The following is a 57193-nucleotide window of genomic DNA, read 5'->3' as shown; positions in this document are numbered from 1 at the left end:
GACCGCGGCTTCTCGCCGAACGAAGTCGAAGCCGTACTGGCCCAGAACCCCGACCGCGTCGACGACGTCGTGCAGCGTCTGGAAGCCGTGCAGGCGTTTGCTGCGCTGCCCGAAGCCGCCTCGCTCGCCGCCGCCAACAAGCGCATCACCAACATCCTCAAGAAGAACGAGGAAGCACTGGCGCAAGCCGGCGCGGTCGATCCGGCCCTGCTGCAGGACCAGGCCGAGAAAGACCTGGCCGCTGCCGTCACGCGGGTGCAGCCAGCCGTCGATGCGGCGTTTGCCGCAGGCGACTTTGCCGGCACGCTCAAGACGCTGGCAGAGCTGCGCGAGCCGGTCGACGCGTTCTTCAACGACGTGATGGTCATGGCCGACGACATTGCGCTGCGCAACAACCGCCTGGCGTTGCTGGCGTCGTTGCACGGCATGATGAACCGCGTGGCCGACATCTCGAAGCTGGCGACGTAAGCACCGCATGCAGGCACCCCCGATGAAACTCATCATTCTCGACCGGGACGGCGTGATCAACCACGACTCGCCCGACTTCATCAAGTCGCCGGCCGAGTGGATCCCGATCCCCGGCTCGCTCGAGGCCATCGCCCGCCTGAACCAGGCGGGCTATCGGGTGGTGCTGGCGACGAACCAGTCGGGCATCGCGCGCGGCCTGTTTGACATCGCCACGCTCAATGCCATCCACGCCAAGATGCATGCAGCGGCGCAGCTGGTAGGCGCCGACATCGACGCCATCTTCTTTTGCCCGCACGCGGCGCTCGATGCCTGCGACTGCCGCAAGCCCAAGTCGGGCATGTTCGAAGAAATCGGCAAGCGCTTCAAGATCAACCTGAAAGGCGTACCCACGGTGGGCGACTCGCTGCGCGACCTGCAGGCGGGCTTCAACCGCGGCTGCACGCCCTATCTGGTCCTTACCGGCAAGGGTGAGCGCACGCAGATGACGGGCGGCCTGCCGCCCGGCACGAAGGTCTACCCGGACCTGGCCGCGATGGTCAGCGCCCTGCTCAAGCCCGCCGGCGCCACTGGTGCTGGCGCTGCCCAGGCGTCATAATCAATACAACACCACGATAAGAATAACCAGATCGTTTTGTCCGGAGCCCCTTTGCGTAATTTCAGTCTGTTTCTGCGTTCCCTGCTGTTCACGGTCGTCATGATGGTGGCGACCATCATCTGGGCTTCACTGTGCTTCCTGGCAGCCCCCCTGCCCTACAATCAGCGCTTCTGGTTCACCTCGCGCTGGAACGTCTTCATCATCTGGTGCGCGCGCGTCATCTGCGGCATCCGCTACGAATTCAAGGGCTACGACAACCTGCCCGACGCACCGGCCATCGTGCTCTCGAAGCACCAGTCGGCGTGGGAGACGATCTTTCTGCTGCCGAACCTGACCCGTCCCCTGGTCTACGTCTTCAAGAAGGAAATCCTGTACATCCCGTTCTTCGGCTGGGCCATGGGTTTGCTGCGCATGATCCCGATCGACCGCAAGCAGGGCAAGAACGCGTTCTCGCACGTGGTGCGCCACGGTAAACGCCGCCTGCTAGACGGCCAGTGGATTATCATGTTCCCCGAAGGTACCCGCATCCCGGTGGGCCGCAAGGGCAAGTACAAGAGCGGCGGCGCGCGCCTGGCGGTCGAGACCCAGGCAGTGGTGGTGCCGATCGCGCATAATTCGGGCGAGTGCTGGCCCAAGAATTCGTTCATCAAACGGCCCGGAACGATCACGGTATCGGTCGGCAAACCGATATCGCCGCAAGGCCATACCCCTGACAGCCTGATGCAAGAGGTAGAAAATTGGATAGAATCGGAAATGCGCGTCATTTCGCCCCACGCCTACAAAGGTGGTTGAGCGACGTTAGCACCCAGATCAGGAATTCGCGTCCGCAGCAAACGGCGGCGTCGTCGAAGATCGACGGCGACCAGCTCGAGCTGTTTGCACAAGAATTCTTTGCGGCGCTCAAGCCTTCCGACAGGCCGGCGCCGCCGTCCCAGCCATTGTTCAAGGCGCCGCCGGCGCCGCCCCGCACCAGGCTTCCTTCGCCGCCCGTCGGCCCGCAAGACCCTCCCCTCAAACGCATCGCGCTCGGCCAGCACTACGTCGACTACGCGCTGCGCCGTTCGTCGCGCCGCTCGATCGGCTTCATGATCGACGACGACGGCCTGCGCGTGACCGCGCCGCGCCGCGTGACGCAGGACGACATCGAGAATGCGCTGCGCGCCAAAAGCCGCTGGATCATCACCAAGCTGCTCGAACGGGGCGAGCGGCGCGAACTGCGCCAGCAACGCGCGCCGGTCGTGTGGGTCGATGGCGCCCTGCTGCCGTTCATGGGCGGCGAAATCACACTGCGCCTTGAGCCGGCCACGCGCAGCCATTGCCGGTTTGATGAAGCCACGCGCGAACTGGCAATCGGCGTGGTGCCAGGGCTGGCCGAATGGCAGCTCAAGGAACGGGTCAAGCTGTGGTTCCAGGCAGAGGCCAAGCGGGTGTTCACCGAGCGCCTGGACCACTACGCGCCGCGCCTGAACGTGCGCTACAAAACCTGCACGCTGTCGTCGGCCGGCTCACGCTGGGGTTCGTGCACGGTGGGCGGGAGCATTCGCCTGAACTGGCGCCTGATCCACTATCCGCTGGCGCTGATCGATTACGTGGTCGCGCACGAACTGGCGCACCTGCGCGAGATGAACCACAGCCCGGCGTTCTGGGCGACGGTGGCCGAGGTGTATCCGGATTACGATGGTGCGCGCCTGGCGCTGCGCAAGCAGTCGCACCAGATGCCGGTATTGTTTGACGAGTAGACAGACCGCTGGCCTGCCTGGTTCACGCCGGTCAGCGCCGGCGCAGTATCGTGATCAGTGCAGACTCAATGCATGGCGCGCGGCCGCCAGATCGCGCATGGTGGCAGTCTGTTGCTGCGACAGGCAACGAAACGGGATCGGCAACGTGCCCCGCTTGAGCACCATCATGAAGCCGCGCGAGTAGGTACGCACGGCGGCCACGTCGGCCCATTCGATCAGCGTGACGCCACCACTGGTGCGCACGATGCCGTGCGCGTCGATGGTGAATTCATAGGTGCGGCGCCCGCGCCCGAGCAGCACGAAGTTCAGCCCCGCGCTCAGCGTGCTGCGCAGGCGCAGCAGAAAGCTGGCAGGCCAGCGCACGCGCCGGCGACGGATCAGGAAGCCCCCGTGCTGCCACATGAAGCTGACGTATTCGCTCAGCGAATAGCGGACGAAAAAATGCAATGCATCGAGCGGCAGCACGCTTGCCGTTTGCTGCTTTGCCGGCGCGTGGTCGGCCGGGCCTGAGCCCAGGATCGTTCCCAGCGTGTCGACTACCCCTTCCTGGACCCGAAGAGACACTGGCTCTCCATCACTGCCCGGTGTCGCGCGATTCAATGACAACATGGCGCATCCCCTTTAGTTTTGTAGCGTGCAGATGGGAATGGTAACAAAACCTACCCAATAAGCCGTTGCACGAGTTCAACAGTGCGCAGGGTTGCCCCGCGGTGGCGACCGGCAAACGCCAGCGCCCTGGCGCCCATCGCCCCGCGCGCCGCATCGTCGTGCAGCAGCCGCGCGGCTTCCCTGACGAGCGCGTCGGCGTCGGGCACGCGCAAGGCAGCGCCGCCATCGACCGCATCGATCGTCGCGTCCAGAAAGTTGAACGTGTGTTCGCCCACCAGCACCGGCTTGCCCAGTGCGCAGGCTTCGATCAGGTTCTGGCCGCCCAGCGGCAGCAGGCTGCCGCCGATATAGGCGCAGTCGCAGGCGGCGTAATAGGCGAACATCTCGCCCATTGAGTCACCCAACAGCACGTCGGCGTCGATGCCGGCGGTGTTGTCAGCATCGAGCTGCGAGCGGCGCGCAAGCGTCAAACCGCCTGCCTCGACCAGCTTCGCCACGTCATCAAAGCGCTGCGGATGGCGCGGCACCAGCAGCAGCAGTGCGTTCTGCGGCTTGTCGCGGTTCTGCCGCCACGCTTCCAGGATCAGCGCTTCTTCGCCTTCGCGCGTGCTCGCGCACAAAAACACCGGGCGGCGCCCCGCGCCATCGATGCGCGTGCGCAGCCAGGCGCCCTTCTCCAGCGCGCTCGGCGGCGGCACGATGTCGAACTTGACGCTGCCGGTGACGACGACGTTTGGCGCGCCCAGCGACACAATGCGCGCCGCATCGGCGTCGGTCTGCGCCGCCACCATCGTGAACGAGCGCGCGGCCTCGAGCATCACGGCGCCGGCCTTGCGGCCCCGCTTGAGCGAGCGTTCGGACAGGCGCGCATTGGCCAGCACGATTGGCACGTTTTGCCGCGTGCAGGCGTGGATCAGGTTGGGCCAGACCTCGGTCTCCATCAGGATGCAAGCGCGCGGGCGATAACGGCGCAGGAAGCGGGTCGTCATCCATCCCGTGTCGTATGGCAGGTAGGCCTGCACGACGCGCTCGCCGTGGCGCGCAAACAGGTCGCGCCCAGTGGCGCGGCCGGTCGGCGTCATGTGGGTCAGCAGGATGCGGCACTCGGGATACGCCAGCAGCAGCGCATCGACCAGCGGCTCGCTGGCGCGCGTCTCGCCCACCGACACCGCATGCACCATGATCGTGGGCCGCTCGCCGGCAGTGGGGCCGCCAAGGGACAGGCGCTCGTCCCAGTGCGCGCGATAGCCCGGCTCCTTGCGCCCGCGCCACCATAGCCGGCCCAGCACCGCCGGCATGGCCAGCCACCAGAGGCTTGAGTACAGCGTGCGGTTCATGTCATGCCGGCGCCAGCAGGCGCCGTGCTGCTGCGATGACGTCGGCGCTTGACGGCGGCGCGCCCAGGTCGCCCAGGTTGACGATGCAATCGGACCAGTTGCCCTCGGTCTTCCACTTCGGCGAATCGCAGTAGATTTCGATCGTCGGCCGCACGAAGGCGGCGGCGATATGGGTCAGGCCCGTGTCGACGCCCACTGCAAGGCGCGCATGCTGCGCCAGCAGAACAGCATCCATCATCGACAGTTTTGGCAGCACGCGGGCATTGGGAATCGCTGCCGCCAGCGCCTGGGCATCCTCGTGTTCGGCCTGCGAGCCCCATGGCAGCAGCACCGGCATCGGTGCGAGCGCCGCGCCCAGTGCGATCCAGTTGGCATCCGCCCACTTCTTGGCCGCGCGCGCCGTGCCATGGAAAAAGACCGCGTAGTCGTCGTGCGGCAAAAACGCCGGCCGCGTGGCTGGCGTTGGCGCCGGCAACCCAAACTCGGGGGCCGAGTCGACGCTGTAGTCGAGCGCAGCGCCCGCGACCATGCGCCCGCGTGCCACGGCATGGGTGCGCGGATTCAACGGGATGCTGTCGGTATGGAAGATGCGCGAGATGCCTTCATAGCCCGAGCCTTCACTGCCGTTGGCCAGGCCGACTTTTTTACCACCCTTGCGCACGCGCGCCGCGCCCATGATGATGCCGGTCTTGAGCAGACCCTGGGTGTCGAACACGTAGTCGTATTCGTCTTCGCGCAGCGTGCGGAAGAACGCGCGGATTTCAGCCCGCGTTTCTTGCTTGCCCAGGCTCTTGCGCCAGCGGCGCAGCGACCACGGGATGATCTTGCGCACATGGGGATTCAGGCGCACGAGGCTCACGTAACCCTCTTCGACCACCCAGTCGATCGTGGCGCCCGGATGCTCACGCAGCAGGTCGGCCACCATCGGCAGGTTATGCAGCACGTCGCCCAGCGACGACACGCGCACGAGCAGGATCTTCAAGCGCGTATCCTCAGAACGGCAGGTCGGCATCTGGCTTGGCGGCCAGGATCACGGTCTTGAACTCGGCCTGGATGCGCGCCAGTGCTTCCGGCGATTCGCCTTCGAAGCGCAGCACGACGACCGGCGTCGTGTTCGACGAACGGGCCAAGCCGAAGCCATCGGCGTACTCGACGCGCAGGCCGTCGATGTCGTTGATTTTTTCGGACGTCGGGAACGTGGCGTTGGCGCGCAGGTGGTCGATCAGCGTGAAGTTCTCGCCCTCTTGCAGCTGCAGGTGCAGTTCCGGGGTGCTACTGGCCATTGGCAGGCTGTTGAGCAGCGCCGACGGATCCTGCTGCTTCGTCAGGATCTCGAGCATGCGCGCGCCGGCATACATGCCGTCGTCGAAGCCGTACCAGCGCTCCTTGAAGAAGATATGGCCGCTCATCTCGCCGCCCAGCGGCGCGCCGGTTTCCTTCAGCTTGGCCTTGACCAGCGAGTGGCCCGTTTTCCACATCAGAGGCTTGCCGCCATGCTGCTCGATGTACGGCGCCAGGTGGCGCGTGCACTTGACGTCATACAGGATCTCGCCACCAGGCACGCGCGACAGCACGTCGGCCGCGAACAGCATCATCTGGCGGTCCGGGAAGATGATCTGGCCATCCTTGGTGACGATGCCGAGGCGGTCGCCGTCGCCGTCGAAGGCCAGGCCGATTTCGGCGTCGGTTTCTTGCAGCGCGCGGATCAGGTCTTGCAGGTTTTCCGGGTGCGCCGGGTCAGGATGGTGGTTCGGGAACGTGCCGTCGACCTCGCAGAACAGCTCGACCACTTCGGCGCCCATGCCGCGATACAGGTCGCCCGCGAACGCACCGGCCACGCCGTTGCCGCAGTCGACCGCGATCTTGATCGGGCGCGCCAGCTTGACGTCGCCGATGATGCGCTCGAGGTAGGCAGCGCGGATGTCGTGCGTGCTGTAGCCGCCGCGCTGCGCTGCGATCGCGCCGTCATACGCGGCGATGCTGTCGTGCAGACCGGTGATGGCGTCGCCGTAAATGGCTTCGCCGGCCAGGACCATCTTGAAGCCGTTGTAGTCAGGCGGGTTGTGGCTGCCGGTGACCATGATGCCCGAGCGGGTGTCGAGCACGTTGGTGCCGAAATAGACCATTGGCGTGGCGACCATGCCCAGGTCGATCACGTCGACGCCAGCGTCACGCAAGCCTTCGCTCAAGGCGCCGGCCAGTTCAGGGCCGGACAGGCGGCCATCGCGGCCGATTACGACACGGCTCTCTCCCTTGGTCAGCGCGGCGGCGCCGAAGGCACGACCGATATGACGCGCGATGCCGGCGTCCAGGGTCTTGTCGATGATGCCGCGAATATCGTAGGCCTTGAAAATCGTTTTGGAGAGAGCGACCATGTTGTTTCCTGGAATATTGGAGGATTGATAAGTAACCACTATTGTAACGGCAAGCGTGGCGGACGGGGGAATGGCGCACGTGCGCAAGCCTGGCCGTAAGCCGCACGAAAAAATAGGGGAATAATAGGGTGAATAACACGGGGAATATCGGGAAATCACCGGGGCCGCGGATGGGCGCCGGAGTCGATGGCAGCAGGCCATCGGCGCCGGCGCTGGAGAAGCGCGCGGCGCATGCTCCGCGTGGCGGAGCACCAAGACTGCTTAGACGCGCAGGTCGTCGATCAACTTGCCGCCGTCAACCCATTCCTTGACCCACTTTGGTTGACGGCCACGGCCGGTCCACTGCTGGTTGCCATCCTGCGGGTGACGGTAACGCACGGCGACGGTCGCGCCTTTCGAACCGCGGCCGGTGGTGGCCATCAGTTCTTTCAGCGGCATGCCGACGCTTTGCGCGATTGCCAGGATTTGTTCGCGTGCTTTCTGCACTTCCTGGGTTTCACGCGTTTTCATTTCCTGCTTGATTTGTTCTTGCAGGTTGCGCAAATCGCCTACCGACATATTCGACAGATCCATCATCGTTCCTCGTTCGTTAAAAAATTGAATGCAGATTCAGCAATTGCTGACGATCGGTGAATACTCACCAAATGTCGCAATATACTACAACAATAATATTCGGTCAGTCTTTCTTGCTTAAAAAAAGCCAGCGTGGCGACTTGAATCGAACGATACGCCCGTACAACCAGAGGTAACTGATTATGAACAACAGACAGAACACCATCAATGCGCCCGTGCTTTCCCAGAACACCGTCGCCGGTATCACAGCCAGCAATGAAATCAGCCATAAATAAGGCGAGGTGCGGGCATTGCGTTTCATCAGTGCGCGGGCCTCGCGCGGCCCCACGGTCCATTGCACGATGCGCCGAAAAATCAAACTGTGCAAGTGAATACCGTCGGGCAGTGTTGGTGATTTGCCGCGCACAAACATGCGGCGGTATGCAGAGAATATGGTTTCAAACGCAGGGTAAATCAGCAATAGCGCCGCATACCAGGTAGAGACAGCCGGATTGCGCATCACCAGCAGCAGCGCCAGCTCGCCCAGCAGGAAGCCAAGGAAATACGCGCCCCCATCGCCCAGGAAAATCAGGCCGACCGGATAATTCCAGATCAGGAAGCCCGCCGTGGCCCCGGCGATGATCAAAGCCGCCACCAGCACGAACATATCCCCCACCTGCAAGGCGACGTACGACAGTGACAGCAGCATGAAAATGCTGATCACGCCCGCCAGGCCATTGAAACCGTCGATGATATTGATGGCATTGGCCACGCCAGCCACGGCAACCATCGTCAATGGCAGCACGATCCAGATGGATTCGAGTGGCACCACCATCCAGGGCAAGTCGAGGCGGCCAATACGCGCATCGAGCAGCCAATACCCAAAGCCTGCCGCAAGCATCGTCAGGAACAGGCGCCGGCTCGGCGAAACCTTTCCCGTATAGTCTTCGGCAATACCGCCGGCCAGGGCAATCGTGGCGCAGGCAATCAGGGTTGCCAGCCAGGCCGCCATTTGCGGCTGGCGCAAGATGGATAAACCGGACGCCACCACCACCGCCAGAAAGATGGGAATACCGCCGATGCGCGCAACCGCATGCGTATGATTTTTCTGTACGCCGGTAAAATCACCATCGAGTCCCAGGCCATGTTTTCGCGCGGTCTTGATGACCAGCAGCGTGAGCAATGCGCAGGAAAGGAAACTGACAAAAAACGAGAACATTATTGTTTTCTTTCGGAGCGATTCTTGTGCAGCGCTCCGCGAAGGAAGCGAATTGGCGCAGCCACGATACGCTATTCATCAATGGAAAGCCGGCCTCATTGTACCGGACTGGACGTGGATGCCGGCGCGCGTATTTATGTTTTCACCCGCTTGCGCGGCGACGCAAAAAACTTCCCTGACGCGTAAAATCATTTAGTATCCGCCAGAGCATCATATGCTCCATTTTTCATAACGCCAGGCAGCAGGACGGCAATGTTCTGCCAGAACAAGAATATGACCACTTACGCCATTGGCGACCTCCAGGGCTGCGCACATGAAGCGCAGCTGCTGCTTGACCGCATCGCCCTCGTCGCGGGCGACGACGCGCGCATCCTGTTCGTGGGTGACCTCATCAACCGCGGCCCCGAATCGCTGATGGCGCTGCGGCGCATGAAAGCACTCAACGAATCGAGCGGCGGGCGCGTCGATGCCCTGCTCGGCAACCACGACCTGCACCTGATCGCAGTGGCCGGCGGCGCCCAGCGCCTGAGCCGCTCCGACACCCTCGACGAAATCCTGGCCGCCCCCGACCGCGATGAACTCATCGCCTGGCTGCGCGCGCGGCCGCTGGCGATGTTCGTCGACAATCACTTGCTGGTGCACGCCGGCGTGGCCCCGCAATGGGATGCCGCGCAGACGATGGCGCTGGCCGGTGAAGTCGAACGCATGCTGCAGGGCGACGGCTGGCTCGACTTTTTGAGCCAGATGTACGGCAACCAGCCCGAACGCTGGGACGACAATCTGACGGGCATCGAGCGCCTGCGCTGCATCGTCAATGCTCTCACGCGCATGCGCCTGTGCGCGCCAGACGGCGCGATGGATTTCAAGCACAAGGAATCCGACACCGGCCCGGTCGGCAGCGACCTGCTGCCATGGTTCGACCTGCCGGCGCGCCGCACGCAGGACGTGACGGTGGTGTTCGGCCACTGGTCCGCGCTAGGCGTGGTGCAGCGACCCAACCTGGTCGGGCTGGACAGCGGCTGCGTCTGGGGCGGCAAGCTAACGGCCGTGTGCCTGGATGACCGCACGCTGCTGCAGGTGGATTGTCCCGAATACCGCGAGCACGGCGGCAAGCAGCGCTGAATCAGCGTGGGACTGCGGTGGCTACTGCGTTCGCCACCGCCTCCTGCGATGCCTGCGCCAGTTCACGCCGGTGCGCACCAAGGCTTTCCAGGGGCGCCAGACAGGTCAGGCGCGCCGTGACGGGCGGTCCCTGCAAAATCCGGAACAGGCTGTCGACAAAGGTCGTCTCGCCGATGTACTCGATGGACGGATGGTGCGCGCCGTCGGCGCCGACATAGGCCAGCGCATACGGCTGCACCGGCACGCCAGCGTCGACCGCCGCCTCGAACAGGTTGGCGTGAAACGGCAGCACCTGGCCTTGCAGGCCGGTCGTCCCTTCCGGGAACAGCGCGACGCGCTCCCCCTTCTGCAGCACATCCACCAGTCCCTTGAACACGTGGCGCAACTCGCGCCGGTTGCCGCGCGCGATGAACACGGTGCCGGCACCGGCGGCCAGACGCCCCATCACGGGCCATTCGCGAATCTCGGCCTTGGCCACGAACCGGCACGGGCTCAACGCATTGATGACGAAGATGTCGAGCCACGACACGTGGTTGGCCACCACCAGCGCGTGCGCGAGCGCGGGCACGCCCAGCGCCGGCGCGACCTGCACGCGGCACAGGCGCAGCAGGCGCGCGGACCAGCCACGCGTCAGGCGCGCGCGCTGGCTGGGCGAGGCAAAGGGAAACACCAGCGCGCACGTCGCCAGTCCTTCGCACAGATGGACGGTAACGCGCGCGAGGCGCCAGGCAAGCCGGATATTCAATGTGGTGGGCGCCGTGAAGGCGCGCGCTCCAGGCGAAGCGCGCACCGTGGTGGAATCAACGCTGGTAGGCCACGCGGCCGCGCACGACCGTCGCGCGCACCTGCCCAGCCAGCTCGTAGCCGAGGAATGGCGTGTGCTTGCCCTGGCTGGCCAGCGCCTTGCCGTCGACCAGCCAGCGCGCAGCTGGATCGAACAGCACGACATCGGCCGCGGCGCCCACACCCAGCGTGCCAGCCGGCAGGCCGGCAATGCGCGCCGCCTCGCAGGTGACCTTGCCAAGTGCCAGCGCCAGCGCGCCCTGTGCATCCTGCGCGCCGTGCGGCTGGTCCTGCGCCCACTTGAGCGTGAGCGCCAGCAGCAGCTCCAGGCCCGTGGCGCCGGGCGAGGCTTCGCCGAATGGCAGCAGCTTTTCGTCGTCGTCCACTGGCGTGTGGTCGGAGCAGATCGCATCGACCGTGCCATCGACGAGCGCGGCGCGGATCGCGTCGCGGTCGCGCTGCGAGCGCAGCGGCGGCGTGAGGCGCGCGTTGGAATCGAAGAAGCCAATATCGGCGTCCGTCAGGTGCAGATGGTGTACGCCCACGTCGACCGTCAGGTTCAGGCCTTCTTTCTTTGCAGCGCGAATCAGGTCCAGGCCTGCAGCGGACGAAATCCGGCACAGGTGCACGCGCGCGCCCGTGGAGCGCATCAGCTCGAAGATCGTGTGCAGCGCGATGGTCTCGGACATCACGGGCACGCCGGACAGGCCGAGGCGCGAGGCCAGCGGACCGGCATGGGCCACGCCGCCACGGCCGATGTGCGCGTCCTGCGGGCGCAGCCAGACGGTGTAGTCGAAGGTCTTGGCGTACTGCATCGCGCGCAGCAGCACGTTGGTGTCGAGGATGGGTTCCTCGGCCTGCGCAAAGCCGATGCAGCCGGCTTCGGTCAGTTCGGCCATCTCGGTCAGCGCCTGCCCTTTCAGGCCCACGGTCAGTGCGCCCAGCGGGTGCACATTGGCCTGGTCGACGATGCGCGCGCGGTGCTTGAGCATTTCGACCAGACCCGGTTCGTCGAGCACCGGGTCGGTGTCGGGCGGGCAGACCAGCGTGGTCACGCCGCCCTGCATCGCCGCCTGCAGCTCGGATTCGAGCGTGGCCTTGTATTCGTAGCCCGGCTCGCGCAGGCGCGCCGACAGGTCGACCAGGCCCGGGGCGACCACGAGGCCGCTCGCATCGATGCTCTGGTCAGCCGTGAAGCCTTGGGGGGCGACGCCAAGCGCCGCGATCTTGCCGTCGACGATGAACAGGTCTTGCACGGCGTCGACGCCGTTCGCCGGGTCGATCACGCGCCCGTTCTTGATATGGAGTTTCATGCGTGGGTTCCTGCCAAAATGCTCATCACTGCCATGCGTACCGCGATCCCGAACGTCACCTGCGGCAGGATCACCGCCTGGCTGCCATCGGCCACCGCCGAGTCGATCTCGACACCGCGGTTCATCGGCCCCGGGTGCATCACGATTGCATCGGGTTTGGCCAGCGCCAGGCGCTCGGGCGTCAGGCCGTAGCTCTTGAAGTACTCTTGCGCCGACGGCAGCAGCGCGCCGCTCATGCGCTCGTTCTGCAGGCGCAGCATGATGATCACGTCGACGTCCTTCAGCCCCTCATTGATGTTGGTGAAGGTGCGCACGCCCATCTGATCCAGGCCGCCCGGCAGCAGCGTGTGCGGGCCGATGGCGCGCACTTCGGGCACGCCCAGCGTGGTCAGCGCATGGATGTCCGAACGGGCCACGCGGCTGTGCAGGATGTCGCCGACGATCGCCACGCGCAGGTTCGTGAAGTCTTTCTTGTAGTGCCGGATCGTGTACATGTCGAGCAGGCCCTGGGTCGGGTGCGCGTGGCGCCCGTCGCCGGCATTGACGACGTGGACATCCGAACGGGTCCGGTTCAAGTGCTGCGCAATCATGTACGGCGCGCCCGACTGCGCGTGGCGCACCACGAACATGTCGGCGTGCATCGCGGCCAGGTTGTCGATCGTGTCGAGCAGCGACTCGCCCTTGGTGGTCGACGAGGCCTGGATGTTCAGGTTGATGACGTCGGCCGACAGGCGCTTGGACGCGATCTCGAACGTGGTGCGAGTGCGCGTCGAATTTTCGAAGAACAGGTTGAACACGCTCTTGCCGCGCATGAGCGGGACCTTCTTGACTTCGCGGTCGGAGATCCCCACGAAGCTCGATGCGGTGTCGAGGATGTGGTCGATGTGCGACTTCTTGAGGCCCTCGATGGTGAGCAGGTGCTGCAGCTCGCCGTTTTTGTTCAGTTGCGGATTATTGTGCAGGATCGGCATTGTCTTGTTCGATGGTAAGCGAAAGTTGGCCTGTCTCATCGCGCTGCAGGCACAGCGACTCGTTGGCGTCGAGCACGGTGTGGGCACCGACGAAATCGGCGGCCACCGGCAGCTCGCGCCCGCCCCGGTCGGCCAGTGCGGCCAGGCGGATGCAGGCCGGACGGCCGTAGTCGAACAGCACGTTGATCGCCGCGCGCGTGGTGCGGCCGGTCTGCAGCACGTCGTCGACCAGCACCACGGTGGCGCCGTCGACCGCGAAGCGGATGTGGGTTGGTTTCACGTCCGGGTGCAGGCCCTTGCGCGCATAGTCGTCGCGGTAGAACGAGACGTCGATGGAGCCGAGACGGTGCGTCAGGTCGAGGTCGCGCGCAAGGCGCTCGGCCAGCCAGGCGCCGCCCGAATGGATGCCGACGATGGCCGGTTCGGCGACGCCGTCCAGGCCTGCGCGGACCTGGGCCAGCAGCTCGCGGTAGAGCGCTTCGGCATCGAATGCGTGTTTGTTGGTGGGCATAGGGTTAGCGTGATGCGTCAAAATACTGTTGCAAAATAATGGCGGCCGCCTTGTCGTCGATGACGTCGCCGCGCTTTGAAGCGATCACGGCCGACGAATAACGTTCATCGACCAGTTCGACGGGCAGGTTGAAGCGGCCATGCAGCTGGTTGGCAAAGCGGCGGCTGCGCAAGGTCATGTCGTGCTCGGCGCCATCGGGATGGCGCGGCTCGCCCACGATCAGGCGCGCCGGCTGCCATTGGGCGATCAGCTCGCCAATGATCTGGAAGCGGGTGGCGTTGTCGATCGCACTGACGACTTTCAAAGGCTGGGCCTGCCCGGTCAGGGTGTTGCCCATGGCAATGCCGATCCGCTTGATGCCGAAGTCGAAGCCCAGAACGATATCAACCATGCACACGTTTCTTGTATGGGAGCGCCTTACGCATGGCCGGCTTCGGTGGCGAGCATCAGGGGATCGATACCCAGCAGCTTGATGGCAGCGTGGTAGCGCTCTTCGATCGGCAGGTCGAACAGCACGCGCGCGTCGGCGCCCACCGTCAGCCAGCCATTGCGCGAAATTTCTTCTTCGAGCTGGCCCGGGCTCCAGCCGGCATAGCCGATGGAGACGAGCATGCGCGCCGGGCCACCGCCGTTGGCGACGGCCTCGAGCACGTCGATCGAGGTGGTAAACGAGACGTCGTCAGTGACGGTCAGCGACGACGAATAGCGCCCACCCGGCGAATGCAGCACGAAGCCGCGGTCGTCCTGCACGGGGCCGCCAAACATGATCGGCTCGTCGACGACGGTGGCGCGCAAACCTTCGGCCAGCTTGAGGTCGACACGGTCGAACAGGGTTTCCATCGTCATGTCGGTCGGCTTGTTGATGACCACGCCGAGCACGCCCTTGTCGTTGTGCTCGCAGACATAGACGACGGTGCCACCGAAGACGGGATCCTGGATCGACGGCATGGCGATCAGGAAGTGGTTTGCCAGGTTCAGACCGGATGCTGCAGGGCCCGCCATGGTGGGGGAGCCATCCTGCTCACGGGGCATGCCCGGCATGGGAAGAGTTTGGCCAAATTTGGTTTTTTTCATACGATTGCTCTCAAAAGGCGCACTCTCGCGTTGTTACTTCTGTTGAACGGCTGCCAAGTATCTGCAGAACAACCTTACGCTTTTCGACAGTTTACACCCATTTGCCCCTGAGGCCATTGGAAGCATTCCTCGGGCGCCACACGTTTCGATGATGGGCAGTAAAATCTGGATCCGCCTTGACCTCGCACACGATGATGAATTTAAGCAAGTCTTTAGTCTGGTTTCGCCGTGATCTGCGCGCGTTCGACCACGCCCCCCTGCACCACGCCCTGCGTTCGTCGCAGCAGGTGTATTGCGTGTTCGTGTACGACACCGACATCCTCGATGAGTTGCCAAAGGATGACCGGCGTCTGCGTTTCATCCATGCCAGCCTGGCCCAGCTCGACACCGAACTGCGTCGCCTTGGAGGCTACCTGATCGTGCGCCACGGCAGCGCGCGCGATGAAGTCGTTGCTTTAGCGGAAGAACTCGGGATCGATGCCGTGCATGCCGGCACCGACCATGAACCGTCGGCCATTGCCCGCGATCTCGCCGTGGCCGAACAACTGGCCAAGCGCAACTGCGCCTTCCATACCTACAAGGACCAGGTCATCTTCGAGAAACAGGAAGTGCTCACGCTCGCCGGTGGCGTGTTCTCCGTGTTTACGCCGTACAAGAATGCCTGGCTCAAGCGCCTGGCGGCCCATCCCGAGACGCTGGCCACCTACCCGGTCGATGCCCATGCGGATGCGTTCGCGCCGCCCACTGGTGCGCCGGCCGCCCTGCCGGCCCTGGAAGACATCGGCTTCACGTCGGGCGAGCCGCCACTGCCTGCCGGGATGGATGGGGCCGAGGCGATGTTCGAGGCGTTTGTGACCGAGATGGCCGACTATGGCCGTGCGCGCGACTTCCCGGCCGAAGAAGGCACGTCACGGCTGTCGGCCCACCTGCGCTTTGGCACCACGTCCATCCGCCATCTGGTGCGCAGCGCGCGCGACATGGTGCAGTCGGGCACCGGCGGGACCGGTGCGTCCGTGTGGCTGTCGGAACTGATCTGGCGCGACTTCTACGCGATGGTGCTGTCGCAGAACCCGCACGTGGTCGAACGTTCGTTCAAGCCGGCGTTCGACGCAGTCGAGTGGGAAACCGGGGCCGAAGCCGACGCACTGTTCGCGGCCTGGTGCGAGGGCCGCACCGGGTATCCGCTGGTCGATGCGGCGATGCTGCAGCTGAACCAGACGGGCTTCATGCACAACCGGCTGCGGATGGTCACGGCGAGCTTTTTGACCAAGGATCTGGGGATCGACTGGCGCCGCGGCGAGCGCTATTTCGCGCGCCAGCTCAATGACTACGAGCTGGCCTCGAACAACGGCGGCTGGCAGTGGGCGGCGTCGACCGGGTGCGATGCGCAGCCGTGGTTCCGGATCTTCAATCCGGTCACGCAATCGACGCGCTTTGACGCACGCGGGGAGTTCATCCGGCGCTACCTGCCGCAACTGGCAAAGCTCGACGGCAAGCAGATTCACGCGCCGTGGCTGGTGAAGCCGGATGTGCTGGCAGAGCGCGGGGTGGTGCTGGGACGGGATTATCCGGCGCCGGTCGTGGAGCACGACGCGGCGCGACAGCGCACGCTGGAGCGCTTTGCGGTGGTGAAGAAAGTGGTGGCGAAGGCAGAGGACGAGAAGGACGACGCGAACGACGACTGAACGCCGTCGCTACGGCGTTACGCTGCCTCGCGCCCCAGCAAGCCCTCGATCGCCGCCAGCAGCACCGTCTCCTGGTACGGCTTGCCGAAGTAGGCATTCACGCCCAGCCCGAGCGCCACGTTGCGGTGCTTGTCGGCCGTGCGCGACGTGATCATGATGATCGGGATCGCCTTCGTTGCCTCGTTGCCCCGCACATTGCGGGTCAGGTCGAAGCCGTCCATGCGCGGCATCTCGATATCGACCAGCATCAGGTCCGGCGCCCCCTGCCCGATCAGTTCGAGCGCCTCGATACCGTCCTTGGCCAGCACCACGCGATAGCCTTCGCGTTCGAGCAGGCGCTGCGTCACGCGCCGCACCGTCAGCGAATCGTCGACCACCATTACGGTGGGGCGCCGTACCTGGGCCGCGATGGCCTGCTTCACGCGCGCCTCACCCTGTGGTTGCTGCGCCAGTGCCAGCGGATCGAGGATCAGGACGATCTCGCCCGAACCCAGCACCGTGGCGCCGTCGATGCCCGGCATGCGCGCCAGCTGGCGGCCGATGTTCTTGACCACCACCTCGCGGTTGCCCAGCACTTCGTCGACACGCAGCGCGATGCGGCGGCTGCCGCCATTCAAGACCAGCACGGGCGTCGAACGGTGCGTCGTGATGCGCTCGTCGTCATCCATGCCCAGCAAATCAGGCAAGCCATACAGCGCCAGTTCGTGGCCGGCCAGGTGGATAGTGCCGGCGTCGATCGCGGCGGCCAGATCGGCCTCGCGTACCTGCTGCACCGCCTCGACCAGCGTCGACGGCACCGCATGGGTGCGGCCACCGGCCACCACCAGCACGACCTGCGCCACGGCCAGCGTCAGCGGCAGCGTGATGGTAAAGCGCGCGCCCTGCCCCGCCTCGGACGCCACCGCGACGCGTCCGCCCAGCGCCTGCGCTTCGGAGCGCACCACATCCATACCGACGCCACGCCCGGCCAGTTCGGTCAGCGTGTCCGCCGTCGAAAAGCCCGGCGCGAAAATCAGGTCGGTTACTTGCTCGTCCGGCGCCTCGTCGCCTTCGGCAATCAGGCCGCCGGCCAGCGCCTTGGCGCGGATGCGTTCGAGGTCCAGCCCCGCACCGTCGTCGCTGAAGTTAATTAAGACTTCGTTGCCGTGCTGGCTGACCTGCACCAGCAGCTCGCCCGTTTCGGCCTTGCCGGCGCTTTGACGCGCCGCGCGCGGCTCGATGCCGTGCACGATCGCGTTGCGCAGCAGGTGTTCAAACGGCGCGGCCATCTGTTCCAGCACGCCGCGGTCGATTTCGACGGCGCCGCCCCGGATGTCCAGGTTGACGCGCTTGTCGGTCTCTTTCGCGGTCTGGCGCGCGACGCGGAACAGGCGCTCGGACAGGCTGGCAAACGGCACCATCCGCACCCGCATCAGGTCGCGCTGCAGGTCGCGCGTCATGCGCGCCTGGGCCGACAGTTCTTCGTTGGCCGAATCGACCGTGCGCGCCAGGCTTTCCTGGAACGAGGCGACGTCGTCGACGCTTTCGGCCAACATGCGCGTGAGCTCCTGCAGGCGCGTGAAGCGGTCGAATTCAAGTGGATCGAATTCGCGCTCGCCGGCAATCGACAGGCGCGAGGCGATCTGCGACTCGGCCTGCATCTCGATCTCGCGCAACTGGCGCCGCAGGCGGCCCACGTTGTCCGAGAAGTCGCCAAGCGACGATTTGAGCACGCCGATCTGGTTTTCGAGGCGCGAGCGCGTGATCGACACTTCGCCCGCCTGGTTCACGACGCGGTCGAGGATGTCGGCGCGCACGCGCACCAGCGGTGCGCGGGCCGGCTCGGCCGGCGCGGCCGCGGGGGCATCCACTGAGGCTGGCTCCGAGGCACCGCCAGCCGGCTGCTGCAAGCCCTCGAACAGCAGCATCGCGCTGTCGTAGTTGGCCAGCAGCTCGTCGAACGCGGTCGGCGGCAGCGTCGAGGTGCCGGCATGGACCATGTTCTCGATCTGCGTTTCCAGTTCGTGCGCGTGCTGACCCAGGCGCATCGCGCCGGCCATGCGCGCGCTGCCCTTGACCGTGTGCAGGTCGCGCTGCATGCGCTGCGCGACGCCGGCGTTGGACGGCTCCTGCTGCCACTGGCGCAGATCGTGCCCGATGCGTGGCAGCAGGTCGGTCGCTTCTTCGAGAAAGACCGGCAGCAGGTCGGCGTCGATCTCGTCGACATACCCGCTGGCGCCAACCAGCTCGGGCTCGTGCAGGTCGTCGAGCGCCAGTTCGGGTTCCGGTGCAGGTTCTGGTTCTGGTTCTGGTTCTGGTTCTGGTTCGGCTTCAGGTTCCGGCACCGGTTCTGACGCAGCCTCGGCCAGCACCGCTTCATCGGGCGTCACCGCAACAAAGCCGGCCGCCCCTGGCTGCGGGGCGGCCTGTTCCAGCGCTGGCGCTGCGAACGGGTCGTCACCGAATGCGCTGAAGATGTCGTCGATATCGTCCGAGGCTGCTGCAGGCGCGGCCTCGCGAGGTGCAGGCGCCGGCGCCGTGAATGGCGGCGGCTCGGCCAGCAACTGCTTGTAGGCGTCGGCAAACAGCGTATCGAGACGGCTGGCCAGCGCCGGTTCGAGCTTGTCGAACGGCGATGTGCCCAGGCGCGCGCGCAGGGTGGCCAGCTGTTCGATCAGGTCCGGCTGTGCCGGCGCCAGTTCGCCCAGCGTGAACACGTGCAGCATCGCGCGCATGCGCGCCAGCGTCGTGTCGAACAGGTCCAGCCCGTCCTCGTCGAGGGGTGCGCCCGGCACGGTGAGCTTCTCGAGCGTTCTTTCCAGCGCATGCGCCAGTTCGCACAGGTCGGTGTAGCCGACCGTGGCCGAGGTGCCGGCCAGCGTATGCGCGGCCGTGATCGCATCGGCGGATGCACGCTGCGCCGGGTCCTGGCGCAGCGCGGCGAACGCGTCTTCCAGCGTGGCGCACAGTGATTCGGTTTCGAGCAGGTAGACGTCGTGCAGCGCCTGGCCGATGGTCAGGTCACCCACGCGCCGCACACCATCCTCGCCCGGCGGCGTGATCTGCACGTCGAGTACCGGGATATCGTCAAACTGCGCGTCCAGCTGCACATCAAACTGCTCGTCGAGCTGCACATCCAGCTGGGCATCGGCCGGCGGCTCGAACGCGCCGCCCTCCTGCACCCGCGCCGCTGCCTCGATCAGCGCCGCGCCATCGCGCTGTGGCGCCTGGCCGGCGGCCAGTTCGGCCACCCAGGCATCCAGTTCGGCATAGGCGTGCGCCAGCAGCGCCAGCAGGTCGGCGGTGGCCGCGCGGCCGTCGGCCAGCCAGATGTTCATGACCCGCTCGATGCTGGCCGCGGTCGCGCCAAAGGCTTCCAGGCCCACCATGCGGCTGCTGCCCTTGAGCGTGTGGAAGGCACGGCGCAGGCCCGTCAGCGTTTGCTGGTTGCCCGGCTCGTCGGCCGCGCGCGGCAGCGTCTCGACCACGACGCCGAGCACTTCCTGCGCTTCGGCGATGAAGATCCCGAGCAGTTCGGCATCGACATCGTCCTGTGCGTCGGCTGCGGCGACAGGCGCCACCGGCGTCTCGACGGCGGCGGCGGCATCGGTGAACTCGAACGGCAGTTCGCGCAGCAGCTGTTTCTCAGTGTCGAACGTGAAGCGACCGCGCGCCAGCGCGCTGTCCTGTGCCAGCAGGTCGGCAAAGAACCCCAGGGCGCCGATGTTCTGCGCAATATTGTGCAGCGACGCGTGCTGCGCAGTGACATCGCTGGCGCTGTCGGCCAGCGTGCGTACTGCGTCCTCGACGTGGCGCACCGTCAGCACGGCCTGCTCCTGGTCGAGGATGGCAAACGCGCCCTGCAAGCCATGCAGCACCGGCCCGGCCTGTTCCAGAACCTGGCGTTTGGACGGGTCGTCGTAATAATCGTCGAGCAGTTTTTCGATCTGGCGCAGACCGGCCTTGACCTCGCCCGCCAGCACGGCCACGGTCTGGCCCTGCTGGATCTGGCGCGCCAGTTCGCCCTGCCACTGCGGCGCATCGGGCGGGGTTTCGCCGGCGGCCAGCGCCAGCAGGCGCGCGCCGACGGCTTCGGCGTTCTGCGAAAAATCGTCGGGCAACTGACGCAGCTGGTCCAGGCTGTTCTCGACGAACAGCATGGCCGCCGCCATCTCCAGCCCGAACTGGTCATCGCGCCCCGACTGCACCGAGTCGCCCGCCGCGCGGCCCAGCTCACGCAGCAGTTGCGCGAGCGCCGGCGCGCCCAGCTTGTCGCTGGCGCCGGCCAGGCGCGCCAGCGCGTCGTTGAAATCGTTCTCGATGGCGGCGTCGGGCTTGCCGTCGCCGGCGATCAGGTCCCAGTCCGACTTGGTGCGGGCCAGCGCTTCGCGTGCATCCTTCAGCGCCTGCGGATCGAGTTTTCCGTAGCGCCGTTCGGCGTAGTCGTGCGGCACCGCGCCGTCCAGGTCCAGGGCCTGGCGCAGCGCGCCTGCCTCAGGGCCCGGCGCGCAGGCGGCGGCCACGAAGAACAGCGCATCGCGCAGCATCGTCTCGGGCGAATCCTGCTGGCCCTTGGCCAGGCGCCGCAACTGCAGGTTGATCTGGCCAAAGAGCTGTTTGACATACAGGTCGGTGGCGATCTGGCCGTCGGCCACCACGGTGGCAAACGCATGCAGCGCCTGCCAGAACAGGCGCGCGCGTGCGATTTCCTGCGCGCCGGCGATCGGCGCGATCGCCGCGGCCATGTCGTGCGCCTGCGCGCGGCGCGCGTCGTCGTCGTCGGCCTTGAGGTACGGCAGCAGGGCTTTTTCGAAGTGCGCGCGGCAGGCCGCGATGTCGACCTCGCCCACTGCAGTGCCAGTGGCCGGCAGCTCGGGCAGCACCGACAGATCGAGGGGCAACAGGTCGGCCGGATGGACCTTGGTGTCACCCTGGCGTTCGACCATGTCGCGGTAATACGGGAACAGGCGCGCCGGCTGTTGCGGGGCGCCGCCCAGGAGTTCGTCGAGGTATTCGCCCAGCGCCCCGAAGGCGTCCAGCACCACCTGCACGCTCTCGGCGTTGCAGGCCAACTGGCCGTCCTTGAAACGATCGAGCACCGCTTCGGCGGCGGCGGTGAACACGCCAACGCCTTCGACATCGACCATCTGCAAGGCGCCGTGCGCCTGGTGCAGGTGCGATTTCGCATGCAGCAGCAGCGTTGGCTGCGCCTCGGGCGAGCGGCCCGCGGCGTCGCGCAGGGACGTCGCGGCGCGCGTGAGGGCATCGCGGATTTCGCCAATGACCCAGGACAGCGGGCCGGTATCAAAACTGCTGGAGCGGTTCAAGGTGGTCATCGCCCGGTCAGGATACCACGCGGAAGCGGGACACCGAATCCTTCAATTCCTGCGCCAGCGTGGCCAGTTCCTGAATGGACAGCGCGGTCTGGCGGGTACCCTGGCGGGTCTGTTCGGTCACGGCGAGGATCTGCTGCATCTTGTCGGCCACGCCGGTGGCCTTGGTGGCCTGGCGTTCGGTGGCGGTCGACATGTCGCCGATCAGGTCACCGAGGCGGTTCGAGACGCGCGAAATGTCCGACAGCGCAGCGCCGGCGGCGTCCGACAGGCGCGCCCCCTCGACCACACCCTGCGTCGATTTTTCCATTGCCGCCACCGCGTCGTGGGTGTCGGTCTGAATAGTGCGCACCAGCGCGCCGATCTGCTTGGCCGCGTCGCCCGAGCGTTCGGCCAGGCGCTGCACCTCTTCAGCCACCACCGAGAAGCCGCGCCCTGCTTCGCCGGCCGATGCGGCCTGGATCGCGGCGTTCAGCGCCAGCACGTTGGTCTGCTCGGTAATGTCCGAAATCAGCTCGGTGATCTCGCCGATCTCCTGCGACGATTCGCCCAGGCGCTTGATGCGCTTGGAGGTTTCCTGGATCTGCTCGCGGATCTCCTGCATGCCCTCGATGGCATTTTGCACCGCGGTCGAGCCCTGCGCCGCCGCCGCCACCGACTGGCGCGCCACGTCGGCCGATTCGAGGGCCGAGCGCGACACGTCGGTAATCAGGCCAGCCAGGCGCAGCGTCGTCGTCGACGCATCCTGAATCTCGCGCGATTGCTGTTCGGCCGCGCCCAGCAGCTCGGTCGAGACGTCCTGCGCACCGTTCGATGCGCGCGCCACCTGCTCCGCCGTGCGGATGACCCGCACGACCAGCTCGCGCAGTTCTTCAACCGTGTAGTTGACCGAGTCGGCAATCGCACCCGTGATGTCTTCCGACACCGTCGCCTGCACCGTCAAGTCGCCGTCGGCGACGTCCTGCAGTTCGTTCATCAGGCGCAAAATGGCGGCCTGGTTCTGTTCATTGGTGGCCTTGGCTTCTTCTTCCTTGGTCTGCGCCAGGTGGCGCATCGCTTCGGCTTCCTGGCGGCGTCCTTCGGCGCCGGCGGCGCGTTCACGCGATTCCTGCAGCATGGCGCGGGTGGTGCCCAGGGTGGCCAGCAGCGTGAACACGCCGGCGCCGATGGCCAGCCAGAACCACGGGCTGATCTCGGCCTGGTCACGCTGGTAATCCATGTGCAGCTTGGCGAGCATCACGCGCAGCGGTTCGCTGTCTCGCGAAATCAGGCGCTCGGCGGCGCGGGCGCCGGCGTAGCTGGTCAGGTTGCCGATCAGCGGCGTGACGGTCTTGACGTATTCGCGCAGGCTGTCGCGGGTGCGCGACAGGCGCACGCGCATTTCGAGGTCCGTCAGCGGCGCCAGGCCATAACGGCCGCCACCCTCGAGCAGGCCGTCGACGAGCGTCTCGAGCGTGGCGATGTCGCCCAGGATGTAGGTCACCGCGTTCTGGGTCGAACCCGGCGTGTTGAAGGTCTGTGCGCCGGCCGTCAGGCGCTGGGTCACCGACAGCAGGCTCAATGCCGCCACCTGGCGCCGCGCGTCAGTAGACTCGTCGCGCTGCAGGCGTTCGGCAATGGCGATCAGTTCGGGGCCCACTTCTTCGTACTGGGCCAGACTCCCGCCGAAGGCGATCAGGTTGCGCCGGTTGCCGAGAATGTTGGCAGCGGCCTTGGACGAGCGGTTCCACAGCACGATGGCTTTTTGCAGGTCGTCGGCGCGGGGACCGCTGGCGGCGGGAATGCGGCCGGTCGGCGACTGGCCGCCACGCGCCAGCAGATCGAGTTCGCGACCCAGCTCGGTGCGGCTCTCTTCCAGCTGGAGGAACGCTTGCGCATCGCCGCGCAGCGCGATCGGCGCCGCCTTGGCGAAACGCTGCGAGTGCATCACGGCGTCACCGGCCACCTGGCTCTGCCCCGCCAGGCGGGCGTCGCTGGCAGCGTTCTGCCACATGGCCAGCACGGTCAGCACCGCGCCGGCGGCAACGGCCCCCAGCAACAGGCGCAGGCGATTCGGCTGGAAGCTGCCCCCCATGAGCGTGGTGCGCATGTCGCCCGCGCCTTCGGCAACGGCGTCGTCGCGGCCACGAAAGCCGCCCAGGCGGCGCGCCGCTGCGGCGGCCGAACCACTGGCAACCGCGTCAGGCGCCGCAGCGTCGGCGACGGGGACCGGCGTGACCGGCCGCACTGCGTCATCGGCTGCGCCACCCCTGGCGAAGACATTCATGGTCAATTTCGAGGCGAATCCCATTCCGGCTCCCTGTGCTGCAATTAGTGTGTTCGGTTAGCGTGCAATGTGCAGGAAGCGCTCTTCGCGCACCAGCGCCGCCAGCGACAGCGGCATCCATGTGTTGCCATCGGCATCGCGCAGGGCGTCGCCGTCGCGCGTCATCGTCCCGGCATGGCGCAAGCCATACACCGCGGACGCGAGCAGCGCGCAATTCAAGCCCAGGGCTGGCGCGAACACCAGCAAGCGCGGGGTGCTGCCAGGGACCGCCGCTGCGGCCACGTGCCCGTCATCGAGATAGCGCGCCAGGTCGATCACGCCCAGCAGGCTGCCGCGCACATTGGCCAGCCCCAGGTACCACGGGCGGGTCAGCGGCACGGGCGTGACCGGCACGGGCGCGACGATCTCGCCCACTTCGGCCAGGTCGACCAGGTAGCGCGCGCCGCCGATGGCCAGGCCAAGCTGGGCCACGCTGGCGCCGGCACCGTTCTTGGCCGCCTGCATCCGTTCGAGCAGCTGTTCCTGGTACAGGCGCAGGCGGGTGCGCCGCGCCGCGGGATCGCGGCGGCCTGCACGTTCGTCCGCGCCGCCGGTGGTCATGCCTTCACGCCGCCGGCTGCGTCACCCGGCACGGCCAGCGCCGCAATGGCCGCCAGCAGGCGCGCCGGATCGACCGGCTTGACCAGGTATTCCTTGGCACCCTGGCGCATGCCCCAGATCCGGTCGGTTTCCTGGTCCTTGCTGCTGCAGATGATGATCGGCAGCGCCGCCAGTTCGGGGTCGCGCGAAATGGCGCGCGTCACCTGGAAGCCGTTGGTGCCGGGCATGACCACGTCCATCAGGATCAGTTGCGGGCGCTCGGCGCGAATGCGCTCGATCGCTTCATCGCCACTGACGGCGGTGCATACGGTAAAGCCGTTCTTGACCAGGATGTCGGTCAGGTACAGTCGTTCGGTCGGCGAATCGTCGACGATGAGAATCTTTTGAATGGCCACGCAGGGCTCCAGCGTTGGTTGAATCGTCAGCCTGCCGCCGGCGCATGCTCGCGCACGGCCGCCAGCAGGCTGTCTTTGGTAAAGGGTTTGGTCAGGTAGGCGCTGGCACCAACCATCGCGCCGCGCGCGCGGTCGAACAGGCCGTCCTTCGACGAGAGCATCAGCACCGGGGTCGCGTGAAAACGCACGCTCTTCTTGATCAGCGCGCAGGTCTGGTAGCCATCGAGGCGCGGCATCAGGATGTCGCAAAACACGAGCGCAGGATGGTGGTCGTTGATCTTGGCGAGCGCGTCGAAGCCATCGTCGGCCAGCACCACGTGGTAGCCCGCCTGGGTCAGGAAGATCTCTGCTGACCGGCGGATCGTGCTGCTGTCATCGATCACCATGATGGTCAGGCTTGATGATTGCGGCGATGTCGTCATGGTCGTTTCACTTCGGCTTGAAGTGCCACGATAGCATAACGAATCTTTCTTGTGCGCAAAGTGTTGCAGGGAGTCAACTACACGTTTGCGATGGCATCAGGGGCTTATCAGGATGCCATGCAAGCACAACAACAGGTGTTATATCGCTGTCATTTCAAAGTCGTCCTTGCGTGCGCCGCACTCGGGACAGGTCCAGTTCATCGGTACGTCGGCCCAACGGGTGCCCGGCGCGATGCCGTCCTCCGGTGCGCCGGCAGCTTCATCGTAGACCCAACCGCAGATCAGGCACATCCAGGTCAGGAACGGGGCGGTGGATTCAGTACTCACGGTGTTGATCCTTGTATCTAGTAAAATGTGGAATCAGAATCCGGCATCTTAATCTACCCGTCGTGCAAAACCAACCGTTACCCCTCATCCTGAGTTTTGGCGTCTGCGATCCCGTCGGCGCGCTGGGCGTGCAATCGGACGTCGCCGCCTTTGCCGCCCTCGGGTGCCACGGGCTGTCGGCCATTGCGGGTCTGCTGGTGTCCGACAGCGCCCGCGTCGAGCACATGTATGAACTCGACAGCGACTGGATGGCCGAACAGGCGCGCGCGCTGCTCGAAGACATGCCGATCGCCGCCTTCAAGGTTGGCGCCGTGGGCACTGCGATGCACCTGGCCGCCATTGCCGAGATCGTGTCCGACTACCCGGACGCCCCGCTGATCCTCGATCCGTTCCTGTCGGCCCTGCCCGACGCCGGCATGGGCGACGAAGAAATGCTGATGGCACTGCGTTCCATTCTGGCGCCGCAAGCCACGGCCCTGATCCTGTCGCAGGCCGAACTGGGCCGGATGGCCGAGCTGTGGCGCGACGGCGGCGACGCCGATCCCGGCAATCTCGACGAAGACGTGGCCGAACTGACCTCGTCCGGCCTGCAGTACGTGCTCGTCACCGGCACGCGCGACACGGCCGGCGCCTGCTCGAACCGCCTGTTCGACACCAGCGGCGAAGTTGCGCGGGTCGACTGGCAGCACCTGCCCGGCCCGTTCCTGGGCGCCGGCAACACGTATTCGGCCGCGTTCACCGCCCTCATGGCGCGCGGCATGGATGCGCCGACCGCGCTGGCCGTGGCGCAGGAATACACCACCGGCGCGCTCGAGAACGCACAACGCTTCGGGATGGGCAAATTCATTCCCGCCAAATTCTTCCGTCCCTGAGTTTCAAGCGCGCTGCGCGGGACGGTCTTTCCTCTTCTTGAAACGTCAACATGACCACTGAACAAGCCACCTCGCGTAACGACACCCTGTTTGCCCGTGCCCAACTGACCACGCCCGGCGGCGTCAATTCGCCGGTGCGCGCCTTCCGCTCGGTCGGCGGCACCCCGCGCTTCATCACGCGCGCCCTCGGCCCGCACTTCTGGGACGCCGACGGCAAGCGCTACATCGACTACATCGGCTCGTGGGGCCCGGCCATCCTTGGCCACGCCCGCCCTGAAGTGGTATCGGCCGTCCAGGCCGCCGCCGCCAACGGCCTGTCGTTCGGCGCGCCGACCGAAGGCGAAATCGAGATCGCCGAAGAAATCTGCCGCCTGCTGCCATCGATCGAGCAGGTGCGCCTGGTCTCGTCCGGCACCGAAGCGACGATGAGCGCGCTGCGCCTGGCGCGCGGCGCCACCGGCCGCGACAAGATCGTCAAGTTCGAGGGCTGCTACCACGGCCACGCCGATTCGCTGCTGGTGAAAGCCGGCAGCGGCCTGCTCACTTTCGGCAATCCGACCTCGGCCGGCGTGCCGGAAGACTTCGTCAAGCACACGCTCGTGCTTGACTACAACGACGTGGCGCAACTGGAAGACGCGTTCGCGACGATGGGCGACGAAATCGCCTGCGTGATCGTCGAGCCCGTCGCCGGCAACATGAACCTGATCCGCGCCACGCCTGCATTCCTGCAGAGCATGCGCGACTTGTGCACGAAGCACGGCGCCGTGCTGATCTTCGACGAAGTGATGTGCGGCTTCCGCGTCGGCCTGCAGGGCGCGCAGGGCATGTACGGCATCCAGCCCGACCTGACAGCACTGGGCAAGGTCATCGGCGGCGGCATGCCGGTGGCGGCCTTTGGCGGGCGCGCCGAGCTGATGCAGAAGATGGCGCCGATCGGCCCGGTGTACCAGGCCGGCACGCTGTCGGGCAATCCAGTGGCGGTGGCGGCGGGCATGACGACGCTCAAGCTGATCCAGGAAGCCGGGTTCTATGAGCGCCTGAGCGCCACGGCGAACCGCCTGGTGGCCGGCTTGACCGACGCCGCGCGCGAAGCGGGCATCGACTTCTGCGGCGACGCCGTGGGCGGCATGTTCGGCATGTACTTCTCGAAGGAAATCCCGGGCAGCTACAGCGAAATGATGGCCGGCGACAAGGAGCGCTTCAACCGCTTCTTCCACGGCATGCTGGACGAAGGCGTGTACTTTGCCCCGGCGATGTTCGAGGCAGGCTTCGTGTCGATCCAGCACGACGACGCGGCGATCGATGAGACCATCGAAGCGGCGCGGCGCGTGTTCAAGCGGATCGGGTGATTATCAAACAAGTTCTTGTGAAATCATGAACGTTATTCCGGCATGTATTCCGGGCACGCCTGCCGCTAGCAGGTCTCGCCCGGCATGCTCTTTCCTGTTTTGAGGTCGAGCCCCACGAAGCATGTGTACGGGGCAGACTTTATCTCGTGGTCGTAGGCACATGTGACATCGCCACGCTGTCTGATACGCACGCCGGTTGACGCGCCACAGGCCTGCTTCTGGTTGGCGCCGAGCGAATCGAACAGTTCTTTTGCCAGTGACCCTTCGATCATCAGCGAAAGCTTCTGACTGCCTGCCCTGGGCGGCTCCTTTTCGCTGAGACTGCCCGAATACATCAAGTAGCTGGTCTTCGTGCTGGCATAGTCGCCGTCCCATTGCCTGGGCGTTTCGGCGTATGAAGGTGGAAGCATCAGTATCGACAAGAAAAGCATCACAGGACGTTTCATGGCTGCGCCTTCACTTGAATTCGACATGAAAATGGTTGTCATGGCCGCGAAGCGCCAGGACACCAGGGATGCTTATTTCAGCCAGCCACGCCTTCTGAAATACCACAGCGGTGCCACGCCGCAGCCAATCATCAACGCAATGGCGAACGGATAACCGAAGCGCCATTGCAGCTCGGGCAGCACGGCGAAGTTCATGCCGTAGACGCTGGCGATGAGGGTCGGTGGCAGGAACGCGACCGAGGCCACCGAGAAGATCTTGATGATCTTGTTCTGGTTGATGTTGATGAAGCCGACCGTGGCGTCCATCAGGAAGTTCACCTTGTCGAACAGGAACGAGGTGTGGCCGTCGAGCGACTCGATGTCGCGCAGGATCTGGCGCGCTTCCTCGAACTGGTCCGAGTTCAGCAGGCGCCCGCGCATCAGGAAGCTGACTGCGCGGCGCGTGTCCATCATGTTGCGGCGGATGCGGCCGTTCAAGTCTTCCTCGTGTGCGATCGCGTTCAGTGCCGCGGCCGCATCCTGGTCGGTAAATTCTTTCTGCAGCACGCGGGTCGAGACCTCTTCGAGGCTTTCGTAGATGCCCTCGAGCGAGTCGGCCGAATACTCGGCGTCGGTCGCGTACAGGTCGAGCAGCACGTCCATATAGTCTTCGATCGAGCCGGGCCGCGAACGGGCGCGCATGCGCACCAGGCGGAACACCGGCAAGTCGTCGTTGTGCACCGAGAACAGGATCTTGCCCGACAAGATGAACGCGACCGTGATCACGCGCGACGGGCCGTCTTCTTCTTCGAGCAGGAAGTCGGTGCGCAGGTGCAGGTCGCCATTTTCGGCTTCGTAATAACGCGCCGACGCTTCGATATCCTGGACTTCGTCTTCGCCCGGCAGGATCACGTTGTACTTGGCCTTGACCCAGACGCGCTCTTCCTCGCTCGGGTCGGTCAGGTCGACCCAGACCGGCGCCACGCTCTCGAGTTCCTCGCGGGATTCGATCGTGACCTGGTTCAGGCGGCCGTTCTGTAGGACGAATACATTGATCATGCGCTGGGTCTCGCTATTCTTGGCCGGTCGACAAAAGTAGCGCAAGTGTAACCGTTTGCCCGCCGCGGAGCCAACTCCAGCGCCATAAACGCGTGTTTATGGCCGCTCATCCGCACGTGGCACGTCGGCCGACGGGATCCGGCGCTGGATCGTGCTGGTGCGGCGCTCCAGGTAGCGGGTCGAGCGGTTCTTGTCGTAGAAGCGCGGATTAGGCAGCATCACGGCCAGGCGCGCGGCCTGCGCCGTGCTCAGCTTGGCGGCAGACGTCTTGAAGTAGTAGCGCGCCGCCGCTTCGGCGCCGAACACGCCACGGCCGAACTCGGCCACATTCAGGTAGATTTCCAGGATGCGCTGCTTGCTCATCACGGCTTCGAGCATGAACGCGATGATCGTTTCCTGGCCCTTGCGCAGATAGCTGCGCGAGCCGGACAGGAACAGGTTCTTGGCCAGTTGCTGCGTGATGGTCGAGCCGCCGCCCACCAGCTTGCCCCGGCGCTCGTTGCGCTCGTAGGTGCGCTCGATGGCTTTCAGGTCCACCCCGTAGTGCTCGTTGAAATTGGCGTCTTCGGACGCCACCACCGCACGTTTCAGATTGTATGAAATCCGCTCGTACGGCACCCACTCGTGCTTGAGCGTCGCGTTGGGATTCGTTTCGCGCAGTACCGACAATTGTGCGCGCATGAAGCTGGTGGAGCCGGGATCGACCTGCGAATACCAGCACACCATCAGGAAGAAATACAGCTGGACCAGCAGCACGAGCAGCAGCGGCCCCAGAAAAATCCACTTGATCCAGCGCCGCTTGGCTGGCGATTTCGCTGAACCTTTCGATGATCCCTTCGCTGGTGCCTTCGCTGTTCCCTTGCTATGCGATGTAGCCACGGGTTACCCCTGTTATTGTGATTGACGCATCGATGCCAGCACGTGCGCCGTGCCCGGCCGCTTGCCCCGCCACAGCGCGAACGCTTCGGCGGCCTGCTCCACCAGCATGCCCAGGCCGTCGCGCACGGTGGCGCCATGACCCGCAGCAAAGTCCATGAACACGGTAGGCTTGTTTCCGTACATCATATCCAACGCGAGCGTGTCCGGACCGAATACCGTCGCCGGCACCGGCGGCACGGCAGCGTCCAGGCTGGCCGACGTCGCATTGATGATCACGTCGAACGGCCCATCGACATCGGCGAAGCCGCTGACCGCCAAGCGCGCCGCATGGTCGGCAAATTCGGCCACCAGCGCCTCGGCGGTGGCCAGCGTGCGGTTGGCAATGACGATCTGGCGCGGACCGGCATCGAGCAACGGCAGCAGCGCGCCGCGCGCGGCGCCACCGGCGCCCAGCAGCAGCACGCGTTTGCCGTCCAGCGACACACCCGCATTGCGCACGATGTCGGCCACCAGGCCCACGCCGTCGGTGTTGTCGCCGACGATCTCGCCGCCATCGAACACCAGCGTATTGACGGCGCCGGCCGCCTGCGCGCGCGGGGTCAGCCGCGTGGCCAGGCGCGCTGCTTCGAGCTTGAATGGCACGGTGACGTTGGCGCCCTTGTAGCCTTCGCCGATCAGGCGCGCCACCGTCGCGGCAAAGCCATCGACGGGCGCCAGGCATTGTTCATACTGGAGATCCTCGCCCAGCTCTGCGGCATATTGCGCGTGGATCCGGGGTGACTTGCTGTGGGCAATCGGATTGCCGATAACGCAGTAACGGTCGGTCATGGCGAGGCATTCCCCAGGGTTGCGCGCAGACTGTCTTCGCGGGTGAACTGGAAGCGCGTAAACACTTCCCACAAATCGTCCTTGCCCTTGGTGCGCATATTGGCCGGGAACGCGCCGTACGGCGCCGAGCGGCGCACGATGTCGAGCGCCGCCTTGTCGAGCGCAGGATTGCCCGAGCTGCGCTCGACCTTCGGGCCGCCATCCTTCAGGTACAACGTGCCGTCCTGGTAGACGGGGATGTACACCACCAGCTCGCCATACAGCTTCTTGCCGGCCTGCTGCGGGAAGTTCAGCGTGCCGACTTCCTCGATCCGCTTCTGCATCGCCTTGTAGTACAGCGCGTACCCGGCCTCGCGCGTGCTCGGCGTGATCTTCGTGCGTTTCGGGCGGCGGTTTTCTTCTTCGATGCGCTCGAAGATTTCAGCGGCGCTGCGCGAAATGGCGCGCGACGTGTCGAGGTTGTCTTCGCCCGTGCGCGACGGGTCCGGCTTTTCCCGTTCGGTCACTGGCGGCGCAGTAAAGCTCGACGTGCGGGCGCGCGTGACGACGTCCTGCTGGATCTGTTCGAGCGCGGCGATGCGCCGCTGCAGCGCCTTGATGCTGTCGCCATCCTCGACCTTGCGCAGGTCGGGCAGCGGCGACTTGGCGCGGCCCGCTTCGGCCGTGCCGCCGCCGTCCAGGTTCGCTTGGGCCAGTGCATCGGCTTTGGCCGGCGCGCGGTCGTGCTTGGCGTTGACCAGAATGACTTCGAGCCCCGGGTCGGCCGGGGTCTGGCGAAATGTTTCAGGCGCAGCAAAGCGCACCGCCAGCAGCGCCGCGTGGGCTGCCACCGATACGGCCAGGGCAATGATCAGGGGACGGTTGTGTAGGAGAGACTTCACGCGCTGCGGGTGAGAATTGAATCGGAGAATTGATTCATTCTAACCTGAGGCGAACCCATAGGGGGAGGTGGAATTGGCGTGCGGGATAACGTGGTGCGTTCAACAATATCAGCCAGAGGGTTGAATAGCCTTGCCAATCCTTCAATGTCCGCTTGATCTCAGGCACCTACGCCCCCTGACTCGTGACAAGCCTACAGCGTCATACAGGGTAAATAATCGTCGGTCTTATCCAACTCACAACGGAGAGCCACATGGCGAACGATGCATGGTCACGGCAAGTGGCATTGTTTTCGACAGTCCATACGGGGCGGAACGCATTGCCCATCAATGGAACCATTCAAACCATGAAAGCCATCCTCAGTACCTTGAAATACCTTCTCATCGCAATTGGTTCGACCCTGTCGGTTGCGGTACTTGTCTGGCTGGCGATCTTCCTCTTCGCTCAGACTATCAGCATTGACAAGGCGTTCGCGCTGATCTTCTACCCGTCCATCGTTGCGGGTGTCATTGCGCCGTTGGCGTGGTGGCTACGAGGGCGCAAGCTGGAAGCCTGAGCAGCGGGCGATCTGCAACATCCCGCACTCAGCCTCCTTGCCAACGGCCCCAAAGCCTGCGGCTTCAGATGCCGTCCATGCCTTCGGCATCTTTCGCCAAATCCATTATGGTGCCGAGGTACTGGACGGCGTCGCTGATGACGCTGGCTCCGTCACGTCAGCCGTTTCCACCATGGCAACCGCGCCTTCCGCTTCCACCGCTTCGGCCGCTGCTGCTTCGCCGGTGTCGGCTTCCGTGTCCTCTTCATCGGCGATAGCCGCATCCGGCGCGGCGCTTGCCACTTCCAGCAAACGCGCTTCAAGATTCAGTTCGATCTCGTCCCAGCGGACGATGTCGAGCTTGACCTGCGCGCCGCGCGCCACCTGCGACATGCCTGGCAGGCGCACCACCAGCGGCACGTCGGTCAGGCGCACGAGTTCGTCCTTGAGCACGACGGCGTCGACCATCTTGACGCCCTCCTGCCCCAGCCAGCGCAGGCACCAGTAGCGTTCCATATTCTGCTGGAACTCGTTGTAGGCCGCGTACGCCGCGTCGAAGCTCGACACGATCGAGAACAGCGTCGCATCGCGGTGCTTGAATGGCGCGACGAGCGGCGCGGTGACGCCGTTTTCGGCCGCTGCGATGATCTGCCACTGGTTGACCAGGTCGGTATAGCGGCGCAGTGGTGACGTGCTCCATGCGTACTGGTCCACGCCCAGGCCCTGGTGCGGCGCGGCGTGCGTGACCATGCGCACCTGCATCTTGGCGGCCCAGCCGCCAGCGCCCGGCCCCTGCGAGCGGTAGATGCCCGGTACGCCCGAGTCGTGCAGCAGCTTGCCCCAGGTGCTGTTGGCAAAGATCATCAGCTCGGCAACGATCTTGTCGAGCGGCGCGCCGCGCTTGCGGCGCACGATCGAGACCACGTCGTCCTCGACGTAGAAATTGAAGTCCATGCGGTTGGCTTGCTCGGGCTTGAGGCCAAAAGCTTCGCGCTTTGCCATGCGGCCGGCTTCCAGCTGCAAGGCCCACTGCCACAACTGGCCCAGCTCTTCCTTGTGCGGATACTCGCCCTCGCCGCTAGCCAGCGTTTCTTCATTGACCAGGTCATCCAGATCGTTGTGGCGCAGATTGCTCTTGATCGGCACCAGCTCGGCGCGCGTCGTCGTCGACACCACGCTCCAGTCTTCGGGATTGAGCACTGCGTACAGCGACAGCGCCGGGCAATCATTGCCCTCGGCCAGCGTGAACGCATTGACCACCTCGTCCGGCAGCATCGTGATCTTGTCACCCGGCATGTACACGGTCGACATGCGCGCGCGGGCGATCTTGTCGATCGCATCGTCCGGACGCACGGCCAAGCCCGGCGCGGCGATGTGGATACCCACGCGCACGGTGCCATCGTCGAGCTTGACGACGGAGAACGCATCGTCGATCTCGGTCGTGGTCACGTCGTCGATCGAGAACGCGGCAACGTCGGCGCGCGGCAGGTCGGTCGGCGCTGTTGGTACGTCCACCGGCGCAAAACCGGCGCCGCGCGGGAAGTTCTCGAACAGGAAGCGGCCCATGTGCAGGTCTTTGGGCGAGGCCAGGCCGCCGACGTCCAGCATCAGGCGTGCCGGGTTGGTCTGCAGTTCGTTAGCCGCAGCCTCGAACGCCTTGTATTCAATCGTGTTCTTGTCGGGCTTGAACAGCAGCTGGTGCACGAGCGGCTGCATCGATTCGGGCAGCTTGCCCGCTTTCAGTTCGTCGACATACCCGGCCTGGATGATGGCCTGCTGTTTTTTCTTTTCGATACCGGCCAGCGCGGCCTTGAGCGAAGCTTCCGGCGCGGCCTTGTAGCGGCCACGGCCCTTCTTGTAGAAGTAGATCGGCGAGCCGTGCAGCGTCAGCACGAGACCAGCCGCTTCGTGCGGCAGCGGCGCGTGGCCGAAGTATTCGGCGCCCAGCTCGGCAAAGCCGAATTCTTCTTCGCCCGCGACTTCCCACAGGAACTCGAGGTCGACGTCCGCCGCCACGGCCTTGGCCGCGTCCATCAGCTCTTGCGGGCTGGGCTTTTCAAATTGCAGCAGGACGTCGCGCGTCTTGACCTTGGTGCGCTTGCCGCTGGCCAGTTCGACCTGGTATGCCTCGCCGGCTTGCGACAGGATGGCGCCGACCTTGAAGTCGCCCGATTCCTCAAAAAATACATTCATGATTATTCTGTGTTGTTCGTGGTTGCGCCCGCTCCCAGGCTGAGCACCGCCGGCAAGAATACCTCGGTGACCAGGAGCAGGCCTTGACGGCGGCGATAGACGCAGCGCCGCGCATGGTAAATCGGCTGTTGGGCGCCCGCGCCGCCAATAGCCGCATGTGCGCGGCGCACCAGCGGATGGTCGGCGCCCAGGCGCGCAAATTCAAGTGATCCGCGCCGCACGAGCGGATCGTAAAACAGGGTCGAGCCGAGCGAACGTTCACCCAGCGCCGAAAACAGCGGCCAGTCGCTCGCGTCGGCATCGGGCGGCACGACCGTGTGGGCAAAGACCACCGGCGTGCCGTCGCAGACGAGCAGCACTTCGCGTTCCCAGACCCGTTGCGGCCGCGCCAGACCGATCGCCGCCGCTTCGTCGGCCAGGCACACGGCACTGTGCTGGTGCAGGCGGCGCACGCGGAACGCGTCGCTGCTGGCGACCAGGCGCGCGGTCAGCGAGCCGGGCGTGACGAGCCAGTCGTGCATTGGTGCAGAAGCACGCACGGCGCGCGCATGCGGCTGCCAGGCGGCCAGGCGCAGCGAACGGTTCCTCACTGCACCGGGTCTCCGTCGACGTCCATGCCGCAGAACGCCAGCACTTCGTCGACATACATCGGAAACTCCGACACTGCATGGTCGCTGCCGTAGATCACGTGCTGGCGCGCGCCGGCATAGTGCGCCACCATGTCGCGGTAGTCGAGCACTTCGTCGCCCGTGGCCGCCAGCAGCAAATACCGTCCAGGCTGCGTGATGGCCGCGACGCGCAGCGCCTTGAGTTCATCGATGTACTCGGGGCGAAACTCGAACGGTTCGTCCGAATGCCAGTTGGTCGTCACACCCACGTGGTGTTCGAGGTTGCGGGTCGGGTCGACCGACGGATTGATGACGACGGCCGGCACGCCCAGGCGCTCGGCCAGCGCGCACGCATAGAAGCCGCCGAGCGACGAGCCGACGATGGCGAGATTGCCCGGGGCATGCTGCGCGGCCAGGTCCAGCGCCAGCGCAAACGCGGCCTTTGGCGACGCCGGCAATTGCGGGCAGATCAGGCGGTCGAGCAAGCCGCGCTCTTCGAGCGCCGCCTGCACGACGCGCGCCTTCATCGATTTGGGCGACGAGCGAAAGCCGTGCAAATAAAGAAGGTACGGTGGCAAATGTGGCGCCGACGTCATGGGGCCAGCGCGTCCAGCAGCTTCTGGTGCACGCCGCCGAAGCCGCCATTGCTCATGACCAGGATATGGTCGCCCGGCTGCGCCTGCTGGACGATGGCCTGCACCATATAGTCGATCTGGTCGAAGCTGTGCGCGATCGTGCCCATCGGCTTGAACGCATCGGCCAGCGACCAGCCCAGCGCCTGCTGGCTGCCGAAGCCGAACACCAGGTCGGCATCCTTCAGGCTGCCCGGCAGCGCATCCTTCATCGCGCCTAGCTTCATCGTGTTCGAGCGCGGCTCGAGCACGGCCAGGATGCGACCAGAACCCTGCGCGCCCAGCTTCTGGCGCAGGCCGCCGACCGTGGTGGCAATCGCCGTCGGGTGGTGCGCGAAGTCGTCATACACGGTGATGTTGTTGACCACACCGCGCACTTCCATGCGGCGCTTGACGTTCTCGAAGCGGGCCAGCGATTCGATGGCCTGCGCGACCGGCACGCCGACGTGGCGTGCGGCGGCAATCGCGGCCAGCGCGTTCGAGCGGTTGTGCTTGCCGGTCAGGTCCCAGTGCACGGTGCCTTGCGGCGCGCCCTTGAAGATGACGTCAAAGCTCGCGCCGCCCGGATGCTCGACCATCGTCCAGTCGACGCCATCGGCGCCGCCGAAGCTTTCCTTCTCGCTCCAGCAACCGCGCTTGAGCACGCGCCCGATCGACGCTTCGTCGCCATTGACGACCAGGCGACCCACGCCCGGCACGGTGCGCACCAGGTGGTGGAACTGGGTTTCGATGGCGCCGATGTCCGGGAAGATGTCGGCGTGGTCGTATTCCAGGTTGTTCAGCACAGCCGTCTTGGCGTGGTAGTGCACGAACTTGCTGCGCTTGTCGAAGAACGCCGTATCGTACTCATCGGCTTCGATGACGAAGAAGTCGGACGGCTTGTCGCCATGCAGGCGCGCCGAGACGCCGAAGTTCATCGGCACGCCGCCGATCAGGAAGCCCGGCGCATAGCCGGCATCTTCCAGGATCCAGGCCAGCATCGATGTGGTCGTCGTCTTGCCGTGCGTACCGGCCACGGCCAGCACCCATTTTTCGCGCAGGATATGCTCACCGATCCACTGCGGACCCGACATATACGGCAAGCCGCGGTTCAGGATTTCCTCGATCAGCGGGTTCCCGCGCGTCATCACATTGCCGACCACATACAGATCGGGATTCAGCGACACCTGCTCCGGGCCGTAGCCCTGGATCAGCTCAATCCCCTGGGCTTGCAACTGCGTGCTCATCGGTGGATAGACGTTGGCGTCGCAACCGGTCACGCGGTGACCGGCTTCCTTGGCCAGGACCGCCAGGCCACCCATGAAGGTGCCGCAAATGCCGAGAATATGAATGTGCATGGGAAGGTGCGCGGGTGCGATGTAAATGGACGAAACCGGGATTCTACCCGAGCCGCAGCTGTTTTCCGTTCAGAGTATGATCTCGATCATGATGCCGAACTTGAACAACGATCTCATTCAATTGCGCGCCGAGATCGCCCTCGTGGCTGCGCGCATGGTTGCCCAGGATGGCGCCGACATCGATACCGCGCGCCGCAAGGCGGCCCGCCAGGTGCTCGGCGTGAACCAGCCTGTTCCCAATATGATGCCCGACGACATCCAGGTCGAAGACGAAGTGCGCAAGTATCTGGCACTGTTCGGCGGCCCGGACCACAGCGAGCGCCTGGCGCAATTGCGCGCCACCGCGCTGCAGGTAATGGAGGCGCTCGCCGACTTCAATCCGTACATCACGGGCCCGGTGCTGCAAGGCACCGCTGGCGAGCATGACGATATCCACCTGCAATTGTTCGCCGACAGCGCGAAAGAAGTGCAGATCTATCTGCTGAATCGCAATGTTAATATCGAGATCTCGGAAACCCCGCATTTCAAAGGGGGGCGCCATGCGCCCGTCGAGACCGTCAGTTTCCCGTGGATGAAGGAAACTGTGCATGCGCAATTGTTTGAATACCAAGACCTGCGCGGCGCGCTCAAGCCGCGCGCGGATGGCCGCCCGCAACGTCTCGACGCTGCCGGCCTGCGCGCGCTGATCGCTGCCGACTCAACACTGGAACAGAACGAATGAACAAGAAACATCTGGCCACCTATGTGGCAGTGGCCGCGCTCTTCGGCGTGATGGGCGCCGTCGTTGCGCTCTACAAGAAGGCGCCGGCGCCGGCCTCCCCCCAGATCAGCACGACTGCCGGCGCCGGTGCGGTGACCAATGCCGTCACCAACCTGTATGCGCAGTCGCTCAACAATCTGGCGGGTGAACCGCAGCCGCTGGCCCAGTGGAAGGGCAAGCCTCTCCTGGTGAATTTCTGGGCGACCTGGTGCGGTCCGTGCGTGCAGGAAATGCCGGAGCTGTCGCACCTGGCGGGCGAAGACAAGGGAAAGCATTTCAATGTGATCGGCATCGGCATCGATTCGCCAACGAACATGAGCGAATTCGCCGCCAAGCACCAGATTGCCTATCCACTCTACGTGGCGGGCATGGGCGGGACCGAGCTGTCGAAGGAATTGGGCAACACGATGGGCGGCTTACCGTACACTGTACTGATTGGCGCCGACGGGCAAGTGCTCAAGACGTATATTGGCAAGCTCAAGTTCGACGAATTGCGCGCTGACCTGGCCAAATTGAAGGGTTGATCGGGCTTTTAACGAACGATCGTACGATTTGCAATTGCGGCCAATTTCGGCTAAACACCAGCAATTTTACCGCTTGCCAACAGCCGAGCTAGGCGGCACAATGCCTGACTTTCGGGCTACCAGACTCTCATTATGGCGAAAAAGCTACTGCTTCTCAACGGCCCCAACCTCAATTTATTGGGGACGCGCGAGCCTGCGGTGTACGGCACGACGACCTTGGCCGACATCGAGAACGCAGCAGTTGCACAAGCCACGAACGCCGGCGCAGCACTGGAGCATTTCCAGAGCAACCATGAGGGCGCCCTGATCGATCGCATCCACGCCGCACGCACCGAAGGCGTGGATTTTATCGTGATCAATCCTGGTGGCTTGACCCATACCAGCGTAGCACTGCGCGATGCGTTCGCGTCGGTGGCCATTCCATTCGTCGAGGTGCACGTGTCGAACGTGCATGCCCGCGAATCGTTCCGGCAGCATTCCTATCTCTCTGGCATCGCGCGTGGCGTGATCTGCGGACTGGGGCCGGACGGATACAGGTTTGCCATCGACTTCGCACTTAAATAGCGTTAATCTACGTCAACTTCATGTATCAGCGGCTGCGCGGCCTGTTTGACGCGCCGGCCTGCTCTCTAAAACGAATAATTCCAAGGGGTTTCACATGGATCTACGAAAACTCAAGACCTTGATCGACCTGGTCGCTGAATCGGACATCGCCGAACTCGAAGTGACCGAAGGCGAAAGCAAGGTCCGCATCGTCAAGTCGTCCGCTGTTGGCCAAGGCCAGATGATGATGATGCCGCAACAAGGCGTGCAACAATTCGCGGCGCCAGCCCCGGCCGCCGCGCCTGTCGCTGCAGTACCGGTCGTGGCCCCCGAGCCAACCGGCCACGTCGTCAAGTCGCCGATGGTCGGTACCTTCTACCGTTCGTCCGCACCGGGCGCTGCCGCGTTCGTCGAAGTGGGCTCGAACATCAAGGAAGGCGAAACGCTGTGCATCATCGAAGCGATGAAGCTCCTGAACGAAATCGACGCCGATGTCTCGGGCGTTGTCACCAAGATCCTCGTGGAAAACGGCCAGCCGGTCGAATTCGGCCAGCCGCTGTTCGTGATTGGCTAAAGCCTCAAGCTGGGCGGCAGTCCTGCCACCAGCTCACCCATGACGTGTCCGGCGCCGCTTGTCTTTCAGCTGCGCCGGTTTTCACTGAACCACCGGACCAACCATGTTTGAAAAAATCCTCATCGCCAACCGTGGTGAAATCGCGCTGCGTATCCAGCGCGCCTGCCGCGAGCTGGGCATCAAGACGGTCGTCGTGCACTCCGAGGCCGACAAGGACGCCAAGTACGTGAAACTGGCGGACGAGTCGGTCTGCATCGGCCCGGCGCAATCGAGCCTCAGCTATCTGAACATGCCCGCGATCATCAGCGCGGCCGAAGTGACCGACGCCGAAGCGATTCACCCGGGCTACGGCTTCCTGTCCGAAAACGCCGACTTCGCCGAGCGCGTCGAGAAATCGGGCTTCGTCTTCATCGGCCCGCGTTCCGAATCGATCCGCCTGATGGGCGACAAGGTCTCGGCCAAGCAGGCCATGATCCGCGCCGGCGTGCCGTGCGTGCCAGGCTCGGACGGCGCCCTGCCGGATGACCCGAAAGAAATCGTGCAGACGGCGCGCCGCGTCGGCTACCCGGTGATCATCAAGGCTGCCGGTGGCGGCGGCGGGCGCGGCATGCGCGTGGTGCACACCGAAGCGGCCCTGCTCAACGCCGTGGCGATGACCAAGACCGAAGCCGGCGCCGCCTTTGGCAATCCGGAAGTCTATATGGAGAAGTATCTGGAAAATCCGCGTCACGTGGAAATCCAGATCCTGGCCGACGAACACAAAAACGCCGTCTGGCTCGGCGAGCGCGATTGCTCGATGCAGCGCCGCCACCAGAAGGTCATCGAAGAAGCGCCGGCGCCGGGCATCCCGCGCAAGCTGATCGAAAAGATCGGTGACCGCTGCGCCGAAGCCTGCCGCAAGATCGGCTACCGTGGCGCCGGTACCTTCGAATTCCTGTACGAGAATGGCGAGTTCTACTTCATCGAGATGAACACGCGTATCCAGGTCGAGCATCCGGTCACCGAGATGATCACCGGGATCGACATCGTCCAGGAACAGATCCGCATCGCCTGCGGCGAAAAGCTGCGGTTCCGCCAGCGCGACATCATGCTGTCGGGTCACTCGATCGAGTGCCGCATCAACGCCGAAGACCCGTTCAAGTTCACGCCGTCGCCGGGCCGCATCACCAGCTGGCATCCGCCGGGTGGCCCTGGTATCCGCGTCGACTCGCACTCGTACGCCGGCTACTACGTGCCGCCGCACTACGATTCGATGATCGGCAAGGTCATTGCGTACGGCGCCACGCGCGAGCAGGCGATTCGCCGCATGCAGATCGCGCTGTCCGAAATGGTGGTCGAGGGGATCCTGACCAATATTCCGCTGCACCGCGAACTGATGGTCGACGCCCGCTTCATCGAAGGCGGCACCAACATCCACTACCTGGAGCAGAAACTGGCCGCCAAGCCCGACCTGCCGAAGGAAACGGCGCTGTCGGCCAAATCCGAAGTCAAGGTGAACGAATGAGCTGGACTGAAGTCGTCATCGAACTGGCGCGCGAACACGCCGAAGCGCTGTCGGACGCCCTGATGGAAGCCGGCGCGCTGTCGGTGTCGGTGGAAGACGCCGACGAAGGCACCGAAGACGAAAAGCCGCTGTTCGGCGAGCCGGGCATGGAGCCGACCGAAGCGGCCTGGGACCATAGCCGCGTCGTCGCGCTGACCGATGCCGATGCCGACCAGCTGGCGATCGTCACCGAGGCCGCGCAAGCGATCCGTCTGCCCGTCGTGCCGGCGTTCACCACCCGCAAGGTGGAAGACGCCGACTGGGTGCGCCTGACGCAGTCGCAGTTCGAACCGATCCACATCGGCACCAATATCTGGGTCGTGCCGAGCTGGCACGTCGCGCCGGACCCGAACGGCCTGATCCTCGAGCTGGACCCGGGCCTGGCCTTCGGCACCGGCAGCCATCCGACGACGCGCCTGTGCATGGAGTGGCTCGAAGCCCATCCTGCGCCGGGCAAGTCGGTGCTGGACTACGGCTGCGGTTCGGGCATCCTGGCGATGGTGGCCAAGAAGCTGGGGTCGCAGGACGTGGCCGGTGTCGACATCGATCCGCAAGCGATCGAATCGGCACGCGCCAACGCCGAGCGCAACAACGTCGCCATCGACTTCTACCTGCCTGACACGTTTGCCACTTCCGGCAATGCGCGCCATGCGGGCGGCAAGTTCGACATCGTCGTGGCCAACATCCTGTCGAGCCCCTTGAAGCTGATGGCGCCGATGCTGGCTGGCCGCGTGGCCGATGGCGGTTCGCTCGTGCTGTCGGGCGTGCTGGCACGCCAGGCCGACGAAGTAGCTGCAGCCTACGCGCCATTCATCAAGCTGGGCGTCTGGGCCGAGCAGGATGGCTGGGTTGCCCTGCACGGCACGCTGGGCCAGGACACACCGCCGGCACGCACTTCCCCTGCCACTGCCACTGCCGGATAAAGGCATGGCGCTCGCCACACAATGCCCCCACTGCGGCACGCAGTTCCGCGTCGCCGCGGACCAGCTCAAGCTGCGTGGGGGCATCGTGCGTTGTGGCGCATGCCAGCAGATTTTTGACGGGAACAGCGCGCTGATCGATCTGGCGGCTGGGCCTGCACCGGTTGTTGCGGCGCCTGCCGACGCGCCGGCCGAAGTTCCTTCTCCTGCTATCTCCCCTGCTCCTGTCGACGAGACGCCTGTCGAGACACTCGCACCGGTGAGCGAGCCGGTCGCGCAGCAGGAACCAGACCCAGAACCAGCGCCGACGCCGGCATCAACGCCCGAACCGGACACCCTCACCGCACCCGAACCAAGCCGCGAACACACGGCGGACTCGATCGGCCCGCCGACCCTGCTGCTGCGCGAATCGTCGGGCGGCTCGCCGCCGATCGCATCAAGCGTGCCTGCCTCGCCGCGCAACCGCGCTGCCGAAGCACGCGCGCGCCGCGTCAAGGCTGCAGCGCCGCGCATCGACGAGGCGCCCAAACCACCGCCACCACCGCCCAAGCCGAAGCCGGACATCGACGAACCCGAGTTCGTGCGCAGCACGCGCCAGCGCGAAGCTTCCAGCAAGACGACGCGCATCGCGCTGGCCGTGGGCAGCGTGCTGCTGCTGATCGCGCTGGTCGTGCAGGCGGCCGTGAGCTTTCGCGACGTGCTGGCGGCGCGCCATCCGGGCCTGCGTCCGGCGCTGGTCTCGACCTGCGCCCTGCTCGGCTGCAGCGTCAACCTGCCGGCGCGGCCCGAGCAGCTGGTCATCGAGACCGGTGAACTCATCACGCTGGGCGGCAACGCCTATACCTTCAGCACCGTGCTGCGCAACCAGGGCGACATGGCGCTGGCCTGGCCCAGCCTCGAACTGACGCTGAACGACCTTGACGACAAGCCGCTGGTGCGCCGCGTGTTCGCCCCGCGCGACTATGCCGGCGCCGCCGCTGCCGCGCCCACCGGGTTCGCCGCACGCGGCGAGCAGCAGGTGCGCATCCATTTCAGGCTGGAGGGCGCAGAGCCGTCCGGCTACCACATCGCAGTGTTCTATCCATGAAAGCCACACCATGACCAAAACCGCCCTGATCTGCGGCTCGCTCGCGTTCGACAAAATCATGCAGTACCACGGCCGCTTCGGCGACACGCTGCTGGCCGACCAGCTGCATCGCGTGAACGTGTCGTTTCTGGTGCCGACGCTGCGCACCGAATACGGCGGCTGTGCGGCCAATATCGCGTACAACCTCAAGCAGCTGGGCGGCGAGCCCCTGATGATGGGCACGCTCGGCCAGGACGGCGGCGACTACCTCAAGCGCATGCAGGAACAAGGGCTCGAGACGCGCGGCATCCGCACGATCCCCGAGGCCTACACCGCGCAGTGCTTCGTCACGGCCGACCAGGACAACAACCAGATCAACGCCTTCCACCCTGGCGCGATGGAATACTCGAACCAGAACAACGTGGCCGACCAGGGCGCGATCCGCGTGGCGATCATCTCGCCCGACGGCCGCGACGGCATGATCAAGCACGCCCGCGACTGCGCCGAACAGAAGGTGCCGTTCATGTTCGACCCGGGCCAGCAACTGCCGATGTTCTCGGGCGAAGAGCTGATCACGTTCATTGGCCAGGCCAGCTACCTGGCGTGCAATGACTACGAATTCGAGATGGTCATGGACCGCACGGGCCTCGCCCATGCCGACATCGCGGCGCGCCTGGAAGCCTTGATCATCACGCGCGGCGAAGCCGGTTCGGACATCTACGCGAACGGTGAGCACATCAAGATTCCAGCCGTGACGGCCACGGACGTGGTCGACCCGACCGGCTGCGGCGACGCCTACCGCGCGGGCCTGCTGTTTGGCATCACCAATGACCTGGACTGGGCCACGAGCGGGCGCATCGCCAGCCTGCTGGGCGCGATCAAGATCGCCTCGGCCGGTGGCCAGAACCACCACTTCACGCCGCAGGAATTCGACGCGCAGTTCGAGCAGGCGTTCGGCAGCAAGTTCCGCTAAGCCGAAGGCGACGTGTAGTACAAAAAAGGCCTCTGCATGCAGAGGCCTTTTGTCATCGTAGGGTGGACGGCTACGCCGTCCACGCGTCCAGATCAAGCTGATTTCGTGTCGCGCCACCGGCCGTTGAACGCGTGGGCGGGAAACCCGCCCACCCTACCGATCTACACGTACCCGAACACCTGCCGCAGCACGAACAGCAGAATCTGGATCAGCACGAGCGCCACCAGCACCGACAGGTCCATCCCGCCAATCGGCTTGACGACACGCCGGATCGGCCGCAGCAACGGCTGATTGAGCGCGTGCACGAACGGCGCCAGCGGCGCATTGGGATTGACCCAACTGAAGATCGCTTCGATGATCAACAGCGCCATGAAGCCGTACAGGATCCAGGTCAGGAAGCGGTGCAGCGCGTACAGCAGCATCGTCTCGCCGCTGGCGCCGGCCAGCAGCAGCACCGTGCTGGCCACCAGGACCACCAGGAAGGCGCCGATGAGGCTTGCCCAGTCGTAGCCGCGGGTACCGGGCACCACGCGCCGCAGCGGCATCACCAGCCAGTCGGTGATGGTGTGGACGAACTGGCGAATCTGGTCGGGAAGACGCACGCGGATGGCATTCGTCCAGAAGCGCAGCAACAGCACCCCACCCAGCAGGCCTGCAACGATATCGACGATAAACTGAAGAATGGGCAGCACGAACTCTCCTCAAAAAAAAACCGCTGTGCGAAGGATCACACAGCGGCATTGTGCCTGAAGCGCGCCCCACTTGCCATGCCGCGCAAGACGCGCGGCAGGCAGGCAGGACAACGTTTGCAATTACGGACGGCTGCTGGTCGGGAATGGCCAGGCGGTTGGCGCGATCACGCTTTTTGCTGGCGTGGCTGCTGCCGCTGCCGGCGCGGCTGCAGGCGTGTCGCCCGCTTTCGCGTCGGTCGCTGCCGGCTTGGTCGCTGCCTTTTTCGCGGCCGGCTTCTTCGCTTCCGGCTTGGCGTCGGCCTTGCTGTCCGCTTTCACATCGGCTTTTGCATCGGCTTTGACATCGGCCTTCGCGTCGGCTTTGACTTCCGGCTTGGTGTCAGCTTTGATGTCAGCCTTGATGTCGGCCTTCATGTCCGGCTTCGCGGCGGCTGGCTTGGCGGCGACGGTCTTGGTCGCAGCGGTTTTGGTGACAGCTGGCTTGGCCGTGGCCGTGGCCGTTTTTGTAGCAGCGGTTTTGGTCGCAGCAGGCTTGGCGGCAGCGGCCGTGGTCGCAGCAGCCTTGGTCACGGCTGGTTTGGCCGCGGCGCTGGTGGTGGTCGCTTTTTTCGCGGCTGGCTTGGCAGCAGCGGTCTTGGTGACGGCCGGTTTGGCTGCGGTTTTGGTCACCGTTGCTTTTTGCGCTGCCGGCTTTGCCGTTGCTTTGGTCGTGGCTGCTTTTTGAGCGACTGGCTTGGCGGCTGCCTTGCTGGTGCCCGCTTTTGCGGTGACCGGCTTGGCTGCAGCTTTGGTCGTCGTTTTAGCGGCTGGCTTGGCGGTGGTTTTCTTTACTGCCGGCTTGGTTGCTGATTTAGCGGTCGACTTGGCCGGCGATTTCGCTGCCGACTTGGTGGTCGATTTGGTGGCCGATTTAGCAGGCGACTTGGTAGCCGATTTAGCGGTCGACTTAGTAGCCGATTTAGCCGTCGATTTGCTAGCAGGCTTGGCCGACGTTTTCGTTGCGGCAGGTTTGGCTGCTGGCTTAGCTGCTGGCTTGGCTGCTGCTTTCTTTGCAGCCGGCTTGGCTGCAGGTTTCGCTGGTGCTTTCTTTGCCGCTGGCTTGGCTGCCGGTTTGGCGGCTGCTTTCTTTGCCGCTGGTTTGGCTGCTGCTTTCTTCGCTGCCGGCTTGGTTGCTGCTTTAGCTGCTGGCTTGGTTGTCGCCTTAGTTGCTGGCTTGGTTGTTGCTTTAGTTGCCGACTTAGTTGCCGGCTTTACTGCGGACTTGGCAGCGACTTTCTTGGTTACCGGCTTCGCTGCAGTTTTAGCGACGGTTTTCTTTACCGTTGGCTTTGCTGCAGTTTTGGCGACGGTTTTCTTTACTGCCGGCTTTGCGGACGACTTGGCGGTCGATTTAACTGCGGCTTTGGCTGCAGTGGTTTTGGTCGCCGTGGTTTTGGTCGCAGCGGTCTTGGTTGCAGTGGTTTTCTTTGCAACAGGTTTCGCCGTGGTTTTCGTCGCTGGCTTGCTCACTGCCCGGGCTGCTGGTTTGGCCGCTGCCTTGGTGGTGGTCTTGGCAGTGGTTGCCTTTGCCGTGGTGGTCTTGGCGGTGGTGGTCTTGGCGGTGGTGGCCTTGGTCGCGGCTTTTTTCGCGACTGGTTTCTCTGCTGCAGCCTTTGCGGTCGACTTCGTCGTGGACGAAGGCGCGCTCTTCACTGCTGCCTTTACAACTGTTTTTTTAGCGGTTGCCATTTTAATTCTCCTTCATCTGCGATGAGAAATACGCTCAGGGTTTAAAACCCGCCAGGTCGTTGTTGACCGGCGAGTTATTCATCGACGCAAACCGAAGATCGATATGCGTCAATGAATCCGGCACCGGCTGAACTGCTGCAACTCCTCACAGTTGCAGCGCTTCAGCCAACGTCGACAGGCCACCGTTCCAGCGTCGTCACAGCGCTACCCTTGCGGGTGCGAAAAGAAAAAGCCGCCTTGCCTGAGCAATTGGTCAGGCAAGGCGGCTTGTTCTTTTCGCTTCGCTTCCGTGCATACTGTTTGGTTCAGCGCCCTATTATTCGATCGATTTGCCCGATGCCCGCGACAATATCACATCTTCTTGATTTGACAAATTCAATCGCGTAAAGGACGTGCTTTCTTTGTGTGTGCGCAACCGAGAATCGGAAACAAGCCGCGCAATATGCGCGGCCAAATAAGCAAGCGCGCCTGAATTGACGGGGATTCTGCAAATGGCGACGGATTCACGCGCGCCATTCAACCCAAGGTTGAATCGATTCACAGATCGAACGGTCCGAACCAATAGATACTGTCGATCACGCCGCCGCGTTTGGCAATATAGGCCAGCCGAGTTTGGCAATTGACGAATACCGAATGGAACGAGCCATCCAGTTGCCGCGCCATTCGCTCCACCGGGTGGCTGCCGAGCGGCACCAGGTAGACGGATCGCGGCGCCGCATCCGCCGGCGTGCCGGCCGTGGGTGCGACCACCATCTCCTTCGCCACCAGATTGAAACCGTGGTTGGTGACCCGGGCGCGCGCGCCGTCGTCCAGCGCCAGGCACGCCGCATCGCGCGGCGCGCCGTCCACGTAGTCTTCGAGAACCAGCGTCTGCTTGACCGCCGTGGGTGGTGTGCCGGCGCAGCCAGCCAGCAAGGCCGCGCCACAAAGGGCCAGCTTGAGCGTATGCGGATTCATGAACGTCCCCTACCAATAGTAGATGCCCATCCTAGCGCATACGCGGTCGCTTGTGCACGCGCGTGTCCACTCGCGTGCCCACTTCCGTGTCCAGGTCGCGTCAGCGCCCCGGCGCCACGCGCCACAGCGTGCCACCGGCATCGTCGACCACCAGCAGCGCGCCATCGCGCGCAACTTCCACCGCCGCCGGCCGTCCCCACACATCGCGGTCGCTGACCACCATGCCGCTCATGAAGTCCTGGTACTGCCCAGTGGGCACCCCGTTCTTCATGAACACGCGCACGACCTTGTAGCCGGTGCGCACGCCTCGGTTCCACGAGCCGTGCAGCGCCACGAACACATCGCCCTCGTATTCTTTCGGGAACGCGCTCGTCGCACCCTTGGGCGCGTGGTACGCCACCATGCCCAGCGGTGCCGAGTGGGCCTGCAGCAGCACGTCCGGGGTGATCGTCTTGCCCTTCAGGTCGGGTCGGTGACCGGCCAGGCGCGGGTCTTCGTTGTCGCCGATGTAGTACCACGGCCAGCCATAGAAGCCGCCCTGCTTCACGCGCGTGAGGTAGTCGGGCGGCAGGTTGTCGCCCAGCGCATCGCGCTCGTTCACATTGCACATGACGTCGCCCGTGGTCGGCAGCACCAGCAAGCCCACGCAGTTGCGCAGACCGGTCGCGAAGGTGCGGCGGTTCTTGCCGTCCGGGTCGAACGCCATGACGGTGGCGCGGTCCGTCTCGATACCCCAGGCGCCGCCCACGCCGTGCTCGCGCTCCCACTGCGCCAGCGGCACGGGCGGCGTGCGACCGATGTCAGCCGCGACGTTGGTGGCCGAACCGATCGACAGCAGCAGCGTCTTGCCGTCCTTCGAGAACGCCAGCGTGCGCGTCGTGTGCCCGCCACTGGTCTCGGACAGTTCGGCAATCACGGTTTCGGGCGCGCCTCGTGCCGTCAGGTCGCCATTGCGGTACGGGATGCGCACCACCGAATTGACGCCGGCCACATACAAATACTGCGGATCGGCGCCGCTTGGCCAGAACGCCATACCGTATGGGCGCGCCAGGCCAGTGGCGAACACGCCGGCGCTATCGGCCTTCTTGCCATCGCGCGAGCGCAGGACCTTGATCGCGCCCGCGCCGGTCGCGGCCAGGAACACGTCGCCATTCGGCGCGCGCAGCGCCACGCGCGGCTTGTCGGCGTCCTGTGCGAACACGCTGACCGTAAAGCCGGGCATCACGGTCGGCAGCGTGCCGTTCGGACGCGCCTGCACGCGCGCGCTGTTGCCGGCGCTGTCCGTGGCAAACGGCGCGGCCAGATCGGTGGGCTTGATGTGATAGACCTTGCCGGGCTGGTTTTCGGTCCAGGCGCCGGCGCGGGAGGCAGGTTGTGCATCGGCCTTCGCAAGCGCTGGCGCGGCGGAGGTAGTTGTAGCTGCAGCTGCAGCGCCCTGCAGGCTGGTCAGGTAATCGATCAGCGCGCCGCGCTGTTTTACGTCCGGCACACCGACCGGCATCATCGTGCCGGGCACGCGCTTGGCCGGGTCGAGCAGGAACAGGTCGAGTTCGTCGCGCGTCCACACGGTGCCGCTCGCGCCGGCCTTGGCCAGCGCCGCCGAATAATTGAACCCGGCGACACCCGCCGCCTTGCGCCCGACAACGCCAAACAGGCCCGGGCCAGCCATCTGCGCCATCCCGGTATCGACCGTGTGGCAGCTGGCGCAGTTGTTCTGGAAGATGGTGCGGCCCGTGGCCACCTGGGGCGCAGCGTGGGCGACGGATACCGTCGCCAGGCCGGCGAGCATGAGGGCGTGCAGCAGCGTGGTGTGGGCGTTCAAGGGTGTCTCCTGGTCAGGCTTGAAAGATCGCCATCATAGGTCAACATCGACGGGCTGCGCGCAACAGGCGAAAAAAAGCCCGGCTGATCCAACGCCGGGCTTTTGTTCGTGGCTGATGCAGGGCGATGGACGCCCCCGCATCAATCCCAGCTCAGCGTACCGCCAGTCTGGTACTCGGTCACGCGCGTTTCGAAGAAGTTACGCTCTTTCTTCAAGTCGATCATTTCGCTCATCCACGGGAACGGGTTTTCTTCGTTCGGGAACAGCGGCTCGAGGCCGATCTGCACCGCGCGGCGGTTGGCGATGAAGCGCAGGTAACCCTTGAACATCGGAGCGTTCAGGCCCAGCACGCCGCGTGGCATCGTGTCTTCGGCGTAGCGGTATTCGAGGTCGACCGCTTCGATGAACAGGGCCTTGATCTCTTCGCGGAATTCCGCCGTCCACAGCTGCGGATTTTCCATCTTGATCGTGTTGATCACGTCGATGCCGAAGTTCACGTGCATCGATTCGTCGCGAAGGATGTACTGGTACTGCTCGGCGGCGCCGGTCATCTTGTTCTGGCGGCCCAGCGCCAGGATCTGCGTGAAGCCCACGTAGAAGAACAGGCCTTCCATCAGGCAGGCGAAGACGATGATCGACTTGAGCAGCTTCTGGTCGTTTTCGGTCGTGCCCGTCTTGAATTCAGGATCGGTCAGCGTGTCGATGAACGGGATCAGGAACTGGTCCTTGTCGTGGATCGACTTGACTTCGTTGTAGGCGTTGAAGATCTCGGCTTCGTCCAGGCCCAGCGACTCGACGATGTACTGGTAAGCATGCGTGTGGATCGCTTCCTCGAACGCCTGGCGCAGCAGGTACTGGCGGCACTCGGGGGCCGTGATGTGGCGGTAGGTGCCCAGCACGATATTGTTCGCGGCGAGCGAGTCGGCCGTCACGAAGAAGCCCAGGTTGCGCTTGACCAGGCGGCGCTCGTCTTCCGACAGGCCATTCGGGCTCTTCCACAGCTCGATATCGCGCTGCATGTTCACTTCTTGCGGCATCCAGTGGTTTGCGCAACCTGCCAGGTACTTGTCCCATGCCCATTTGTACTTGAATGGCACGAGCTGGTTCACGTCGGTCTGGCCGTTGATGATGCGCTTGTCGTCGGCGTTGACGCGCTTTGCCACTTCGGCAGCAGGCACGATGGCGAGGTTGGCGTCGGCTTGCGGAGCGCTTGGTGCGCTGGTTGGTTCGTCGTCCCAGTTAAGCATGGTGGTCCCTTCTGTGGTGCGCTGGCGCAGCGACTGCGGCCGGGGCACGTTGATGCGTTGGTTATTCGTGTTGTCGGCGACTGGCGCCGTTGTACTTGCCGGGGGGCGAGCCAGCCTTGCAGGCGGCTCGCCTCCTTTACTCAGTTACTGCGAGGATTACTGGCAGGCTTCGCATTCCTCGAAACCATCGTCGCCCGGACGCAGATAGCAGGCGGCGCCGTCTTCTTCGGTCGCTGCTGCTGCCGTATTGGCCGCCGGTGCCGGCGCTGGTGCAACCGGCGCTTTCTCGCCAGCCGACAGGCCACCGGACAGGCCGCCCGAGACCGACACGGCGTTCAGCGCGCCGGTGCGGGTAGTCGACTTTTCCAGGTGCGTCGCGGCGATCGTGCGCAGGTAGTAGGTGGTCTTCAGACCGCGCAGCCAGGCCAGCTTGTAGGTTTCGTCCAGCTTCTTGCCCGATGCGCCGGCCATGTAGATGTTCAACGACTGGGCCTGGTCGATCCACTTCTGGCGGCGCGACGCAGCGTCGACCAGCCACTTCGGCTCGACTTCGAAGGCCGTTGCGTACAGATCGCGCAGGTCTTGCGGTACGCGGTCGATTTTCGACAACGAGCCGTCGAAGTACTTCAGGTCGGCGATCATGACTTCGTCCCACAGATCACGTGCCTTCAGGTCGCGCACCAGGTACGAGTTGATCTCGGTGAATTCACCCGACAGGTTCGACTTCACGTACAGGTTCTGGAACGTCGGCTCGATACAGGCCGAGACGCCGATGATGTTCGAGATCGTCGCGGTCGGGGCGATTGCCACGCAATTGGAGTTGCGCATGCCGAACTGCTTGATGCGCTCGCGCACCGGGGTCCAGTCCATCTTCGACGACGTGTCCTGCTCCAGGTACTGGCTGCCACGCTCGTCGGCCAGCAGCTGGATCGAGTCCTGCGGCAGGATGCCGCGGTCCCACAGCGAGCCGGTGTAGGTCTCGTAGCGGCCGCGCTCTTCGGCCAGTTCGGTCGAGGCCAGGTAGGCGTAGTAGCAGACCGCTTCCATCGACGTGTCGGCGAACTGCACCGCCCGGTCGGACGAGAACGGGATGCGCATCATGTGCAGGCAATCCTGGTGGCCCATCACGCCCATGCCGACCGGACGGTGGCGCAGGTTCGAGTTGCGCGCTTTTTCGACCGCGTAGTAGTTGATGTCGATGACGTTGTCGAGCATGCGCATCGCGGTGCGGATCGTCTTTTGCAGCTTGACGTGATCCAGGCCATCGCCCTTCATGTGCTGCGGCAGATTGACCGAGCCCAGGTTGCAGACGGCGATTTCATCGGCGCTCGTGTTCAGCGTGATCTCGGTGCACAGGTTCGACGAGTGCACGACGCCCACGTGCTGCTGTGGCGAGCGGATGTTGCACGGGTCCTTGAACGTGATCCATGGGTGGCCGGTTTCGAACAGCATCGACAGCATCTTGCGCCACAGGTCGAGCGACTCGATCTTTTTGAAGACGGCCATTTCGCCGCGCTCGGCCTTGGCTTCGTACGCCAGGTAGGCTTGTTCGAAGGCCTTGCCGGTCAGGTCGTGCAGGTCGGGCGTCTCGGATGGCGAGAACAGCGTCCAGTGCGACTTTTCCATCACGCGCTTCATGAACAGGTCGGGAATCCAGTTCGCCGTGTTCATGTCGTGGGTGCGGCGGCGATCGTCGCCCGTGTTCTTGCGCAGGTCGAGGAACTCTTCGATATCGAGGTGCCAGGTTTCCAGGTAGGCGCAGACAGCGCCCTTGCGCTTGCCGCCCTGGTTGACCGCGACGGCCGTGTCGTTGACCACTTTCAGGAACGGCACCACGCCCTGCGAGCGGCCGTTGGTGCCCTTGATGCGCGAACCCAGTGCGCGCACCGGCGTCCAGTCGTTGCCCAGACCGCCGGCGAACTTCGACAGCAGCGCGTTCTCTTTGATGGCGTCGTAGATGTCTTCCAGGTCGTCGCCGACGGTGGTCAGGTAGCACGACGACAGCTGCGAACGGCGGGTGCCCGAGTTGAACAGGGTCGGGGTGGAGCTCATGAAGTCGAACGACGACAGCAGGCTGTAGAACTCGATGGCGCGCGCTTCGCGGTCGTCTTCACGCAGGGCCAGGCCCATTGCCACGCGCATGTAGAACGCCTGCGGCATTTCGATGCGCACGTCGCGCACGTGCAGGAAGTAGCGGTCGTACAGGGTTTGCAGGCCGATGTAGCCGAACTGCAGGTCGCGGTCGGCGACGATGGCCTTGGCCAGGCGCTCGAGGTCGTACTTGCCCAGTTCTTCGTCGAGCAGCTCGTTGGCGATGCCCTTGGCGATGTATTGCGGGAAGTAGGTCAGGTATTCGGCGGCGGCGCCGGCTTGCGCGACTTCGCGGCCGAAGACTTCCTTGCGGATCGTGTGCAGCAGGATGCGGGCCGTGACCTGGCTGTAGGCCGGGTCTTTTTCCATCAGCGCGCGCGCAGCCAGGATGGCCGACTTGTGCAGCTCTTCGACCGGCACGCCGTCGTACAGGTTCTTCATGGTCTCGGCCAGGATCGCGTCGGCGTCGACGTGCTTTTCGAGGCCGGCGCAGGCGGCGCCGATCAGACCGATGACGGTGTTGATGTCCAGCAGGCGGCGCTCGCCGCCATCGACGACGTGGATCTGCGGTGCGACGACAGCGCCACCGCCACCAGCGGCTTCTTTCGCGGCGCGACGCTCTTCCATGCGCTTGGCGCGGTACAGCACGTATTCACGCGCGACATCGTGTTCGCCCGAGCGCATCAGTGACAGCTCGACCTGGTCCTGCACGTCCTCGATATGGAACGTGCCGCCGTTCGGCTGGCGACGCACCAGTGCGGTGACGACGTTGTTGGTCATCTGCTCGACCAGCTCGCGGATGCGCGCCGACACGGCGCCCTGGCCGCCGGCGATTGCCAGGAAGGCCTTGGTCATCGCGACCGAGATCTTGTGCGGCTCGAACGCCACCACCGAACCGTTGCGGCGGATGACGCGGTAGTCGCCGCGGGCGACGATGTCGGCCGGGGTGGTGCCGGCGGGCGCCGATCCTGGGGTGACATGTTGGTTGATCGAACTATTCTGTGCTGTTTGCATTGCGCCTCCAGGAGCGGTCGGACCGCCGTTGTTTACGTGGCAACCGTCTTGCCATAGTGCGCAAACCCGGTCCGTCAACAAATTAAAAAACGATGCCCTGCCAGCCGGTGGCCTGTGGTGGCAAACCAGAGAAGCAGGGTAAGAATCAGTAAATATTGCGTGTCGACAAGTGCTTAACTAACCGATCGATGGATAAGTTTGTGTGCAACTTGTGGACAACGTATGAACAACTCGCCGCAGCCCGCAATCCTGGTGCCTTTTCAGTCACTACCACTATATCTAGTGCCGGGCGTTGATATCAGACTAATTGTAGTACCTCGTTCGCGGTACAGGCAAGCAAATAAATGTCCAAAATTTTCAGTTTTATCGCGTGCGAGCCTTGACTTTCGAGAGTCGCCATAAGGACGGGGAGTACGCGGTAAGCGACTACTAACCTTAAAAAAACCGTGGGGAAATGACCAGACCGCGGGACCGCCGCCCGGCTGCAGACCAGCCGTCAATCGTCCGGCGCGCTGATGTCCAGCTTCTGCATCTGGTAGCGCAACTGGCGGACACTGATGCCGAGCATGCTGGCGGCCTGGGTCCGGTTGAACTGGGTTTGCTGCAGGGCGCGACCGATGATGTCGCGTTCGACCTGCTCCAGGTATTCGGGCAGGTTGCCGGGCAATTCGGCGGGGCCGACGCCCGGCAGCGCCGATACTGTTGGCGCGATCGGGGAGACCGGCGCGGCCGGAGCGACTGGCGCCGCGGCAACGGGCGGCGCAACCGCCGGCGGGGCCAGTTCGGCCCGCGCCGGTTCGATCGGCCGCGCCGCCTTGAGCGATAAATCGCCCACTTCGATCACGCCATCGTTGGCAAACGCCAGCGCCCGCTCCAGCACGTTTTCCAGCTCGCGCACATTGCCGGGGAACGAATACGCCCGCAGCGCATCCAGCACCCCGGCCCCGAGCGTGGCCTGCCCTGCCCCAGCCAGGCGCTGCAGGATGCCGCTCACCAGTGGCGCCAGATCGTCCAGGCGCTCGCGCAGTGGCGGCAGCCCCAGCTCGATCACGTTCAGCCGGTAGAACAGGTCTTGCCTGAACTTGCCCGTCTCGACGCAGCGCGCCAGGTCCTGGTGCGTTGCGCTGATGATGCGCACGTCGACCGGCTCCTCGACCGTCGCGCCAATCTTGCGCACGCGCCGCTCCTGGATCGCGCGCAGCAGTTTCACTTGCATCGCCAGCGGCAGGTCGGCCACCTCGTCGAGCATCAGCGTGCCGCCGTTGGCCGCCTGGAAGAAACCGTCGCGCTCATCGGACGCGCCCGTGAAGGCGCCCTTGCGGTAGCCGAAGAACTCGGCCTCCATCAGCGTCTCGGGAATCGCGCCGCAGTTCACGGCGATGAACGGTTTCGCGGCGCGCGAACTCTGGGCGTGGATTTCGCGCGCGGCCAGTTCCTTGCCGCTGCCGGATTCGCCCGTGATCGAGATCGGCGCCATCGAGCGCGCCAGGCGGGCGATCTGGGCCCGCAATGCCGCCATTGCGGGCGAGCTGCCGATCATGCGCGAGTCGGGCGCAGCGCCGTCACCCGCCGCCGCGCTTTCGGATTGCTTGAGCGCCGCGCGCACCATCACGCGCAGCGCGTCCAGCGCCACCGGCTTGGCGATGTAGTCGAACGCACCGGCTTTCAGCGCCACGACTGCGTTTTCGGCGCTGCCATAGGCGGTGATCACGGCCACCGGCGTGCCCTTGCCGGAGGCGCCGATTTCGCGCACCAGTTCGAGGCCCAGGCCGTCCGGCAGGCGCATGTCGGTCAGCACCAGCGCGTAATCGCGCTCGTCGAACAGCGCGCGCGCCTCGCGCAGCGTGGCGGCGCTGTCGACGTCCAGGCCCATCTTGAGCAGCGTGATCTCGAGCAGCTCGCGCAGGTCGGCCTCGTCGTCGAGCACCAGGACGCGCGGCGCGCTCATGACGGCTCCCCGGCCACGTCAGGCAAGGGCAAAGGTGATGACAAAGCGGCCACTGGCCTTGCGCGGGCCCAGCGCGGACGGGTCGAACCGGTATTCATAATCGAGTTTCGCATCGTTGTTGAGGCACAGTTCGCGCGCCAGGTAGAGCCCAAGGCCGGTGCCCTTGCTCGAGGTGGTATAGAACGGCTCGAACAGATGGTCGCGCACTTCGGGCGTGATGCCGGGGCCATCGTCCTGCACGTGCAGCTCGCGCCGCCCGGCTGCATCGCGCGCCGGGAAGATGCGGATGCTGGCCGGCTGGCGGCTGGCATAGCGCACCGCGTTGTTGAGCAAATTGAGCAGGACTTCGTGCAGGTGCAGCGGATCGAAGCGCACCGCGCTGCCGCCCGGATCGCCGATATAGACTATATCACCGGCCAGGCCGTGGATTTCGCAGAACTCGGCCTTGAGCTGCTCGAGAAACGGGCCCAGCGGCACCGGCTCGCCGTTGGGCTGGGCCTTGCGCGACAGTTGCAGGATGTCTTCGACCATGCGGTTCACGCGCGCCACATTGTCGCCGACGATTTTCAGCAGCCGCACTTCGGCCGGGCCGTGCAGGTCTTCGGCCAGCAGCGCCGTCGCGTGGCCGATAGCCGACAGCGGATTGCGCACCTCGTGCGCGATGCTGGCCGTCAGGCGCCCCATCGACGCCAGCTTGAGTTGCTGCGCCTGGTTTTCGATGGCACTCACGTCCTGCATGAAGATCACGCTGCGCTCACCTGCCTCGCCCACGGCCTCCCCCACTACATCGGCTGGCGCGGCGACACGGGCAAAGCGCAGCTTGACGTGCACCGGCTGATCACGCCGGCCACGCACGTCGCCGGCGCCGTCGCCTTCGCGATACGGCTTGACGGTGACGAAGGCCGTATCGTTCTCGGGCGCGGCGAGCCAGGCATCGAAGGCTTCGGCGAGCGGCTCGAAGGCCGGGGCCGCGTGCAGCAGGAAGCCCGACGTGTCGGCCTGCAGCCCGAGCATCCGGCGCGCCGCCGGGTTACCTGTAAACACCGCGCCGTCGGCGCCCACCACCAGGATGCCGTCGCCCACGTCGGCAATCACGATTTCATTGATCGCCTGCTGGATGCGCAGGTCGGCGCCGCGCTGGGCCGCCAGTTCTTCCTGTCCCAGCAGGCGCGCGGCCATGCGGTTGGCCACCAGCACGGCGGCAAAGAACGCTGCGCCGAACAGGCCCGCCTGCATCAGCGGCGGATCGAACCCTTCGACTAGCTGCCACGCGCTCAGGCCAAGCAAGAACAGCGTGGCCACCGCCGCCGCGAACAACGCCAGCAGCAGGGGCGCGAGGATTGCGGCGCCGGCCAGCGGGAACAGATACAGGATGCCAAGGCCGCTGCGCAAGCCACCAGCGGCCAGGTACAGCAGCGAAATGACCAGGAGGTCGAGCGCAACCTGCACCCCGAGCTGCACCAGAAAGCGCCGCTGGTGGCGCGCGGCAAACGAGAACACCAGCGCCATGATCGCGTAGC

At 64.8% G+C, this 57193-nt stretch carries 53 protein-coding genes (2 of these 53 running past the window's edge); 18 read left to right on the top strand and 35 right to left on the bottom strand.

Annotated elements, in window-relative coordinates; all coding sequences use genetic code 11:
• The 4 genes in view from glyS to HD842_RS19120 are tightly spaced (at most 51 nt apart) and all read left to right on the top strand, a layout consistent with a single transcriptional unit that may run on beyond the window.
• Nucleotides 1–468 carry the 3' end of a glycine--tRNA ligase subunit beta gene (glyS, locus tag HD842_RS19135; protein ID WP_183556335.1) on the top strand. Its footprint begins 1629 nt before the window's first position, so the window shows 468 of its 2097 coding nt (coding positions 1630–2097); its start codon lies beyond the left edge, outside the window; its stop codon occupies nt 466–468.
• A gap of 22 nt (nt 469–490) precedes the next feature.
• Nucleotides 491–1063 (top strand): D-glycero-beta-D-manno-heptose 1,7-bisphosphate 7-phosphatase, encoded by a 573-nt coding sequence (gmhB, locus tag HD842_RS19130; protein WP_183556334.1) that lies wholly within the window; start codon nt 491–493, stop codon nt 1061–1063.
• A gap of 51 nt (nt 1064–1114) precedes the next feature.
• Nucleotides 1115–1855, top strand: coding sequence for a lysophospholipid acyltransferase family protein (locus HD842_RS19125; protein WP_183556333.1), 741 nt, complete (start codon nt 1115–1117; stop codon nt 1853–1855).
• Entirely contained in the window at nt 1852–2802 is a 951-nt protein-coding gene (locus HD842_RS19120) for a M48 family metallopeptidase (protein ID WP_221290720.1), read from the top strand. The genes HD842_RS19125 and HD842_RS19120 overlap by 4 nt, the downstream gene beginning before the upstream one ends.
• Before the next feature lie 54 nt (nt 2803–2856).
• On the opposite strand, the gene HD842_RS19115 is transcribed toward HD842_RS19120, so the two are convergent.
• The 6 genes from HD842_RS19115 to HD842_RS19090 form a co-directional block, all read right to left on the bottom strand.
• Entirely contained in the window at nt 2857–3366 is a 510-nt protein-coding gene (locus HD842_RS19115) for a YcxB family protein (protein WP_370660856.1), read from the bottom strand.
• A 95-nt stretch (nt 3367–3461) separates the two neighbouring features.
• Nucleotides 3462–4748 (bottom strand): lipid IV(A) 3-deoxy-D-manno-octulosonic acid transferase, encoded by a 1287-nt coding sequence (gene waaA, locus HD842_RS19110; protein WP_183556331.1) that lies wholly within the window; start codon nt 4746–4748, stop codon nt 3462–3464.
• A 1-nt stretch (nt 4749) separates the two neighbouring features.
• On the bottom strand, nt 4750–5730 hold the full coding sequence (gene waaC / locus HD842_RS19105; protein WP_229424832.1) for a lipopolysaccharide heptosyltransferase I: 981 nt from the start codon (nt 5728–5730) through the stop codon (nt 4750–4752).
• A gap of 10 nt (nt 5731–5740) precedes the next feature.
• Nucleotides 5741–7123 carry a phosphomannomutase/phosphoglucomutase gene (locus tag HD842_RS19100; RefSeq protein ID WP_183556329.1) on the bottom strand — a complete coding sequence of 461 codons (1383 nt, stop codon included), beginning with the start codon at nt 7121–7123 and terminating at the stop codon, nt 5741–5743.
• Between the two features lie 261 nt (nt 7124–7384).
• A complete protein-coding gene (locus tag HD842_RS19095) occupies nt 7385–7696 on the bottom strand; it encodes an H-NS histone family protein (RefSeq protein WP_183556328.1) in 312 nt (103 codons plus the stop codon).
• A gap of 103 nt (nt 7697–7799) precedes the next feature.
• Nucleotides 7800–8894, bottom strand: coding sequence for an MraY family glycosyltransferase (locus tag HD842_RS19090; protein ID WP_183556327.1), 1095 nt, complete (start codon nt 8892–8894; stop codon nt 7800–7802).
• A gap of 273 nt (nt 8895–9167) precedes the next feature.
• Between HD842_RS19090 and HD842_RS19085 the strand changes: the two genes are divergently transcribed.
• Nucleotides 9168–10016 carry a symmetrical bis(5'-nucleosyl)-tetraphosphatase gene (locus HD842_RS19085; protein ID WP_183556326.1) on the top strand — a complete coding sequence of 283 codons (849 nt, stop codon included), beginning with the start codon at nt 9168–9170 and terminating at the stop codon, nt 10014–10016.
• Nucleotide 10017: 1 nt separating this feature from the next.
• On the opposite strand, the gene HD842_RS19080 is transcribed toward HD842_RS19085, so the two are convergent.
• The 6 genes from HD842_RS19080 to HD842_RS19055 are packed head-to-tail and all read right to left on the bottom strand — an operon-like array spanning nt 10018 to nt 14668.
• On the bottom strand, nt 10018–10761 hold the full coding sequence (locus HD842_RS19080) for a lysophospholipid acyltransferase family protein (protein WP_183556567.1): 744 nt from the start codon (nt 10759–10761) through the stop codon (nt 10018–10020).
• Between the two features lie 55 nt (nt 10762–10816).
• Nucleotides 10817–12112, bottom strand: coding sequence for a dihydroorotase (locus HD842_RS19075; protein ID WP_183556325.1), 1296 nt, complete (start codon nt 12110–12112; stop codon nt 10817–10819).
• Nucleotides 12109–13083 carry an aspartate carbamoyltransferase catalytic subunit gene (locus HD842_RS19070; RefSeq protein WP_183556324.1) on the bottom strand — a complete coding sequence of 325 codons (975 nt, stop codon included), beginning with the start codon at nt 13081–13083 and terminating at the stop codon, nt 12109–12111. Before HD842_RS19070 ends, HD842_RS19075 begins: the two co-directional genes overlap by 4 nt.
• Complete coding sequence (gene pyrR, locus HD842_RS19065) at nt 13064–13594, bottom strand: bifunctional pyr operon transcriptional regulator/uracil phosphoribosyltransferase PyrR (protein ID WP_183556323.1); 531 nt, start codon at nt 13592–13594, stop codon at nt 13064–13066. The genes HD842_RS19070 and pyrR overlap by 20 nt, the downstream gene beginning before the upstream one ends.
• A 4-nt stretch (nt 13595–13598) precedes the next feature.
• On the bottom strand, nt 13599–13985 hold the full coding sequence (gene ruvX / locus HD842_RS19060) for a Holliday junction resolvase RuvX (RefSeq protein ID WP_183556322.1): 387 nt from the start codon (nt 13983–13985) through the stop codon (nt 13599–13601).
• Between the two features lie 26 nt (nt 13986–14011).
• Nucleotides 14012–14668 (bottom strand): YqgE/AlgH family protein, encoded by a 657-nt coding sequence (locus HD842_RS19055; protein ID WP_370660855.1) that lies wholly within the window; start codon nt 14666–14668, stop codon nt 14012–14014.
• Nucleotides 14669–14862: 194 nt separating this feature from the next.
• On the opposite strand from HD842_RS19055, the gene HD842_RS19050 reads away from it, so the two are divergent.
• Entirely contained in the window at nt 14863–16353 is a 1491-nt protein-coding gene (locus HD842_RS19050; RefSeq protein WP_183556321.1) for a cryptochrome/photolyase family protein, read from the top strand.
• A gap of 17 nt (nt 16354–16370) precedes the next feature.
• Here the strand turns inward: HD842_RS19050 and HD842_RS19045 are convergent, their stop codons facing one another.
• The 6 genes from HD842_RS19045 to HD842_RS19020 all read right to left on the bottom strand — a co-directional run bounded on the left by HD842_RS19045 (nt 16371) and on the right by HD842_RS19020 (nt 25639).
• On the bottom strand, nt 16371–21668 hold the full coding sequence (locus HD842_RS19045; RefSeq protein WP_183556320.1) for a hybrid sensor histidine kinase/response regulator: 5298 nt from the start codon (nt 21666–21668) through the stop codon (nt 16371–16373).
• A 7-nt stretch (nt 21669–21675) separates the two neighbouring features.
• Nucleotides 21676–23931: a methyl-accepting chemotaxis protein gene (locus HD842_RS19040; RefSeq protein ID WP_229424831.1), complete on the bottom strand. Its 2256-nt coding sequence runs from the start codon at nt 23929–23931 to the stop codon at nt 21676–21678.
• 57 nt (nt 23932–23988) lie between these two features.
• Entirely contained in the window at nt 23989–24531 is a 543-nt protein-coding gene (locus tag HD842_RS19035) for a chemotaxis protein CheW (protein WP_183556318.1), read from the bottom strand.
• Complete coding sequence (locus tag HD842_RS19030) at nt 24528–24926, bottom strand: response regulator (protein WP_370660854.1); 399 nt, start codon at nt 24924–24926, stop codon at nt 24528–24530. Before HD842_RS19030 ends, HD842_RS19035 begins: the two co-directional genes overlap by 4 nt.
• Nucleotides 24927–24952: 26 nt before the next feature.
• Entirely contained in the window at nt 24953–25348 is a 396-nt protein-coding gene (locus HD842_RS19025; RefSeq protein WP_183556317.1) for a response regulator, read from the bottom strand.
• Between the two features lie 138 nt (nt 25349–25486).
• Entirely contained in the window at nt 25487–25639 is a 153-nt protein-coding gene (locus HD842_RS19020) for a rubredoxin (RefSeq protein WP_036170087.1), read from the bottom strand.
• A 98-nt stretch (nt 25640–25737) separates the two neighbouring features.
• On the opposite strand from HD842_RS19020, the gene thiD reads away from it, so the two are divergent.
• Nucleotides 25738–26547, top strand: coding sequence for a bifunctional hydroxymethylpyrimidine kinase/phosphomethylpyrimidine kinase (thiD, locus tag HD842_RS19015; RefSeq protein ID WP_183556316.1), 810 nt, complete (start codon nt 25738–25740; stop codon nt 26545–26547).
• Between the two features lie 50 nt (nt 26548–26597).
• Nucleotides 26598–27896 (top strand): glutamate-1-semialdehyde 2,1-aminomutase, encoded by a 1299-nt coding sequence (gene hemL, locus HD842_RS19010; protein ID WP_183556315.1) that lies wholly within the window; start codon nt 26598–26600, stop codon nt 27894–27896.
• Nucleotides 27897–27961: 65 nt separating this feature from the next.
• On the opposite strand, the gene HD842_RS19005 is transcribed toward hemL, so the two are convergent.
• From HD842_RS19005 to HD842_RS18985, 5 genes are all read right to left on the bottom strand, one after another.
• Nucleotides 27962–28384 (bottom strand): hypothetical protein, encoded by a 423-nt coding sequence (locus HD842_RS19005; protein ID WP_229424830.1) that lies wholly within the window; start codon nt 28382–28384, stop codon nt 27962–27964.
• A gap of 30 nt (nt 28385–28414) precedes the next feature.
• Complete coding sequence (corA, locus tag HD842_RS19000; protein WP_183556314.1) at nt 28415–29380, bottom strand: magnesium/cobalt transporter CorA; 966 nt, start codon at nt 29378–29380, stop codon at nt 28415–28417.
• Between the two features lie 96 nt (nt 29381–29476).
• Nucleotides 29477–30259, bottom strand: coding sequence for a monofunctional biosynthetic peptidoglycan transglycosylase (gene mtgA / locus HD842_RS18995; RefSeq protein ID WP_183556313.1), 783 nt, complete (start codon nt 30257–30259; stop codon nt 29477–29479).
• 12 nt (nt 30260–30271) lie between these two features.
• On the bottom strand, nt 30272–31087 hold the full coding sequence (gene aroE / locus HD842_RS18990; RefSeq protein ID WP_183556312.1) for a shikimate dehydrogenase: 816 nt from the start codon (nt 31085–31087) through the stop codon (nt 30272–30274).
• Entirely contained in the window at nt 31084–31968 is an 885-nt protein-coding gene (locus tag HD842_RS18985) for an energy transducer TonB (RefSeq protein WP_370660853.1), read from the bottom strand. Before HD842_RS18985 ends, aroE begins: the two co-directional genes overlap by 4 nt.
• Nucleotides 31969–32219: 251 nt before the next feature.
• Between HD842_RS18985 and HD842_RS18980 the strand changes: the two genes are divergently transcribed.
• Nucleotides 32220–32522 (top strand): hypothetical protein, encoded by a 303-nt coding sequence (locus tag HD842_RS18980; RefSeq protein ID WP_183556311.1) that lies wholly within the window; start codon nt 32220–32222, stop codon nt 32520–32522.
• 105 nt (nt 32523–32627) lie between these two features.
• Here HD842_RS18980 and HD842_RS18975 read toward each other — a convergent pair whose 3' ends face one another.
• The 4 genes from HD842_RS18975 to mpl are packed head-to-tail and all read right to left on the bottom strand — an operon-like array spanning nt 32628 to nt 37271.
• Nucleotides 32628–34694: a ribonuclease catalytic domain-containing protein gene (locus HD842_RS18975; protein WP_183556310.1), complete on the bottom strand. Its 2067-nt coding sequence runs from the start codon at nt 34692–34694 to the stop codon at nt 32628–32630.
• A gap of 2 nt (nt 34695–34696) precedes the next feature.
• Nucleotides 34697–35284 carry a chorismate--pyruvate lyase family protein gene (locus HD842_RS18970; protein WP_183556309.1) on the bottom strand — a complete coding sequence of 196 codons (588 nt, stop codon included), beginning with the start codon at nt 35282–35284 and terminating at the stop codon, nt 34697–34699.
• The gene (locus HD842_RS18965; protein WP_183556308.1) at nt 35281–35898 is read right to left on the bottom strand and encodes a YqiA/YcfP family alpha/beta fold hydrolase; all 618 of its coding nucleotides are present in this window, start codon (nt 35896–35898) and stop codon (nt 35281–35283) included. The genes HD842_RS18970 and HD842_RS18965 overlap by 4 nt, the downstream gene beginning before the upstream one ends.
• A complete protein-coding gene (mpl, locus tag HD842_RS18960) occupies nt 35895–37271 on the bottom strand; it encodes a UDP-N-acetylmuramate:L-alanyl-gamma-D-glutamyl-meso-diaminopimelate ligase (protein WP_183556307.1) in 1377 nt (458 codons plus the stop codon). Before mpl ends, HD842_RS18965 begins: the two co-directional genes overlap by 4 nt.
• Before the next feature lie 88 nt (nt 37272–37359).
• Here mpl and HD842_RS18955 point away from each other — a divergent pair, with 88 nt between their 5' ends.
• The 8 genes from HD842_RS18955 to HD842_RS18920 all read left to right on the top strand — a co-directional run bounded on the left by HD842_RS18955 (nt 37360) and on the right by HD842_RS18920 (nt 44174).
• The gene (locus HD842_RS18955) at nt 37360–37992 is read left to right on the top strand and encodes a hypothetical protein (RefSeq protein ID WP_183556306.1); all 633 of its coding nucleotides are present in this window, start codon (nt 37360–37362) and stop codon (nt 37990–37992) included.
• On the top strand, nt 37989–38555 hold the full coding sequence (locus tag HD842_RS18950; RefSeq protein WP_183556305.1) for a TlpA family protein disulfide reductase: 567 nt from the start codon (nt 37989–37991) through the stop codon (nt 38553–38555). Before HD842_RS18955 ends, HD842_RS18950 begins: the two co-directional genes overlap by 4 nt.
• A gap of 132 nt (nt 38556–38687) precedes the next feature.
• Nucleotides 38688–39119, top strand: a complete 432-nt coding sequence (aroQ, locus tag HD842_RS18945; protein ID WP_183556304.1) for a type II 3-dehydroquinate dehydratase — start codon at nt 38688–38690, stop codon at nt 39117–39119.
• Nucleotides 39120–39213: 94 nt separating this feature from the next.
• The gene (gene accB / locus HD842_RS18940; protein WP_183556303.1) at nt 39214–39672 is read left to right on the top strand and encodes an acetyl-CoA carboxylase biotin carboxyl carrier protein; all 459 of its coding nucleotides are present in this window, start codon (nt 39214–39216) and stop codon (nt 39670–39672) included.
• 103 nt (nt 39673–39775) lie between these two features.
• A complete protein-coding gene (accC, locus tag HD842_RS18935; RefSeq protein WP_183556302.1) occupies nt 39776–41176 on the top strand; it encodes an acetyl-CoA carboxylase biotin carboxylase subunit in 1401 nt (466 codons plus the stop codon).
• Entirely contained in the window at nt 41173–42138 is a 966-nt protein-coding gene (gene prmA / locus HD842_RS18930; RefSeq protein ID WP_183556301.1) for a 50S ribosomal protein L11 methyltransferase, read from the top strand. Before accC ends, prmA begins: the two co-directional genes overlap by 4 nt.
• Before the next feature lie 4 nt (nt 42139–42142).
• Nucleotides 42143–43222, top strand: coding sequence for a DUF3426 domain-containing protein (locus HD842_RS18925; RefSeq protein WP_183556300.1), 1080 nt, complete (start codon nt 42143–42145; stop codon nt 43220–43222).
• 10 nt (nt 43223–43232) lie between these two features.
• Nucleotides 43233–44174: a carbohydrate kinase family protein gene (locus HD842_RS18920; protein ID WP_183556299.1), complete on the top strand. Its 942-nt coding sequence runs from the start codon at nt 43233–43235 to the stop codon at nt 44172–44174.
• 161 nt (nt 44175–44335) lie between these two features.
• On the opposite strand, the gene HD842_RS18915 is transcribed toward HD842_RS18920, so the two are convergent.
• Both HD842_RS18915 and HD842_RS23870 read right to left on the bottom strand, forming a co-directional pair.
• Entirely contained in the window at nt 44336–44866 is a 531-nt protein-coding gene (locus HD842_RS18915; RefSeq protein WP_183556298.1) for a YggT family protein, read from the bottom strand.
• A 120-nt stretch (nt 44867–44986) separates the two neighbouring features.
• Nucleotides 44987–45535 carry a histone gene (locus HD842_RS23870; RefSeq protein WP_229424829.1) on the bottom strand — a complete coding sequence of 183 codons (549 nt, stop codon included), beginning with the start codon at nt 45533–45535 and terminating at the stop codon, nt 44987–44989.
• Nucleotides 45536–45611: 76 nt separating this feature from the next.
• Here HD842_RS23870 and HD842_RS23865 point away from each other — a divergent pair, with 76 nt between their 5' ends.
• Nucleotides 45612–46619, top strand: a complete 1008-nt coding sequence (locus tag HD842_RS23865; protein ID WP_221290762.1) for a hypothetical protein — start codon at nt 45612–45614, stop codon at nt 46617–46619.
• Nucleotides 46620–47131: 512 nt separating this feature from the next.
• On the opposite strand, the gene HD842_RS18905 is transcribed toward HD842_RS23865, so the two are convergent.
• From HD842_RS18905 to HD842_RS18880, 6 genes are all read right to left on the bottom strand, one after another.
• On the bottom strand, nt 47132–47551 hold the full coding sequence (locus tag HD842_RS18905; RefSeq protein WP_183556297.1) for a hypothetical protein: 420 nt from the start codon (nt 47549–47551) through the stop codon (nt 47132–47134).
• A 100-nt stretch (nt 47552–47651) separates the two neighbouring features.
• Nucleotides 47652–49373 (bottom strand): PQQ-dependent sugar dehydrogenase, encoded by a 1722-nt coding sequence (locus HD842_RS18900; RefSeq protein WP_183556296.1) that lies wholly within the window; start codon nt 49371–49373, stop codon nt 47652–47654.
• Nucleotides 49374–49513: 140 nt separating this feature from the next.
• Nucleotides 49514–50620 (bottom strand): ribonucleotide-diphosphate reductase subunit beta, encoded by a 1107-nt coding sequence (locus HD842_RS18895; protein ID WP_183556295.1) that lies wholly within the window; start codon nt 50618–50620, stop codon nt 49514–49516.
• Nucleotides 50621–50776: 156 nt separating this feature from the next.
• On the bottom strand, nt 50777–53725 hold the full coding sequence (locus tag HD842_RS18890; protein ID WP_183556294.1) for a ribonucleoside-diphosphate reductase subunit alpha: 2949 nt from the start codon (nt 53723–53725) through the stop codon (nt 50777–50779).
• Between the two features lie 496 nt (nt 53726–54221).
• Nucleotides 54222–55673: a sigma-54-dependent transcriptional regulator gene (locus HD842_RS18885; RefSeq protein WP_183556293.1), complete on the bottom strand. Its 1452-nt coding sequence runs from the start codon at nt 55671–55673 to the stop codon at nt 54222–54224.
• An 18-nt stretch (nt 55674–55691) separates the two neighbouring features.
• Nucleotides 55692–57193, bottom strand: partial view of a sensor histidine kinase gene (locus HD842_RS18880; protein ID WP_183556292.1) — the 3' portion only. 172 nt of this gene lie beyond the right edge of the window; 1502 of the gene's 1674 nt are visible here — the last part of the coding sequence; its start codon lies off the right edge, out of view; its stop codon occupies nt 55692–55694.

It is taken from the genome of Massilia aurea (assembly GCF_014200505.1).
Classification (GTDB): domain Bacteria; phylum Pseudomonadota; class Gammaproteobacteria; order Burkholderiales; family Burkholderiaceae_D; genus Telluria; species Telluria aurea_B.
This window is presented reverse-complemented; position numbering and strand designations above follow the sequence as displayed.

What these genes read in the sequence shown, in the direction of transcription:
- gmhB (WP_183556334.1), top strand. Translation starts at nt 491, where the DNA reads ATGAAACTCATCATTCTCGACCGGGACGGCGTGATCAACCACGACTCG.
- waaA (WP_183556331.1), bottom strand. Translation starts at nt 4,748, where the DNA reads ATGAACCGCACGCTGTACTCAAGCCTCTGGTGGCTGGCCATGCCGGCG.
- HD842_RS19100 (WP_183556329.1), bottom strand. Translation starts at nt 7,123, where the DNA reads ATGGTCGCTCTCTCCAAAACGATTTTCAAGGCCTACGATATTCGCGGC.
- HD842_RS19095 (WP_183556328.1), bottom strand. Translation starts at nt 7,696, where the DNA reads ATGGATCTGTCGAATATGTCGGTAGGCGATTTGCGCAACCTGCAAGAA.
- HD842_RS19090 (WP_183556327.1), bottom strand. Translation starts at nt 8,894, where the DNA reads ATGTTCTCGTTTTTTGTCAGTTTCCTTTCCTGCGCATTGCTCACGCTG.
- HD842_RS19085 (WP_183556326.1), top strand. Translation starts at nt 9,168, where the DNA reads ATGACCACTTACGCCATTGGCGACCTCCAGGGCTGCGCACATGAAGCG.
- HD842_RS19075 (WP_183556325.1), bottom strand. Translation starts at nt 12,112, where the DNA reads ATGAAACTCCATATCAAGAACGGGCGCGTGATCGACCCGGCGAACGGC.
- HD842_RS19070 (WP_183556324.1), bottom strand. Translation starts at nt 13,083, where the DNA reads ATGCCGATCCTGCACAATAATCCGCAACTGAACAAAAACGGCGAGCTG.
- pyrR (WP_183556323.1), bottom strand. Translation starts at nt 13,594, where the DNA reads ATGCCCACCAACAAACACGCATTCGATGCCGAAGCGCTCTACCGCGAG.
- ruvX (WP_183556322.1), bottom strand. Translation starts at nt 13,985, where the DNA reads ATGGTTGATATCGTTCTGGGCTTCGACTTCGGCATCAAGCGGATCGGC.
- HD842_RS19055 (WP_370660855.1), bottom strand. Translation starts at nt 14,668, where the DNA reads ATGAAAAAAACCAAATTTGGCCAAACTCTTCCCATGCCGGGCATGCCC.
- HD842_RS19050 (WP_183556321.1), top strand. Translation starts at nt 14,863, where the DNA reads ATGAATTTAAGCAAGTCTTTAGTCTGGTTTCGCCGTGATCTGCGCGCG.
- HD842_RS19045 (WP_183556320.1), bottom strand. Translation starts at nt 21,668, where the DNA reads ATGACCACCTTGAACCGCTCCAGCAGTTTTGATACCGGCCCGCTGTCC.
- HD842_RS19040 (WP_229424831.1), bottom strand. Translation starts at nt 23,931, where the DNA reads ATGAATGTCTTCGCCAGGGGTGGCGCAGCCGATGACGCAGTGCGGCCG.
- HD842_RS19035 (WP_183556318.1), bottom strand. Translation starts at nt 24,531, where the DNA reads ATGACCACCGGCGGCGCGGACGAACGTGCAGGCCGCCGCGATCCCGCG.
- HD842_RS19025 (WP_183556317.1), bottom strand. Translation starts at nt 25,348, where the DNA reads ATGACGACATCGCCGCAATCATCAAGCCTGACCATCATGGTGATCGAT.
- HD842_RS19020 (WP_036170087.1), bottom strand. Translation starts at nt 25,639, where the DNA reads ATGTGCCTGATCTGCGGTTGGGTCTACGATGAAGCTGCCGGCGCACCG.
- hemL (WP_183556315.1), top strand. Translation starts at nt 26,598, where the DNA reads ATGACCACTGAACAAGCCACCTCGCGTAACGACACCCTGTTTGCCCGT.
- HD842_RS19005 (WP_229424830.1), bottom strand. Translation starts at nt 28,384, where the DNA reads ATGACAACCATTTTCATGTCGAATTCAAGTGAAGGCGCAGCCATGAAA.
- corA (WP_183556314.1), bottom strand. Translation starts at nt 29,380, where the DNA reads ATGATCAATGTATTCGTCCTACAGAACGGCCGCCTGAACCAGGTCACG.
- aroE (WP_183556312.1), bottom strand. Translation starts at nt 31,087, where the DNA reads ATGACCGACCGTTACTGCGTTATCGGCAATCCGATTGCCCACAGCAAG.
- HD842_RS18980 (WP_183556311.1), top strand. Translation starts at nt 32,220, where the DNA reads ATGGCGAACGATGCATGGTCACGGCAAGTGGCATTGTTTTCGACAGTC.
- HD842_RS18975 (WP_183556310.1), bottom strand. Translation starts at nt 34,694, where the DNA reads ATGAATGTATTTTTTGAGGAATCGGGCGACTTCAAGGTCGGCGCCATC.
- HD842_RS18965 (WP_183556308.1), bottom strand. Translation starts at nt 35,898, where the DNA reads ATGACGTCGGCGCCACATTTGCCACCGTACCTTCTTTATTTGCACGGC.
- mpl (WP_183556307.1), bottom strand. Translation starts at nt 37,271, where the DNA reads ATGCACATTCATATTCTCGGCATTTGCGGCACCTTCATGGGTGGCCTG.
- HD842_RS18955 (WP_183556306.1), top strand. Translation starts at nt 37,360, where the DNA reads ATGATGCCGAACTTGAACAACGATCTCATTCAATTGCGCGCCGAGATC.
- HD842_RS18950 (WP_183556305.1), top strand. Translation starts at nt 37,989, where the DNA reads ATGAACAAGAAACATCTGGCCACCTATGTGGCAGTGGCCGCGCTCTTC.
- aroQ (WP_183556304.1), top strand. Translation starts at nt 38,688, where the DNA reads ATGGCGAAAAAGCTACTGCTTCTCAACGGCCCCAACCTCAATTTATTG.
- accB (WP_183556303.1), top strand. Translation starts at nt 39,214, where the DNA reads ATGGATCTACGAAAACTCAAGACCTTGATCGACCTGGTCGCTGAATCG.
- accC (WP_183556302.1), top strand. Translation starts at nt 39,776, where the DNA reads ATGTTTGAAAAAATCCTCATCGCCAACCGTGGTGAAATCGCGCTGCGT.
- prmA (WP_183556301.1), top strand. Translation starts at nt 41,173, where the DNA reads ATGAGCTGGACTGAAGTCGTCATCGAACTGGCGCGCGAACACGCCGAA.
- HD842_RS18925 (WP_183556300.1), top strand. Translation starts at nt 42,143, where the DNA reads ATGGCGCTCGCCACACAATGCCCCCACTGCGGCACGCAGTTCCGCGTC.
- HD842_RS18920 (WP_183556299.1), top strand. Translation starts at nt 43,233, where the DNA reads ATGACCAAAACCGCCCTGATCTGCGGCTCGCTCGCGTTCGACAAAATC.
- HD842_RS18905 (WP_183556297.1), bottom strand. Translation starts at nt 47,551, where the DNA reads ATGAATCCGCATACGCTCAAGCTGGCCCTTTGTGGCGCGGCCTTGCTG.
- HD842_RS18895 (WP_183556295.1), bottom strand. Translation starts at nt 50,620, where the DNA reads ATGCTTAACTGGGACGACGAACCAACCAGCGCACCAAGCGCTCCGCAA.
- HD842_RS18890 (WP_183556294.1), bottom strand. Translation starts at nt 53,725, where the DNA reads ATGCAAACAGCACAGAATAGTTCGATCAACCAACATGTCACCCCAGGA.
- HD842_RS18885 (WP_183556293.1), bottom strand. Translation starts at nt 55,673, where the DNA reads ATGAGCGCGCCGCGCGTCCTGGTGCTCGACGACGAGGCCGACCTGCGC.